At 70.0% G+C, this 57,671-nt stretch carries 42 protein-coding genes (1 of these 42 running past the window's edge); 24 read left to right on the forward strand and 18 right to left on the reverse strand.

Annotation, left to right across the window (positions count from 1 at the left end):
- The first annotated feature begins 289 nt into the window (after positions 1–289).
- Positions 290–937: an outer membrane protein gene (locus AC16DP_RS45395; protein ID WP_329726754.1), complete on the forward strand. Its 648-nt coding sequence runs from the start codon at positions 290–292 to the stop codon at positions 935–937.
- An 89-nt stretch (positions 938–1,026) separates the two neighbouring features.
- On the opposite strand, the gene AC16DP_RS45400 is transcribed toward AC16DP_RS45395, so the two are convergent.
- The gene (locus AC16DP_RS45400; protein WP_329726753.1) at positions 1,027–2,673 is read right to left on the reverse strand and encodes a sensor histidine kinase; all 1,647 of its coding nucleotides are present in this window, start codon (positions 2,671–2,673) and stop codon (positions 1,027–1,029) included.
- A 174-nt stretch (positions 2,674–2,847) separates the two neighbouring features.
- Here AC16DP_RS45400 and AC16DP_RS45405 point away from each other — a divergent pair, with 174 nt between their 5' ends.
- Positions 2,848–3,459 (forward strand): Wall-associated protein precursor, encoded by a 612-nt coding sequence (locus tag AC16DP_RS45405; protein ID WP_329726752.1) that lies wholly within the window; start codon positions 2,848–2,850, stop codon positions 3,457–3,459.
- The gene (locus AC16DP_RS45410; protein ID WP_329726751.1) at positions 3,437–4,147 is read left to right on the forward strand and encodes an imm11 family protein; all 711 of its coding nucleotides are present in this window, start codon (positions 3,437–3,439) and stop codon (positions 4,145–4,147) included. The genes AC16DP_RS45405 and AC16DP_RS45410 overlap by 23 nt, the downstream gene beginning before the upstream one ends.
- On the opposite strand, the gene AC16DP_RS45415 is transcribed toward AC16DP_RS45410, so the two are convergent.
- A complete protein-coding gene (locus AC16DP_RS45415; protein WP_329726750.1) occupies positions 4,144–5,481 on the reverse strand; it encodes a glutamate--cysteine ligase in 1,338 nt (445 codons plus the stop codon). The two genes, AC16DP_RS45410 and AC16DP_RS45415, sit on opposite strands and share 4 nt — an antisense overlap.
- A 58-nt stretch (positions 5,482–5,539) precedes the next feature.
- Here AC16DP_RS45415 and AC16DP_RS45420 point away from each other — a divergent pair, with 58 nt between their 5' ends.
- The 5 genes from AC16DP_RS45420 to AC16DP_RS45440 all read left to right on the forward strand — a co-directional run bounded on the left by AC16DP_RS45420 (position 5,540) and on the right by AC16DP_RS45440 (position 12,616).
- Entirely contained in the window at positions 5,540–6,352 is an 813-nt protein-coding gene (locus AC16DP_RS45420) for an EI24 domain-containing protein (protein WP_329726749.1), read from the forward strand.
- A 223-nt stretch (positions 6,353–6,575) separates the two neighbouring features.
- Positions 6,576–9,785: an MXAN_5808 family serine peptidase gene (locus AC16DP_RS45425; protein WP_329726748.1), complete on the forward strand. Its 3,210-nt coding sequence runs from the start codon at positions 6,576–6,578 to the stop codon at positions 9,783–9,785.
- Between the two features lie 180 nt (positions 9,786–9,965).
- Complete coding sequence (locus tag AC16DP_RS45430) at positions 9,966–10,874, forward strand: hypothetical protein (protein ID WP_329726747.1); 909 nt, start codon at positions 9,966–9,968, stop codon at positions 10,872–10,874.
- Positions 10,867–11,973 carry a glycosyltransferase family 4 protein gene (locus tag AC16DP_RS45435; protein WP_483957080.1) on the forward strand — a complete coding sequence of 369 codons (1,107 nt, stop codon included), beginning with the start codon at positions 10,867–10,869 and terminating at the stop codon, positions 11,971–11,973. The genes AC16DP_RS45430 and AC16DP_RS45435 overlap by 8 nt, the downstream gene beginning before the upstream one ends.
- Before the next feature lie 328 nt (positions 11,974–12,301).
- Positions 12,302–12,616 carry a DUF6968 family protein gene (locus tag AC16DP_RS45440; protein ID WP_329726746.1) on the forward strand — a complete coding sequence of 105 codons (315 nt, stop codon included), beginning with the start codon at positions 12,302–12,304 and terminating at the stop codon, positions 12,614–12,616.
- A gap of 20 nt (positions 12,617–12,636) precedes the next feature.
- Here the strand turns inward: AC16DP_RS45440 and AC16DP_RS45445 are convergent, their stop codons facing one another.
- Positions 12,637–13,365 carry a glycerophosphodiester phosphodiesterase gene (locus AC16DP_RS45445; protein WP_329726745.1) on the reverse strand — a complete coding sequence of 243 codons (729 nt, stop codon included), beginning with the start codon at positions 13,363–13,365 and terminating at the stop codon, positions 12,637–12,639.
- Positions 13,366–13,478: 113 nt separating this feature from the next.
- Between AC16DP_RS45445 and AC16DP_RS45450 the strand changes: the two genes are divergently transcribed.
- Complete coding sequence (locus AC16DP_RS45450) at positions 13,479–13,709, forward strand: twin-arginine translocase TatA/TatE family subunit (RefSeq protein ID WP_047862949.1); 231 nt, start codon at positions 13,479–13,481, stop codon at positions 13,707–13,709.
- On the opposite strand, the gene AC16DP_RS45455 is transcribed toward AC16DP_RS45450, so the two are convergent.
- Together AC16DP_RS45455 and AC16DP_RS45460 are read right to left on the reverse strand one after the other, a co-directional pair.
- Positions 13,706–14,464: a hypothetical protein gene (locus AC16DP_RS45455; protein WP_329726744.1), complete on the reverse strand. Its 759-nt coding sequence runs from the start codon at positions 14,462–14,464 to the stop codon at positions 13,706–13,708. The genes AC16DP_RS45450 and AC16DP_RS45455 overlap by 4 nt on opposite strands.
- The gene (locus AC16DP_RS45460; RefSeq protein WP_329726743.1) at positions 14,451–16,703 is read right to left on the reverse strand and encodes a zinc-ribbon domain-containing protein; all 2,253 of its coding nucleotides are present in this window, start codon (positions 16,701–16,703) and stop codon (positions 14,451–14,453) included. Before AC16DP_RS45460 ends, AC16DP_RS45455 begins: the two co-directional genes overlap by 14 nt.
- 149 nt (positions 16,704–16,852) lie before the next feature.
- Here AC16DP_RS45460 and AC16DP_RS45465 point away from each other — a divergent pair, with 149 nt between their 5' ends.
- On the forward strand, positions 16,853–17,503 hold the full coding sequence (locus AC16DP_RS45465; protein WP_329726742.1) for a polyhydroxyalkanoate synthesis regulator DNA-binding domain-containing protein: 651 nt from the start codon (positions 16,853–16,855) through the stop codon (positions 17,501–17,503).
- A 110-nt stretch (positions 17,504–17,613) separates the two neighbouring features.
- On the opposite strand, the gene AC16DP_RS45470 is transcribed toward AC16DP_RS45465, so the two are convergent.
- The 3 genes from AC16DP_RS45470 to AC16DP_RS45480 form a co-directional block, all read right to left on the reverse strand.
- Positions 17,614–17,967 carry an MmcQ/YjbR family DNA-binding protein gene (locus AC16DP_RS45470; RefSeq protein ID WP_329726741.1) on the reverse strand — a complete coding sequence of 118 codons (354 nt, stop codon included), beginning with the start codon at positions 17,965–17,967 and terminating at the stop codon, positions 17,614–17,616.
- 204 nt (positions 17,968–18,171) lie between these two features.
- The gene (locus AC16DP_RS45475) at positions 18,172–18,984 is read right to left on the reverse strand and encodes a ParA family protein (protein WP_329726740.1); all 813 of its coding nucleotides are present in this window, start codon (positions 18,982–18,984) and stop codon (positions 18,172–18,174) included.
- Positions 18,985–18,994: 10 nt separating this feature from the next.
- Entirely contained in the window at positions 18,995–19,300 is a 306-nt protein-coding gene (locus tag AC16DP_RS45480) for a hypothetical protein (RefSeq protein ID WP_329726739.1), read from the reverse strand.
- 165 nt (positions 19,301–19,465) lie between these two features.
- Between AC16DP_RS45480 and AC16DP_RS45485 the strand changes: the two genes are divergently transcribed.
- Positions 19,466–20,386 carry an ArsA family ATPase gene (locus tag AC16DP_RS45485; RefSeq protein WP_329726755.1) on the forward strand — a complete coding sequence of 307 codons (921 nt, stop codon included), beginning with the start codon at positions 19,466–19,468 and terminating at the stop codon, positions 20,384–20,386.
- Positions 20,383–21,555, forward strand: coding sequence for an ArsA family ATPase (locus tag AC16DP_RS45490; RefSeq protein ID WP_329726738.1), 1,173 nt, complete (start codon positions 20,383–20,385; stop codon positions 21,553–21,555). Before AC16DP_RS45485 ends, AC16DP_RS45490 begins: the two co-directional genes overlap by 4 nt.
- A gap of 16 nt (positions 21,556–21,571) precedes the next feature.
- Here AC16DP_RS45490 and AC16DP_RS45495 read toward each other — a convergent pair whose 3' ends face one another.
- Positions 21,572–21,985 carry an endonuclease V gene (locus AC16DP_RS45495; protein ID WP_329726737.1) on the reverse strand — a complete coding sequence of 138 codons (414 nt, stop codon included), beginning with the start codon at positions 21,983–21,985 and terminating at the stop codon, positions 21,572–21,574.
- 170 nt (positions 21,986–22,155) lie between these two features.
- Here AC16DP_RS45495 and AC16DP_RS45500 point away from each other — a divergent pair, with 170 nt between their 5' ends.
- The gene (locus AC16DP_RS45500; RefSeq protein WP_329726736.1) at positions 22,156–23,286 is read left to right on the forward strand and encodes a tetratricopeptide repeat protein; all 1,131 of its coding nucleotides are present in this window, start codon (positions 22,156–22,158) and stop codon (positions 23,284–23,286) included.
- Between the two features lie 377 nt (positions 23,287–23,663).
- Positions 23,664–24,905, forward strand: a complete 1,242-nt coding sequence (locus tag AC16DP_RS45505; RefSeq protein ID WP_329726735.1) for a M48 family metalloprotease — start codon at positions 23,664–23,666, stop codon at positions 24,903–24,905.
- Positions 24,906–24,975: 70 nt separating this feature from the next.
- Here the strand turns inward: AC16DP_RS45505 and AC16DP_RS45510 are convergent, their stop codons facing one another.
- Positions 24,976–25,494, reverse strand: coding sequence for a tetratricopeptide repeat protein (locus tag AC16DP_RS45510; protein WP_329726734.1), 519 nt, complete (start codon positions 25,492–25,494; stop codon positions 24,976–24,978).
- A gap of 6 nt (positions 25,495–25,500) precedes the next feature.
- Positions 25,501–26,565, reverse strand: coding sequence for a hypothetical protein (locus AC16DP_RS45515; RefSeq protein WP_329726733.1), 1,065 nt, complete (start codon positions 26,563–26,565; stop codon positions 25,501–25,503).
- A gap of 205 nt (positions 26,566–26,770) precedes the next feature.
- Between AC16DP_RS45515 and ruvX the strand changes: the two genes are divergently transcribed.
- Together ruvX and mltG are read left to right on the forward strand one after the other, a co-directional pair.
- Positions 26,771–27,232 carry a Holliday junction resolvase RuvX gene (gene ruvX / locus AC16DP_RS45520; RefSeq protein WP_329726732.1) on the forward strand — a complete coding sequence of 154 codons (462 nt, stop codon included), beginning with the start codon at positions 26,771–26,773 and terminating at the stop codon, positions 27,230–27,232.
- Positions 27,233–28,306 (forward strand): endolytic transglycosylase MltG, encoded by a 1,074-nt coding sequence (gene mltG, locus AC16DP_RS45525; protein WP_329726731.1) that lies wholly within the window; start codon positions 27,233–27,235, stop codon positions 28,304–28,306.
- A gap of 12 nt (positions 28,307–28,318) precedes the next feature.
- Here the strand turns inward: mltG and AC16DP_RS45530 are convergent, their stop codons facing one another.
- The 4 genes from AC16DP_RS45530 to AC16DP_RS45545 are packed head-to-tail and all read right to left on the reverse strand — an operon-like array spanning position 28,319 to position 38,738.
- Positions 28,319–29,701 (reverse strand): C25 family cysteine peptidase, encoded by a 1,383-nt coding sequence (locus AC16DP_RS45530; RefSeq protein WP_329726730.1) that lies wholly within the window; start codon positions 29,699–29,701, stop codon positions 28,319–28,321.
- A 4-nt stretch (positions 29,702–29,705) separates the two neighbouring features.
- Positions 29,706–31,121 carry a hypothetical protein gene (locus AC16DP_RS45535; protein ID WP_329726729.1) on the reverse strand — a complete coding sequence of 472 codons (1,416 nt, stop codon included), beginning with the start codon at positions 31,119–31,121 and terminating at the stop codon, positions 29,706–29,708.
- Positions 31,122–31,125: 4 nt separating this feature from the next.
- Complete coding sequence (locus tag AC16DP_RS45540; RefSeq protein WP_329726728.1) at positions 31,126–36,459, reverse strand: ATP-binding protein; 5,334 nt, start codon at positions 36,457–36,459, stop codon at positions 31,126–31,128.
- Positions 36,456–38,738: a CHAT domain-containing protein gene (locus AC16DP_RS45545; RefSeq protein ID WP_329726727.1), complete on the reverse strand. Its 2,283-nt coding sequence runs from the start codon at positions 38,736–38,738 to the stop codon at positions 36,456–36,458. The genes AC16DP_RS45540 and AC16DP_RS45545 overlap by 4 nt, the downstream gene beginning before the upstream one ends.
- 301 nt (positions 38,739–39,039) lie before the next feature.
- Between AC16DP_RS45545 and AC16DP_RS45550 the strand changes: the two genes are divergently transcribed.
- A complete protein-coding gene (locus tag AC16DP_RS45550) occupies positions 39,040–39,993 on the forward strand; it encodes a hypothetical protein (protein ID WP_329726726.1) in 954 nt (317 codons plus the stop codon).
- A 203-nt stretch (positions 39,994–40,196) separates the two neighbouring features.
- Positions 40,197–40,985, forward strand: a complete 789-nt coding sequence (locus tag AC16DP_RS45555) for a YsnF/AvaK domain-containing protein (protein WP_329726725.1) — start codon at positions 40,197–40,199, stop codon at positions 40,983–40,985.
- Positions 40,986–41,036: 51 nt separating this feature from the next.
- Here the strand turns inward: AC16DP_RS45555 and AC16DP_RS45560 are convergent, their stop codons facing one another.
- Together AC16DP_RS45560 and AC16DP_RS45565 are read right to left on the reverse strand one after the other, a co-directional pair.
- Positions 41,037–43,844, reverse strand: a complete 2,808-nt coding sequence (locus AC16DP_RS45560) for a PAS domain-containing protein (RefSeq protein ID WP_329726724.1) — start codon at positions 43,842–43,844, stop codon at positions 41,037–41,039.
- A 105-nt stretch (positions 43,845–43,949) separates the two neighbouring features.
- A complete protein-coding gene (locus tag AC16DP_RS45565; protein ID WP_329726723.1) occupies positions 43,950–44,207 on the reverse strand; it encodes a hypothetical protein in 258 nt (85 codons plus the stop codon).
- 317 nt (positions 44,208–44,524) lie between these two features.
- Between AC16DP_RS45565 and AC16DP_RS45570 the strand changes: the two genes are divergently transcribed.
- Both AC16DP_RS45570 and AC16DP_RS45575 read left to right on the forward strand, forming a co-directional pair.
- A complete protein-coding gene (locus AC16DP_RS45570; protein ID WP_329726722.1) occupies positions 44,525–44,668 on the forward strand; it encodes a hypothetical protein in 144 nt (47 codons plus the stop codon).
- Positions 44,665–47,466 (forward strand): PAS domain S-box protein, encoded by a 2,802-nt coding sequence (locus AC16DP_RS45575; RefSeq protein WP_329726721.1) that lies wholly within the window; start codon positions 44,665–44,667, stop codon positions 47,464–47,466. The genes AC16DP_RS45570 and AC16DP_RS45575 overlap by 4 nt, the downstream gene beginning before the upstream one ends.
- Positions 47,467–47,549: 83 nt before the next feature.
- Here the strand turns inward: AC16DP_RS45575 and AC16DP_RS45580 are convergent, their stop codons facing one another.
- Entirely contained in the window at positions 47,550–49,133 is a 1,584-nt protein-coding gene (locus tag AC16DP_RS45580; protein WP_329726720.1) for an ArnT family glycosyltransferase, read from the reverse strand.
- A 159-nt stretch (positions 49,134–49,292) separates the two neighbouring features.
- Here AC16DP_RS45580 and AC16DP_RS45585 point away from each other — a divergent pair, with 159 nt between their 5' ends.
- From AC16DP_RS45585 to AC16DP_RS45600, 4 genes are all read left to right on the forward strand, one after another.
- Positions 49,293–50,186, forward strand: coding sequence for a tetratricopeptide repeat protein (locus AC16DP_RS45585; RefSeq protein ID WP_329726719.1), 894 nt, complete (start codon positions 49,293–49,295; stop codon positions 50,184–50,186).
- A gap of 462 nt (positions 50,187–50,648) precedes the next feature.
- Positions 50,649–52,793 (forward strand): hypothetical protein, encoded by a 2,145-nt coding sequence (locus AC16DP_RS45590; RefSeq protein WP_329726718.1) that lies wholly within the window; start codon positions 50,649–50,651, stop codon positions 52,791–52,793.
- Positions 52,790–54,127, forward strand: coding sequence for a hypothetical protein (locus tag AC16DP_RS45595; protein ID WP_329726717.1), 1,338 nt, complete (start codon positions 52,790–52,792; stop codon positions 54,125–54,127). Before AC16DP_RS45590 ends, AC16DP_RS45595 begins: the two co-directional genes overlap by 4 nt.
- A gap of 133 nt (positions 54,128–54,260) precedes the next feature.
- On the forward strand, positions 54,261–57,671 hold the 5' portion of the coding sequence (locus AC16DP_RS45600; RefSeq protein WP_329726716.1) for a PAS domain-containing protein. The gene runs 198 nt beyond the window's last position; only the first 3,411 of its 3,609 coding nucleotides appear in the window; its start codon is at positions 54,261–54,263; its stop codon lies off the right edge, out of view.

Here is a 57,671-nt window from a genome sequence, read left to right on the forward strand (position 1 = left end):
CGCTGTGTCATGCGGGCGTGCGTTTCTGAGGCGGCCTGAGTCTTGAGCAAACCCAAGCTAAATCAGGGCGTTACGCCCGCAACCGCCCTCCTTCTCCTCTGTCCCGGTGAATAATCCGGGCTAGCGGGGCCCATGCCTCCTGGGACACCAGGAGACCAGACGAGCGCCGCATCCCCTGCTGGGAGCGTGCACGGCCGTCCCTCCTGTTTCGGCGTCCAGTGCTTCTCATTCCGGACGAATGGCCAGATTCCCGCCAGCAGACATCCGAAGTGCTTGATGGGAGGACGAGATGAAGATTCGTTCGTGGATGGGTGGTATCGCGATGGTTACCCTCTGCACCGCTGGCTCGGCCCTCGCGGCTGTCGAAGCCTCGGATGTCGGGGAGCGGCTCAACTTCAACCCGGACCAGACGAAGGTGGGCCTCGACGTGCGTCTGGGCGTGGGTGGTCTCACCGGTGATCTCGGCGCGCGCACGGCCCCGGGCCCGCTGATCGGCATCACGGCGGGTGCGCAGCCCTGGCAGCTCCTCGGCGTCGAGGCGGGGGTCGAGGGGCAGCGGCTCCCCATCGACGATGACCGCGTCGGGGACAATCAGGCCATGTACCGCTACAACCTGGGCGTGCTGGCCAAGGCCGGTCCGCTCGTGCTGCAGCAGAAGCTGCGGCCCTACGTGGGCGCGGGCGTGGGCGTGAGCTACCTCAACGCCACGGACGGCGCGGACGCCATCTACGAGAACGACATCCTCGCCGAGGTGCCGCTCGCCGCGGGCCTGGACTACCGGTTCACCGACAACGTCTTCGCGGGCGCTCGCGCCTCGTACCGCATCCTCGTGGGTGACGAGTTCGCGGACACCGCCAGCGTGACGTTGAACCCGGCCGACGACAACCCGGACGGCAACCTGCTCAACTTCGCCCTGACGGTGGGCGGCCGCTTCTAGTCCTCGCGGCACCGAGTCTCATGAAGCCGGGCCCCGCCGTGCCTCCACCGGGCGCGGCGGGGCTTCGTGCTGCCCGATGCCGAGAGGGCTCAGGCGGCCATCGCTCCGGCCACCGCGGGAGCCTCTTCGGCGGGATGCACCGGCAGGCAGATGCGGAAGGTGGTGCCCCGGCCCGGCTGGCTCTCCACGGCGATGTCGCCGCCGTGCATGGTGATGATGCGCTGGCACACCGAGAGCCCCAGCCCGCTGCCCACGCCCGCGGGCTTGGTGGTGAAGAACGGCCGGAAGATGCGCTCCAGGTTCTCGGCGGGAATGCCGCAGCCGGTGTCGCTCACCTCCACGAGCACGCGCGAGTCCAGGGCCTGCCGGGCCACCAGGCGGATCTCGTTCTGCTCCACCTGCCCCGCGGGAATCGCGTGCGCCGCGTTGATGATCAGGTTGAGGAACACCTGGCACAGGCGGGCCGCGTTGCCATGGGCCCGGGGCGCTCCCTCCGTCTGCATCACCACCCGCGCCCGCTGGCGGACCTCGTGCGCCGCCATCTTCGACGCGCTGCGCAGCACCGACTCCAGGTCCACCGGGCCGCTCACCGCGTCGTCCGCGCGCGCGAGCATCTTCAAGTCCTGCACCAGCAGCTTCACCCGCTCGGCGCCCTCGTGCGCCTCGGCGAGCGCCGCCAGCAGCTCCTCGCGCTCCAGCGGCGAGGGCGCGCCCTGCATCCGCTCCAACTCCTCGCGCGCGTAGCTCAGGTTGCCGAGGATGAAGGCGAGCGGGTTGTTGATCTCATGGCCCACGCCCGCCGCCAGCTGGCCCACCGTCACCAGCCGGTCCGCGAAGAGCAGCTGCGCGTTGGCCTCCTCCAGCTGGGTGGTGCGCTGGCGCACCGTCTCCTCCAGCAGGGTGTTGTAGCGGCGCATCTCCCGCTCCGAGGACTCGGCCTCGGCCTTGGCCAGCCGCTCCTTCTCGCGCACGGTGTCGCGCAGCTCCTCCATCATCCGGTTGAAGGCCCGCGCCAGCATGGCGTACTCGTCCGCGCCCTTCACCGGCAGCTCGGTGGTGAAGTCGCCCCGGCCGATGCGCGCCGCGCCCCGCAGCAGCTCCCGCGACGAGCGCCGCAGGGTGAAGAGCACGGTGGCCGCCAGCGAGAGCACCAGGCCCAGGGCCACGAGCGGCACGACGGCGCCGAGCACCTGGTTGGCCCGGAGGACCTCGAGCCGATCCCGCTTGTGCCTGGCCAGGCGCTCGCGGTTCATCACCCAGGCCTTGTCCAGGTGCGGCATCACGTCCGAGCGGAAGGAGTCGATCGACTCGTGCAGCACCCGGTCCTCTCCACCCGTCCCGGCCTGACGCACGCGTGCCACCAGGCGCTCCATCCAGTCCAGGTGCGCGCGCTGAGCCGCGTCGATCAGGGCGATCACGCCGGGAACGTCCTCGGGCGACCTGTCGATCTCGGCCAGTTCCCGGAGGTGCCCGAAGTCCGCCGTGGCGCGCCGCCGCTCCGCCGCGAGCACCGCGCCTGGCTCCTGCCCCTTGCCGCGCGCCTCGAGCAACGCGTGCGGCACCCACACGGCGTCTCCGGTCAGCTTGCCGTACAGGGTGTTCTGCTCCTGCATGGCGAAGACCTGCTCCGTGCTCCTCCGCCCCCGGGTGGCGAGCGAGTACAGCGACCCGCCCACCACGGCGACGAGCCCCACCGCCACCGCCGCGAACAGCAGGATTCTGGTGCGTACCGTCATCGCTCTGGCCTCTCGGATGGACACCCCCGGCCACCCCGGTGTCCCGAACCCGAGCCGCCAATACCCCAAACCCGCTATTCAAGCCAGACGCGAATTATCCAGCAGAGCGGTATTTGTCGAGAATTTACCAGAGTGACGATCCGGTGAACAGGACCCTCCCCCTATGCTGGAGGAATGCGCCTCTCGAGAAGCGTCCTGGGACTCTGGTTGTGGGTGGTGCTCGCGAGCGGTTCGAGCGTCGCGAGTACGCCCACGCTCCTGGCCCAGGTCACCTGCCTGAACACGACGGACTGCTGCATCCGACGATGGCCACAAAGCGCGGCGGAGCGGTGTGGGGCCACTCCATCACAGATCGCCGAAGCCCTCAGGGGCGCGAGGGTGCTCCAGGAGGCCACCGCGGAGGTGACGCTCAAGGAGGAGGCCTCGGAGCACGAGGGCGCCGAGGCGGACGAAGCCTCCGAAGGCGCGGAGTCGGGCGAGCCACCCAAATGCACGGGTCAGGAGCACCACGTCATCTCCCGGCCCATCGCCAGGGCGCTGGAGAAACATCTCACCCTTCGCGGACTGTATGAGCCTCGGGATGCGCGATTCAAACTCCGGGCGAAGGACCAGGAGTCACACTGCGGTTATCAGCAATGGCACCGCGATGTGGATCAAGAGGTCATCCGGTGGCTCGCTCGCCACGAAAAGGCAAACCCGAGGCAATTCTGGAAGTTCCTCCGCGAGATCTACAGTCGTCCGGAGATGCGGAGGAGGTTTCCCGATGAATTCCCCGAGGGTCTCTGACATGCCCCTGTCCCAGCGCTTCTTCGAGCTCGAGGAGGACACGTGGGGAACGCATGACACCCAGTTCTGGGTGCTCGAGCCGGACAACATCGGGGATGGCGCCCGATGCCCCCGGTGTGGCGATCCCATCGGCATGCTGGATTGGTTGCCCCCGCACCGCGTCAGATTGGAACTATATGGACAGGGGCTCGGCGACTTCGTCCGGGGACCTGGCGGTGGCAACAGTTTCCTCATCTCCGAGCGCTTCGCCGACGCCTTCCGGCAGGAAGGATTGACCGGGCTGCTCGGCTTCCATCCCGCCGAAGTGTCGCGGGTGATCAGGAAGCGCAAGGGCCCCAAGCCCGGTGCCGTGCCCCGCTACTTCGCCGTCAAACCCTGTTACAGCCGCGCCGCCGTGGATGAGGCGCACAGCCACATCCGCCGCGTCGAGCCCGTGACATGCCCGGAGTGCCGTTCCACAGGAGTGGACTCCATCCACGGCTACACCCTGGAGCCGGGCACCTGGTCCGGCGAGGACGTGTTCCGTCCCCGGGGCCTGCCGGGCAGCATCCTCGTCTCCGAGCGCTTCGCCGAGCTCGTCAGGCGCCATGGCCTGACGAACATGAAGCTCACCCCCACCGAGGAGTACGTCTGGGATCCACTCCGCCTGGGGCCACCCGCGGCGACGGCCCCCGGAGGCCCGTCCTAGAGAGCGGCGCGGTCGAGCAGCGCCTCGGGGCGGGGATCCTTCTCCCACGCCTCCAGCACGGCCTGACCGGGCGAGCGGCCCGAGGCGGCCACCTCGGTGAGCGGCTCGAGCAGGGGCGCGTCCTCACGGTCCAGGCGCTCCAGGCCCCGGCGGGCGATGGCCACCATCTCCCCCGCCAACCGGTGGATCTCCTGGTTGCGCAGCCGCCCGGCCAGACCCTGCCGGCGCGCGGTGTCGTGGAAGGCCAGGTGCTCGTCGTAGGAGAGCTGGGGCAGCAGCTTCTCGGCCTCGTCCATGGCGCCCGGGCCGTAGAGCAGCCCGCGCCACAGCGCCGCGAGCGCCCCCGTCATCGGCGCCGACACGCAGTCCGCGCCGCGCACCTCCATCACCTTCTTCAGCCGCACCTCGGGGAAGAGCGTGGAGAGGTGGTCCGTCCAGTCGGACATGTCGGCGGGCGAGCCCTCCAAGCCGTCCTTCATGAACTGGCGGAAGGACATCTTCGGGCGGAGGTACTCCCCGCGCCGGCGCAGGAAGAGGATGGGCGCATCCAGGGCCCAGTCCACGTAGGCGCGGTAGGAGAAGGAGCCGTCGAAGAAGGAGCGCAGGTAGCCGCAGCGGGTGGGGTCCACCTCGTCCCAGACGCGGTTGCGGAAGGACAGGTAGCCCGAGGGCTTGCCGTCCACGATGGGGCTGTTGGCGTAGAGGGCCACCATCAACGGGGCCAGGCGGGCCGTCAGCACCGTCTTGCGCACACAGTCCGCCTCGCTCGACCAGTCGAGGGAGACCTGACCGGTGGAGGTCATCAACATCATGTTGAGGGCCAGACGGCCGCGCTCGGGCAGGGACTGCCGCATGGCGAGGTAGCGCGTCTTGGGCATCCACGGCATGTCGGCCGGGGTGGCGAACGGCCGGTAGCCCAGGGCCACCAGCCGCAGGCCGAGCGCCCCGGCGGCGGTCTTCACCTCGGCCAGGTGGGCGAGGTTCTCCGCGTGGGCCTCGCGGGCGGTGCGCAGGGGCGAGCCGGACAGCTCCAGCTGCCCGCCGGGCTCCAGGGAGATGGTGAGCATCCCCTTCTGCAGGGCGATGGCCGGGGAGCTCGGCGTCTCGCGGAAGGGAGTGTAGCCGTTGGGGGCCAGCCGCTCCAGCAGCGCCCCGATGCCCGAGGGCCCCTCGTACGGCACGGGCCGGGCGGACTGGACGGGATAGACGAATTTCTCGTGCTCGAGTCCCAGCAGGTGCTGCGACGGGGGCTTCTCCGCGGAACGGAAGCCCGCCAACAGCATGTCGACGGAGGTGATGGGCTCGGAGACAGCACGCTGGAGATCGAGAGACATGGCGGCCCTATATAACGATCGTTGACCCCACCGCCGTCATTTGCGCATCGTGACGGCAATGACCCACCCCTCACCGGTGCCCACCTTCTCCGCCCGGGCCGGTCCGGCGGACGTGTTCCAGGGGCTCGGCCTCCTGTTCCGGGCCGGGAGCCTCATCTTCCGCACCCCGGCGCTCAAGCGCCTGTCGGCCCTGTGCGCCGTCGTCACCCTGGTGGCCCTGGGCGCCCTCTTCGCCCTGCTCTGGCGCTACACCCCGGACCTGCTGGGGTGGCTGTGGACCCGCCCCGGGCCCTGGTACGGCCAGGTCTTCTGGTACCTCGTCCTGGTGTTGATGTTCCTCGTGCTGCTGGTGGTGGGGGCCAACATCCTGGTGCCGGTGGTGCTGGCCCCCTTGCAGGATCCCCTGTCCGAGCTCACCGAGGCCCAGTGCGGCGGCTACACCTCGCCCCCCTTCCGGCTCGGCTCCTTCCTCCAGGGGCTGGCCACCAGCCTGGGGCACACCCTGGCGCGCGTCTCCCTGCTGGTGCTGGGACTGGCGGTGATCTTCCCGCTCAACCTGGTGCCGGTGGCGGGCAACACGGCGTGGACGGTGCTGGCCACCCTGTGGACGGCGTTCTGGCTGGCGGGAGAGCACCTCGCCGCGCCCATGACGCGCCACCAGTACCCCTTCTCCGAGGTCCGCCGGGTGCTGCGCCAGCGCTGGCTGCTCTGCCTGGGCTTCGGGGCGGGCGTCTACGTCCTGCTCTGGGTGCCGATCCTCAACAGCCTCTTCCTCCCGGTGGCCGTCGTGGGCGGCACCCTGCTGTACCGGGGGCTGCTCGCCGTGGGCAGCGTGCCTCCTCCCCCCTCGTCCGGGCCCGCCGGGAAATAATCCATGGGGCCGGTTGTCTCGTCTGGTGGCCCGGCGCCGGGAACGCGGCGGGCCCTGGTGGCGTTATCGAACGCTGCGGGAAGGCGTCGGCTTGAAGCACCAAGAAGCCATGATTAGGCTTGCCCGGTTGCTCCCGGCACTCGTTCTTCACGCCAACCGCTCGGATTTGCTGGGCTTTTCACGCATCACCCCCGGGGCCCATGGGCCCCACCCTGGATGAACCATGCCGCGACTCTTTCGCCGGATCACCGCCGTCGCCGTTCTCCTTGGCGCCTGGGCCCTCGTGGGCAACGACCGGGCGCCCTTGCCTCTGACACTCGGCGTCGCGGAGGCCGGCCAGGGAAGCTCGGACTCCACCCGCATCGCCGGTGAGAAGGGAGGCCCCACCCACGACCTCTCCTCCCTTCGCGTCTTCACCAAGGTCATCCTCTATGTGAAGGACAACTACGTCGACCCCAAGCGCGTGAAGCCCAAGGAGATGATGATCTCCGCGCTGGAGTACGTGGAGAAGAGCGTCCCGGACGTGCTCGTGGACGGCAACGCCGAGTCCGGCAAGCTCAACGTCAACGTCAACGGCAAGACGCGCGAGTTCGACATCAGCCACGTGGACTCGCTCTGGAAGATGTCCTTCACGCTCAAGGACGTCTTCGACTTCGTGAGCAAGAACATGCGTCCCATGGAGGACACCCGCGACATCGAGTACGCGGCCGTCAACGGGATGCTCTCCACCCTGGACCCCCACTCGGTGCTGCTGCGCCCCGAGGTGTACCGGGAGATGAAGCTCTCCACCAAGGGCGAGTTCGGCGGCCTGGGCTTCGTCATCCAGATGCGCGAGGGCAACCTCACCGTGGTGAAGGTGCTGCCCAAGACGCCGGCGGCGCGCGCGGGCATCCAGAAGGATGACCAGATCAAGAAGATTGGCGAGGAGTCCACGGTCAACATGGACCTCAACGAGGCCGTGTCCAAGCTGCGGGGCCCGGTGGACAGCCGCGTGGCCATCACCGTGGAGCGCAAGGGCTGGGACAAGCCGCGCCCCATGACGCTCAGCCGCGCGATGATTTCCATCGAGAGCGTCCAGCACAAGCTGCTGGCCGGCAACGTGGGCTATGTCCGCCTGAAGAACTTCCAGGGCAACACCACGCGGGACCTGCAGTCGGCGCTCAGCGAGATGCGCCGGCAGACCGAGGCCAAGGGTGGCCTGAAGGGTGTGGTGCTGGACATGCGCGGCAACCCGGGCGGTCTGCTGGAGCAGGCCATCCAGGTGTCCGACACGTTCCTGTCCAGCGGCACCATCGTCTCGACGGTGGGCCTGTCCGACAAGCTGCGCGAGGAGAAGCGCGCCCGTCCGGACGAGGGCGAGGACACCTTCCCCGTGGCCGTGCTGGTGAACGCGGGCAGCGCCTCGGCGTCGGAGATCGTCGCGGGCGCGCTCAAGAACCTCAACCGCGCCGTCATCATCGGCCGCCAGACGTTCGGCAAGGGCAGCGTGCAGGTGCTCTATGACTTCCCGGACGACAGCGCGCTGAAGCTGACCATCGCCAAGTACCTCACCCCCGGTGACGTCTCCATCCAGGAGGTGGGCATCGTCCCGGACATCGAGCTGGTGCCCTCGGCCGTCACGGACGAGCGCGTGCTGGTGTTCGCCCCGCGCAAGACGATTGGCGAGGCGGACCTGGATCAGCACTTCGGCAACCCGAACTCGGACTCGGTGGCCAAGAAGCGCGAGGACGTGCTGGGCCGCGAGAAGCCGCAGGAGTCGGTGCGCTACCTCAAGCTGGACGAGAAGCAGCAGCAGGCCATCGCCAAGAAGCAGGAGGAGGCCGCCAAGAATCCCGAGGTGGCCGCCAAGGACGCCAAGGGGCACCCGCTGCTGGACATCGACGCGGTGAGCACCGGCGAGGAGCTCGACGACCAGATGGACGCCGAGAGCCAGGACGAGGTGAAGGAGGACTTCGAGGTGCAGTTCGCCCGCGACTACGTCCTGCAGGTGCCCTTCGCGGACCGGCGCCAGATGCTGCAGAAGGGCAAGGGCTTCGTGGAGAAGAAGCGCGAGGAGCAGCAGCAGCGCATCGACGCCGCCATCCAGGCGCTCAACGTGGACTGGAGCGCGGGCGCCACGCCCAAGGACGTGAAGCTCGCGGCCACCTTCACCCCCTCCGCGGACCAGCGCATCGCCGCGGGCGAGACGTTCGAGCTGGCGCTCACCGCCGAGAACAAGGGCACCGAGCCGCTCAAGCGCGTGCGCGCCTGGACGGAGAGCGACAACTACTACCTGGATCGCCGCGAGTTCCTCATCGGCAGCCTGGCCCCGGGTGAGAAGAAGACCTGGAAGGTGAAGGTGAAGCTGCCCAAGGACCTGACGTCCCGCCGGGACGAGGTGACGGTGAAGTTCCACGACGATCACGGAGCCCTGCCCACCACGCTGGTGAGCGAGCTCAACTTCTCCGAGCTGCCGCGTCCCGCCTTCGCCTTCAACTGGCAGGTCATCGACAACTGCGAGACGTGCAACGGCGACGGCACCGCCCAGCGCGGCGAGGACATCACCCTGGTGATGGACGTGACGAACACGGGCAAGGGCAAGGCGCTCGACTCGTTCGCGCAGATCAAGAACCTGGGGGATCCGGACATCTTCATCGAGAAGGGCCGCTTCAAGATTGGCGAGCTGGCCCCGGGCGAGACGAAGACGGCGCGCTTCCAGCTGGAGGTGAAGAAGGGCTACGACGGGAAGACCTTCCCGCTGCGCCTGGCCATCGTGGACGAGCCGCTGGAGGAGTTCGCCATGGAGAAGCTGGAGCTGCCCGTGACGGACGCGCCGGTGGCGAAGATGGAGCCGAAGAAGGGCCAGCTGAAGGTGTCGGAGAAGGCGCAGCTGCTGGCGTCGCCGGAGCAGGGTGCCCCGGTGCTGGCGCGGCTGTCGCGCACGGCGGTGCTCAACACGGACGCGGCCACCAAGGGCTTCTACCGGGTGGAGCTGGACAAGGATCGCTTCGCCTTCGTGAGCGCCGAGGAGGCCCGGGAGACGCGTGGCAAGACGATGGCGCCCCAGGGAATGGCGTACGTGGCGCGCCGCTCGCCGCCGGAGATCAAGCTCGACGTGGACCTGGCCCAGGGGGGCCTGGTGGCCAACGGCGACAAGTACACCCTCTCCGGTGAGGTGGACGACGCCCAGGGCCTGCTGGACATGTACGTGCTGGTGAACGACCAGAAGGTCTACTTCCAGGGCGTGGACACCAAGGCCAAGGCGGGCGAGCCGCAGAAGCTGAAGTTCAGCACCGAGTTCTCCCTGAAGGAGGGCAACAACAGCGTGCTGGTGGTGGCCCGCGAGAGCACCGACTTCGCCAGCCGCCGCACCCTGGTCATCCGCCGCCGTCCGGCCGAGGTGGCCCAGAAGGTGGTGACTCCGGCCACGGCCACCAAGCCGGGCAAGCCGTAACGGGTAGACGGGCTGATCGTCCGCATTCCGGGCGGCTTTCGTCGGGGCACCTGGCCCCCTCGGAAGCCGCCCGTTTTATTGACGCTTTCCTCGAACGCACGCTAGCGTCCCTCCGATTGGCGCCGCCGCCGGACGCGCGCCTGGGAGGCGGTACTGAGGATGCGGACGTTCAGCCGTGGGATGGCCCTCGCGGTTCTGGTGTGCGGCTCCGCCGCGTACGCGGACCGCAATGACATCAAGATTACGAATCTCGGCAATCCGGGCACGGACCCGGTAACCGTCGCGGAGGTCAACGGAAGATTCCGTGCCTTCGCACGCACCTTCGCCGCGGTGATGACGTCGGCGAACCTGATGCCGCCGGAGACGCTGGGGCACGCGGGCTTCTCGCTCAACGCGGAGCTGAGCGTCATCGGCCTGCCCACTCCGGGCAATGAGGATGGCCAGGTGACGATGCCCACGGAGGGCACGCCGACCAATCCGCTGCTGCTGCCCTCGGTGCATGTGCGCAAGGGCCTGCCCTTCTCCTTCGAGCTGGGCGCCCGCGTGGGGTGGATCGACCGCAGCGACATGTTCACCGCCACCGGCGAGCTGAAGTGGGCCGTCAACGAGGGCTTCACCTGGCTACCGGACATCGCCGTGCGCGCGCACGTGACGCGGCTGATGGGCAACAAGGACTTCGATCTGACGGCGGCCGGCCTCGACTTCGGCGTGGGCAAGCAGTTCCCGCTCGGGGGCATGGTGACGCTCACCCCGTACGGCGGCCTCGACCTGACGGGCGTGGCGGCCAGCACGGACACGCTCGATTTCGATCAGACCCGGACGCGTGACAGCACGACCCCTCCGGCCAACCCCTACGCGGGCCTGGACAACACCGGCGTGTACCGGGAGGTCAAGCTGATGGAGAACGTCAACAGCCGCCTCTACGGGGGCGTGCGCTTCATCGGCGGCGCACTGCAGCTCGGCGCTGAGGTGTCCCTCAGCAACCAGGGCTTCATCGAGGTGGCCAACGCCCAGACGGGCGAGAAGTACAGGGATCGCGCCGTACCCGCCGTGCTGGCTTTCAGCACCACACTCGGCCTGGATTTCTAGGCCGCCCGCTTCCCGATGGGGAGCGTCCCTTGCCGATGAGGTCTACTGCTACGTCCCGTCAGCCAGCCAGACGGAGAAGGAAGACAGCCAGCGAGAGGGGGTGAAGCTTGTCGTGGCCCCCGGGCCCGGGAGCGAGCGGGAGCGGCTCCTCAGACGCCCGCCGTTACCCGCGGGGACCAAGCCAGACTTCATCATCGGCCATGGCCGGATCACCGGACATGCGGCGTTGAGCCTCGTTGCTGACCACTTCCCCAACAGCCAGCGCATCCATTTCCTGCACGCCGCTCCGGGTCGAATCGAATGGTTCACGGAGCAAGACGTCTCGAAGGATGCGGCGGAAACAGCGGACGCCCGGGAGCAGTTCGAACTCGAACTGGCGGGAGCCGCCCAACTGCTCGTGGCCGTGGGCCCCCGCCTGCAGCGTGAATACGAGAGGCTCTTGCACCCACGGAGCCGTAAGGTCCATGCGTTCGTCCCTGGCCTCAGTGCGGTCGAGCCGCTCGACGGCCCCCCGCGTGACGTCCAGATCCTGCTGCCCGGCCGAGCAGAGGACGCGACACTCAAGGGCTTGGACATTGCCACACGTGCCGTGGCACTGGCTTCGAAGTCGACACAGTTCGTCAACGAGAAGCTGATACTGCTGGTGCGCGGAGCCCCTGCCAGAACGGGAGAGCAACTCCGCAAGGACTTGTATGGCGCCTCAGGGAGCACTGCATTCGACCTGCGGGTAAAGCCGTACTCCGCCAACGCGGAGCATATCCTCTCGGACATGCAGCAGTCGTCACTGGTGCTGATGCCCTCAAGGAGCGAGGGCTTCGGTCTGGTGGGCTTGGAGGCTATTTCCGCAGGTGTGCCAGTGCTGCTGAGCAATCGAAGCGGGCTCGCGGAGCTCATCAACAGCCTAGCTCCACAAGATGCCAGCCACCACGTGGTTCAGATGCACGAGGAGGGTGACGGAATGGCACGCAAGTGGGCCGGCGAGATCGTTTTCATTCTGCGGGACCGCAGTGCGTCATTCCCACGGGTACGTCGCTGCGGAGTCACTTGCAAAACGAGATTTCCTGGGGCAAGTCGCTCGAGAGCCTGCTCCATGAACTGAGTATCCCACCGGTGAACAGCGCGGCAACGGGGTCTTGAGACTTGCGAAGCGCATGAATGTTCAACCTGAAATGAAGGCAAGCAGATGAACCGATACGCATTGATGCTCCTGACAGTCAGCCTGCTCTCCGCGGCCCATGCACAGAGCAAACCCTCGGAGCCGGACCCAGTGCAGCCCTGCGCTTCCAGCTATTGTGACGACCAATACAAGCGCTGTACCGAAGGCTGCAAGCGAAAGAAGAAGCTGAAGGATCGCACCCTCTGCTACTCACAGTGCATGGAAGAGTATTCCAGGTGTCTCGACAAGAAATGAGCGGCGGAAGGGTCCCATGAGCCAACCAACGAATATCGGCGACGTCATCGCGGAGAGGGAATACGAACTCCTTCAGGGTGGGCAGTCCCAGCAGGTCCGGCTGGTGATTGGCCGCCCCCGCCGCATGGCGGAACCGGATAGCGACTGGACATGCCCTTTCCAGATACAGGGGTTGGGTGATGAGCAGATACGTGAAGCATGCGGTGTAGACGCCATCCAGGCCCTCATGCTCAGCTTGCGAATGGCGGGGGCCCTTCTCCAGCACCACCAGGAGCGGGGGATCGATCTGACCTGGCTGGAGCAGACAGAGTTGGGCCTTCCGAAGACGTAGGTGTTGGGGCTCCAGGCCCTTCAGGCCGCCCGGCCGCGCAGGGCCTCGCGAATGACGCGGGGCTTGTTGGTGATGAGGTAGGAGACGCCCATCTGCTCCAGCTGCCGGGCACGCGTGGGGTCATCCACCGTCCACACCGCCACGCGCAGGCCCCGGCGGCGCCACTCCTCCACCCGCTCCGGCGTGCACTGCTCGTGGTACGGGTGCACCGAGTGCGACGACACGAGCGGCGTCACCACGTACGCCTGTGGCCCCCAACGCTTGTCCGGATCGATCAGGAAGCCCCGGCGCAGCGAGGGCGCGGCCGCCGCCGTCCGGAAGAGGCACAGCGGGTTGAAGCTGGAGATCACCACCCGCTCGGCCAGCTCGCGGCGGGTCACCAGCTCCGCCACCTTCTGGGACAGGCCCCCGTCATCCGCCTGGTCGCACTTGAGCTCGATGTTGATGAGGAAGTGCGAGGGCAGCGCGTCCAGCACCTCCTCCAGCAGCGGAATCCGGGCGGGCTCGAAGCCGAGCCGGCTGCCCACGTCCGCGCCCTTCAGCTTCCAGTAGGACGTGGTGCGCACCTCCCAGGGCAGACCGGCCAGCCGATCCAGGCGCTCGTCGTGACACACCACCACCTCGCCGGAGCCGCACACCATGGCGTCCAGCTCCACGCCATCGGCCCCCTGGGCCACGGCCTCCTGGAAGGCGTCGAGGGTGTTCTCCGGGGCATCGGCGCTGGCACCTCGGTGGGCGAGCAGGAGCATGCCGCGCAATGTGCAACAGCCCGGCCCCCAGGGCGAGCGTCCTGACGCCCCCCGCCGTCCAGGGGGCGACAGGCGGCTTGCCTCACCCCCGGCTTTGCTGCACTGTGCGCGGCATGCTGGGGCTGCGGACCGGGGAGATTCTTTTCATTGGGTTCATCCTGGTGGTGGTGTTCTCCGCCGCCCGGATGGGTCAGCTCGGCAATGCCGTGGGCAAGTTCGTCTACTCGTTCAAGAAGGCCTCGAAGGGTGAGGACCTCGTGGACGTGAAGACGCTGCCCCGCTCCAAGCGCGGCCAGGACGTGTCCGACGCCGACTACACCGACTCCGGCCCCAAGCGCGGCTAGTTCGAGCCGGGCGCCATCCCTCCAGCCAGCAGGCGCTCGGCCTGCTCGCGCAGCGAGGGGTGCACGGACATGTCCCGCGCCAGTTCCTCCAGATCGTTCGTGTTGAGCAGCGGGACGATCTTCACCCCCACCTCGGGCGGCAGGTACGGGTTGAAGACGAGCGCCCGGCGCACCCCGTGACGCGTGGACCAGCGCGGGGACTTCCAGATCTCCACCAGCGGCTCCGGCCGGGCCGGACGGCGCGCCGCCATGCGCACCACCAGCGGCTCGGTGAGGCGGGGATTGAGGAGCGCGTTGCGCACCACCGCCGGGTTGCTCGCCGTCACCAGCCGCGCGAGCACGTCCGGATCCCTCGTGAGCCGCGCCTGCTGCTTGAGGTGCCCCAAGGACTGGGTGAGCAGCTTCGCGTCCGCCTTGGCCGCCGCGCCCTCGTCGAACTCCTTCTGGGCCGGCCCCGTCTCGAAGAGGTCCGCCACCGACTCCAGTGACTGCACCTCGGCCATGCGCCGCATGGAGTCCGCGTAGGGGATGCTCGCCGCCTCCCGGCCCAGTGCCGTCACGAAGGCCGAGAGCACGCAGGTGGCCGGCTCCCAGCCTCCCCGGGCCAGCAGGATGACCTCGTGGAGCAGCTCGTTCGCGTCGAGCGGATCCCGCCGCGCGAGCTCCCGCGCGGCGGCCTTCCGGACGATCTCCGCGCTCCCGCTCAGGGCGTGGAGCTTCTGGATGACGGACCTGGTCTCCTCACGGCTTGGCATCGCCGGCGCTTCCCTCCTTCGACCCTCCGCTGGCCACCGCCGTCTGCTGCTCGAGCGTCACCTCGAGCCGGAAGTTCGCCAGATCCGAGGGGTATTCGTAGAAGAAGACGACGAAGGGCGCCCGGGCCCCGGGAGCCACTTCCTTGGCGGCGGCGTCCAGACGGGCCCGCAGCGTCTCGGCGTCCGCCGGGCTCGTGAGCTGGAAGAGCTCCTCGGGCGTGGGCACCGCGCCCGCGATGCCTTCCGCGGACTTCACCCGCTGCTCCCCTTCGTACAGCGCGACGCCCGCCTTCACCCGGACGGCGGAGGTGCCACGGTTCTCCACCTCGCCGCGGACGAAGAAGAGGCTGTGCCCAGCCCCCGTCTCGTAGAGACCGTTGGACAGGTCCTTCGCCACCAGGGGCCGCGTGGGCGACACCAGCTCGCGCATGCGCTCGGGTGACAGCTCCACCCGCCCATCGTTGAGCCAGGCCATGGCCATGGCGAGCAGGCCGACCACCAGCACCGCCGCCACCATGAACTGGGCGGCCAGCGAGGCCAGCCGCCGCGCGATGCCTGAACCCGCGCTCCCGCCAGGCGCCTGCTCCACCTTCGGAGGAGGAGGCGCGGCGATCACCGGAGGCGGAGGCGCGGGCGGCAGATCCGCGAGCACCTCGCGGCCCGGCGCGCCCTCACCGGGCCCCGGGAAGTCCGGGAACGGGTTGCGCTCGGTGGGCGCATTCGCCTTGGCGGTGGGCGTGGCCGCGACCGTCTGCGGCGCACCCCAGTCCGGAATGCCCGAAGGCGCCCCCTGCTGCGGAGCCCCCCAGTCCGGAATGCCCGAGGGTGCCCCCTGCTGTGGCGCACCCCAGTCCGGGATGGCCGAGGGCGCGGCGGGCGCGGGGCTCGGAGCGGGCGCCGGAGCCTTCGCGGCCGGAGGCAGCGCCGCCACCGGGTCGAACGCGGCGAACGGGTTGTCCCCACCGGAAGCCGGCGCGGGAGCCTGCGCGGAGGCCGGAGGCAGTGCCGCCACGGGATCGAACGCGGCGAACGGGTTGCTCTCCATCCCACCCGCCGACGCGGCGGGAACCGGGACGGGCGCGGCGCGGGCCGGCTTGGGAGCCGGAGCGGGCGGCGGAGGCTCGAACGAGACGAACGGGTTGTTGCCCTCGAGGCCCTCCATCTCCTCGTAGACCGGAGCGGCCGAGGCGCCGGGCAGCGTGGGCGCCTGCATCGTCGGCGCGTCCTCGGGAGGCAGGGAGAACGGATCCGGCTCCTCGAAGGACACGGGCGCGGCGGCGCGCGGCGCGGGCGCGGCACCCCGAGGCGGCAGCGTGGGCGTGGCCGGAACCGTCGGCGCGTCCTCGGAAGGCAGGGAGAATGGATCCGGCTCCTCGAAGGACACGGGCGCGGCGGCGCGCGGCGCGGGCGCGGGGCTGCGGGCCGGGACCTGCACGGGCACGGGCGCGGCGGCGGCCGGCTTGGGCGCCGGTGGAGCGCTCCGGGCGGGCACGGGCGTGGGCACCGGCCGGGGCGGCAGCGTGGGCACCGGGGCCGGGAGCGTCGCCTCCGTATCGGTCGAGCCGAACGGATCATTCTCGTCGAAGGAGAAGGGGGCGCTGCTCACGGGCGCGAGCGCGGGGCTCTTCGCCGGCACCTGCACGGGCGGGCTCTTCGCCGGTACCTGCAAGGGCACGGGCGCGGCGGCCTGGGCGGGCTTGGGCGCCGGAGCCGCGGGCCTGGGCGCCTGGGCCGGACCGGTCGCGAGCGCACCCGCGGGCTTGTTCGGAATGGGCGCCTTGGCGGCGAGCTTGAGCGCCTCGGCGGGCGTGGGGGTGTTCTCCCCCATGAACTCCATCAAGGGGTCCAGGTCGATGGTCGCCGGAGTCTTCGGTGGCTCCATCGCGCCGGCACGCGGCAGCATGGCGGGAGGAACACCGCCACGAGGCGCGGCGACACCGGGCACCGACGCGGCGGCGCTCACGGGCCCATCGAAAAGGTTGCCCAGACCCGCGGGGCGAGCCGGGGCCTTTCCCGTGGGCGGGGCGGCCAGGGGCGTGCCCGCACGAGGAGTGGCCGGCGGCTTCGCGGCCGGATCTGGAGAAGGCACACCCGGGGCCGGCGCGGCGGACGCAGAGTCCTCTCGCGCGACCTTGAAGGTGTGCTGACACTTCGTGCAGCGGACCTTGACCCCCTTGTCCGTCACCTTCTCGTCGGGGATCTTGAACCGCGTCTGACACCGCTCACACTTGACGATCATTCAGGGCTCGGCCGGTCCGGGAGTATAGGCGCAGAGGGGCGGCATCGCGAGCATGCCTCCACCCGGCTTGCCCGCCCCCCACCCCTCTGCTACAGGCTTTCGTCCCACACCGTGTGCGCAAGCATCCGCAGTGGGCGGGGAACGAGATTATGAGCGAGCCAGAGCAGGCAGGCGTGCCGGGCAAGGAGCCCAAGGTCATCAAGCGGTATACCAACCGCAAGCTCTACGACACCGTCGAGAGCCGCTATGTGACCCTGGATGAGATCGCCGCAATGATCAAGGAAGGGGTGGAGGTCCAGATCGTCGACAATCGGACGAAGGAGGACCTCACCTCGGTCACGCTGGCGCAGATCATCTTCGAGGAGGAGAAGAAGCGGAACCGGATGCCGCTGACGGTGCTCCGGGAGATCATCCGCCACCCGGGCGAGTCGCTGACGGGCTTCATCCAGAAGGAAGTCACTCCCCGTGTGGCCTCCATTCGCGAGGAGGCCGAGTCGCGGCTGGACAAGCTGCTGAGGCGCGAGAAAGAGGAAGGCATGCAGGAGGGCGCTCCCCCGCCCGCCGAGCAGCCGGCCGAGCAGCAGGAGGACAACACGCCGGGAGGCCCGGCGGAGCTGCTCAAGGCGAGCCAGCGGGCGCTGGAGGACTGGCAGCGGAAGATCGACGAGCGGGTGAAGCACGCCGTGGAGAACCTGGCGGGCAACCTGCCGGCGCTGGGCCGCGACATGGCGGTGCTGACGCAGCGGCTGGAAGAGCTCGAGAAGAAGCTGGACGAGCTCGAGAAGAACAAGCAGCAGTAACCGCCGCACTGCCCACCCCGCCCCGCCTGCCTCCCCTCACCGCCAATCTCCCCTCTCCCTCCGGGAGAGGGACGGGGTGAGGGTATCGAGGCTCGTGGGTTGCCCCCGTGTCACTTCGCCGGTGCGCGAGGGTGGGCCGCGTCCCACGCCGCCACCACGCGCTTGGGAGCAATCCGCCGCCAGGCTTCGACGAGCAGCTTCCCGAAAAGCGCCCGGTCCATGCGCGCGAGCTCGACGCTCGTCCATCCCTGGTGTCCCCACGGTGTGACGGCGAAGACCTCCGGCTGCATCTTCACGAAGGCGTCCTGCTCCTCGAGGGACAGCTTGAGGACGGCGCACTTCTCCTTCTCCCAGAGCGTCGCGAAGATCTTCCCGCGCACCCGGAACGACGGCTTGTCGAAGTGCGCCTGTTCCTCGGCCTCGGGCAGGGACAGCGCCAGCTTGCGGACGTCGTTGGGAGTCATGCCTGGGCACCTTCCTGGGGGTGGCGGCGCTCGTAGCGCTGCATCAGGGGCGTCACCGAGATGCCATGTACCACGATGGAGATGGCCACCACGGTGAGCACGAAGGGCACGAGCCGGCGCGCCAGCGACTCCTCCAGGCCGTGCCCGAGCGCATAGAAGAGATAGTACAGCGAGCCGATACCCCGGATGCGAGAGACCCCGAAGTTACGCCACGCGGGAGTCCTTCTTCCCGCGCTTCGTGGCCCGGGCGGGCGCCCCGTCGAAGATCTCCGTGGCGATGGCGGCGAGCATCCGGGCGCCGGTGCTGCTCGGGGCGTACTCCCAGATGGTCTTCCCGTGGCTCTGCGCCTCGTCCACCTTGACGTTGTAGCCGAGCGGCGTGGCGGCGAGGGTCTCAGGGAAGTAGGCCTTGAGGCGCTCGAGGATGGCGGTGGCGAGCGCGGTGCGGCGGTACAGGGTGGGCACCACCTTGGTGATGCGCAAGCCGGGGCGGCCCTCGGTCTCGGCGACCTGACGGACGGTGTCGGCCACCTCGGCGCACCCGTCGAGCGCGAAGTACGTGAGGGCCACGGGCACCACCACCTCGGTGGCGGCCACGAGGATGTTGCGCGTGGTGATGCCCATGGACGGCGGCGCGTCGAAGACGATGACGTCGAAGCCAGCGGCCTCCGCCGCCTCGAGCCGCCCGGCGAGCCGGTGTGCCCGGCGCTCGTCCTGGGCCACCACCAGGGGGAAGTCCGCCATCTCCTTGTATGCGGGCAGCACGGACAGGCCCTCGACGGCCGAGGGCTGGACCACGTCCTCCAGGCGCACGGCCGGATCGGTGAGCAGGTGGAAGACGTTGCGCGGCAGCGTGCGCACGTCCAGTCCGAGCGACTTGCCCGCGTGCCCCTGCGTGTCCAGGTCCACCAGCAGGACCTTCAGCCCGCGCTCTTTCGCGAGCCACGCCGCGGTGTTGACCGCCAGCGTCGTCTTGCAGGTGCCACCCTTCTCGTTGATGAAGGCGATGCGCCGCATGGAGGGCCCTCTACTTCTTCTTCTGGGCCGCGGCCGTCAGCGTGTCCAGCTTGGACTCCACCGAGGACAGCAGCCGCTCCAGGTCATCCACCTTGTTGCGCAGCTGCTCCACGTCCGCGCTGGAGGGCAGGTTCATGGCCGACAGCGCCGAGCGCAGCGCTCCATCCAGCGTGCCCTTGGCCGCCAGCGTGCGCGACACCACCGTCTGCACCGCCGCCACGAACTTCTCGTTGGACATCAGCTGCTGCGCCAGCTTGCCGGCGCGCTCCTCGCCGGTCTCGACGAGCTTCTTCACCACGGGGTTGTCTTTGAGCATGGGGGTGTCCATCAGTCCGCGGGGATTCGACGAGGGGGACGCGGAAGGTTCTGGAGAAAACGCGCGAACTCTGGAAGGACGCGACGCGACGTGTCAAGCGATGGAATCCAGATGACAGAGCGCGTTGACAGGGGGGAGGGGCGTCCCTACGGTTCGCCGCTCCCGATGGCCGGCCTGCTCGACAAGAGGGTGTGGATCGTCTCTGGCAAGGGTGGCGTGGGCAAGAGCACCATCGCCGCGGCGCTGGCGTTGCGCTCGGCGCGCGCCGGCAGGCGTACCCTGGTGTGCGAAATCAACACCCAGGAGCGCATCAGCCGCCTGCTCGGGCACCCGCCCGTGGGCCCTGAAGTGACGAAATTGGAGGACAACCTCTGGGCGGTGGACGTGCGCCCCCAGGAGGCCATGCGCGAGTACGCGCTCATGGTCCTGCGCTTCGAGACCCTCTACAAGACGGTCTTCGAGAACAAGGTGGTGCGTTACTTCCTGCGCTTCATCCCCTCGCTGCAGGAGCTGGTGCTGCTGGGGAAGATCCTCTACCACGCCCAGGAGAAGCGGCCGGATGGCAAGCCGTTGTGGGACACCCTCGTGATGGACGCGCCGGCCACGGGCCACGCCATCACCTTCCTGCGCGTGCCGCAGGTGCTGCTGCAGACGCTGCCGCCCGGGCCCATGACCCGCGAGGCCCTGAAGATGCGCGACATCCTGGAGGACCCCGCGGTGACGGTGGCCGTGCTGGTGTCGCTGCCCGAGGAGCTGCCGGTGAACGAGACGCTGGAGCTGCACGCGGCCCTGCGAGACCAGGTGAAGGTGCGCACGCACGCGGCGGTGCTGAACGCGGCCTTCCTCGAGCGCTTCACCGAGGACGACCTGGAGGCGCTGGTGGACCAGCCCGAGTTGCTGCGGGTGGCGCGCTCGCACCATGACCGGGCGGCGCAGACGGTGCTCGCGGAGATGAAGCTGGAGCGCAACCTGCACGTGCCGGTGCACCAGGTGCCCCGCATCTTCACGCCGGACTTCGACCGCTCGGCCATCGAGCAGGTGATGGGATACCTGGAGCCGATGGTGACGGGGAAGGCGGGGGCATGAACGCGCTCTCCGAGGCCCTGAAGCAAAAGCGCGTGCTGGTGTGCGTCGGCTCGGGAGGCGTGGGCAAGACGACCATCTCCGCGACGCTGGCGCTGCGCTCGGCGGTGGATGGGCGCAGCAGCCTGGTGTGCACCATCGACCCGGCCAAGCGGCTGGCCAACTCGCTGGGGCTCCACGCCCTGGGCAACGTGGAGGCCGAGGTCCCCGCCTCCGCCCTGGAGCCCCTGGGGGTGAAGCCCCGGGCCCGGCTCCACGCGATGATGCTGGACATGAAGCAGACGTGGGACGACCTCATCGTCAAGTACGCCCCACCGGACAAGCGCGAGAAGATCCTCTCCAACCGCTTCTACCAGTCGCTCTCCAGCGCGCTCGCGGGCAGCCAGGAGTACATCGCGATGGAGAAGCTGTGGGAGCTGCGCACGAAGCGCGACTACGAGCTCATCGTGCTCGACACGCCGCCCACGGCGCACGCGCTGGACTTCCTCGAGGCGCCCAACCGGGTGCTGGACTTCCTCGACAACGAGGCGGCCAAGTGGCTGCTCACGCCCGCGCTGGCGGCGGGCCGGATTGGCCTGTCCCTGTTCAGCCTGGGCAGCAGCTACGCGGCGAAGACGATCTCCAAGTTCACCGGCACGGAGACGCTGCAGGAGCTGGCCGCCTTCATGATGGCCATCGCGCCGATGAACGAGAGCTTCCGGGAGCGGGCGCGCGGGGTGCGCGAGCTGCTGGAGGCGGAGCAGACGGGCTTCGTGCTGGTGACGAGCCCGGGCCGCGAGCGGCTGGACGAGGTGATGCACTTCCACCGGCTGCTGAAGCAGAACGAGATGGACGTGGTGGCGGTGGTGGTCAACCGCGTGCACCCGATGCCGGGCGCGCAGCTGTGGGAGGAGATGCAGGGGCTCATCCCGGCGCGGCGCGCGAAGGTGGAGCAGACGCTGCGAGAGCTGACGATGCTGGCGGAGCAGGACGCGCGGGGCATCGCCGAGCTGCAGGCGGCGGTCGGCAACACGCCGCTCATCCAGGTGCCGCGCTTCGAGCTGGACGTGCATGAGATCAGCGCGCTGTGGCGCACGGGGCGCTACCTGATCGGCGACGAAGTGATTCCCGGCCCCACTGCCCCTCTCCCCTCGGGAGAGGGACGGGGTGAGGGTTCCAGCCCCCCGGGTTGAGCCCCGGGAGCCCCGCTCACGAATCCCGGCACAACCGGTCCACCCGGTTGAGCAGCGTGGGAATCCGCGAGGCCCCGTGCATCCGCCGCACGTGCTCCGCGGCCTCGCGGGCCTCCACGCCCACCGCGGTGACGAACAGGGGACGCTGGCTCTGCCCGCGCAGCACTGGCACCGCGAGCTGGCTGGAGTGGAACGCCGTCTTGGCCACGCCGATGACCGGCATGCGCCGCCCGAGCGCCTCGTACAGGTGCGCGCCCAACCCGGGCCGCTCCTCGCCCAGCCACACGTACCCGTCGATGACCACCGTCTCCAGCGGCTCCTGGACGCCGCCGAGCACCTTCAGCAGGTGGGGCAGCTCGCGGCGGTAGAACTGGCCGGGCTCGTAGGGCTCGGCGGGCGGGCCAACATCGTCGCTCCTCCAAGTGTCCACGGCTTTGCCCGCCCGGCAGCCGGGCATCGGGCCATGCGGGCGGGAAACCCGGGCGGAGGTTAAGCTGCGCGCCGCCTGGGAACTCCGGGACGGCTCTTGCTGTCCTGGAGGCAGGAAACCTGGACGGCCCCTCCGGGGGCCCCTGACGACCTATGCAGCGGAGGACATACATGTTGGCCACCTGGCGCAAGTGGGTGTTGGTGGGAGTTCTGGGCCTGGTGGGGTGCCGGACGACGGGCACGGCGGTGCGCGACACGCCGGAGACGCCCCGGCAGCAGGTGCACTTCGATCCGGTGACGGTGACGGCGGACCTGGAGCTGGCCTCGCTCAATGACGAGGAGCTGTTCGCCGGAGGCACGTCGGCCTTCGCGGCCAACGACTTCGCCAAGGCGGCGCGCTACTTCGGACGGCTGGTGGACTTCCACCCCCAGAGCAAGCACCGCGAGGAGGCGCTCTACAACGCGGGCCTCGCCCACGAGCGGCTGGAGCAGTGGGGGGAGGCGAACCTGCGCTTCTCCGAGCTGGCCGACGCGGAGAAGGGCACCGGCGACGCGCTGGACGCGGCCTTCCGCCTGGCCGAGACGCAGTACCACCTGGAGCGCTTCGCGGAGGCCGCGAAGGTGCTGGGCACCATCGCCGCGCGCTCGGACCTGCCGGTGGGCAAGCGCCTGGAGGCCCAGGTGCAGCAGGGCGTGTGCGAGCTGGAGACGGGGCAGAGCGAGAAGGCGGAGAAGACGCTGCGCCAGGCGCTCACCACGTACGAGTCCCTCGCGGACAAGGACGAGGTCGAGGACTACTTCCCCGCGCAGGCGCACTTCTTCATCGGGGAGATCTACCGGCAGCACTACGACCAGGTGAAGCTGGACCCGGCCAAGGGCAGCGACGCGCTGGCCAATGACTTGAACTACAAGGCCGAGCTGCTGCTGTCGGCACAGGGCAACTACCTGCGCGCCATCCGGGTGGGCAACGGGCACTGGGCGACGGCGGCCGGGTCGCAGATCGGCTCGATGTACGAGAACCTGTATGAGCACCTGGTGAGCTCGCCGGCCCCGGCGGAGCTGGACGCGGAGGAGGCGGCCATCTACCGCGAGGAGGTGCGCAAGAAGGTGCGGATCCTCCTCACCAAGTCCATCAACATCTACGAGCGCACGCTGGAGGCGGCTGAGCGCATCGGCTCGCAGAACACGTTCGTGGACAAGACGCGCCAGAGTCTGGAGAAGATGAAGGCCCTGCTGCTGGCGGACACGGAGTCGGCCCCCGTCCCCGAGGACGAGCCCACCCGGTCCAAGCCGCACTCCTGAGGCCATTTCCCCGAGGCCATTTCCCCTCGCCCCCCGGGAGAGGGACGGGGTGAGGGTGCCACGCATCCTGGATTGAACCCCGTGTCTCCACTGGGGCTCACGGGTTGAAGCGTGTAGCCCTCGATGAGCTGTTCCCGGTTCCTCTCGATGAACTCCGCGACCGTCGTCATACCGTGGGCATTCCTCGCACCCCTGAAGGTGCTGGGGACGCACGGCTCACGCCAGTACGGCGATGCGAGGGCGTTGTCCTTTCAACGCGTCAACGCGCTCCGGCGAGGGCAGCGGGAAGCTGGTGCCGGACAGCACCCCGCCGCCCCGGCGAGCCCCCCCCCCTCTGGGAGAAGCTCCGGGGAAGGGACTAGGCTCTGGCTCCACGCATGGAGCCCATCTTCACCCCCGAGCAGCTCGCCGAGATCGAGGCCTACCACCTGCCGCTCTACATCCGGAGCGCGGTGAGCCCGCTCGTCTACCTGGGAGTCCTGGCGCTCATCCTGGGCGTCCTGGTGCGGCCCTTCTACCGGTGGTCCGAGTCCAGCGCGGCCTGGCTGTCCCAGCGGCTCGCGGTCCTGCGCACGGCACCGGTCCTCCGGGTGGTGGTCCAGGCGTTGGATCGGCTCTGGGGCGAGCCGGGCTGGGGCGCGGCGCTGCTCTTCGCGCTACTGGTGGAGCTCTTCATCGAGCTCGTCTACGTCCCGGCGACCATCTACTTCGACTACGTGCTGGAGCACCGCTACGGCATGTCCTCGTACACGCCGCTGCGCTTCCTGGTGGACGAGCTCAAGGGCATCGCCATGGAAGGAGTCGCCGTCTCGGCGCTGGCGCTGGGCATGTACGGGCTGGCGCGGCGGATGAAGCGCTGGTGGCTGGTGCTGGGCATCCCCACGGCGCTGCTGATGCTGGGGGCCTCCGCGCTCGACCCGTACCGCAGCCAGGTCTTCTTCGAGCAGACGCCCCTGGAGCAGGGCCCCCTGCGCGAGCGCATCACCGCGCTCATGGCCCAGGCGAACGTCCCCTTCCAGGACGTGCGGGTGGAGAAGACGTCCGTGGCCAGCAAGCGCCTCCAGGCGTACTTCGCGGGCCAGGGCCCCACGCGCACCATCGTGCTCAACGACGTCATGCTGCGCGAGCTCCAGCCCGACGAGGTCCTCGCCGCCGTGGCCCACGAGGCCGGCCACGTCCACGAGCCGAAGTGGCCGGGGCGCATCGCCGCCTCGCTGGCCCTGGTGGGGCTCCTCTACGTCATCGACCGGATGCTGCGGCACGCCGCCGCCCGGGGCTGGTTCGGCACCACGCGCTTCGCGGACATCCGCACCTTCCCCCTCCTGTGGCTGCTCTCCTTCTTCGTCTTCTTCCTGAGCACGCCCCTCTCCTCCGCCTTCTCCCGTGAGCGCGAGCGCGAGGCCGACCGCTACGCCCTCCAGCTCACCCAGGACCCCGCCGCCTTCCGCCGCATGCTGGTGAAGGCCGCCCGGGTGAACAAGATGAACCCCGACCCGCCCCGCTGGGTCGTCCTCAAGAACCACACCCACCCGCCCATCCGCGAGCGGCTCGCCGCCATTCCTCCCGCTCCAGAAAAAAAGGCGCCAGCGGGCGGGCCCCTCTCCGAGCCCACCCACTGACGCCCTCCCCCCGGGCCGCCCGATCCCCTCCTCCCCTCCGCGGCCCGGCGGTCCCTCCCGGCTCCGCGGACTACGCCTTCGCCCGCGGCTCCGTCTGCAGCTTCTCCGCGGCCGCCAGCGTGATGGCCCTCACCAGCGCCTTCGCCCTCCGGCCCGCCGACGTCTCTCCCCTCGGGTCCGCCTCCACCGCGTTGGCCAGGTCCGTGAAGCCCTGCCGGTTGCCCCGCCGCAGGTACAGCTCGCCCCGGTTCACCAGCGCCACCGGGTTGGAGGGGTCCCTCTCCAGCGCCGCGCTGTACTCGGTGACCGCGTCCTCCAGCCTCCCGAGCTTCTGGTACACCGTGCCCAGCGCCGCGCGGCTCGCCGAGTCCTTCGGGTTCCCCTCCACCAGCCCCTCGAAGAGGATGCGCGCCTCCTCGTAGCGCCCCGCCGCCGCCAGGTCACACCCCACCTGGGCAATCGCCTTCGCCTCCGCGAACGTCATCCCCTCCACCTCCGCCCACGTCGCCTCCCCGCGCACGAACGCCTTCAGCTTCTCCGCCGTCGCCGTGTCCATGGTTCCTCCCTCGTACTTGATGACGCGTCCCATCTCCGCTCACGCGCTCCGCATGTTGGAGAGGGCCGTCTTCGCCATCTCGTTGAACTTCATGGACAGCGTGCTCATCATCTCGAACATCATCTTCCGCTTCTCCACCAGCTTCTGGAGCCGCAGGTTGAGGCGCTCGATGTCGCGCTGCGAGTCCGCGAGCGCCTTCTCGTCCCCCTTGCCGTTCTTGATGCCGGCCTGCTTGTCCTGCGCCGCCGCCAGCTGATCCATCACCTGGAGGATCTCCCCGTCCATCTTCTCCGTGAGCGACATGAGGATGGCCTCGATCTTCTCCTCCAGGCTCATGCTCGGGTCGTTGATGATGCCCCTCATGCTCGAGCTGGCCGTGCCCCCCGTGGACCCGGATGGCACGCAGCCCGTGCCCGCGGGCCGCCCGTACTGGGCGAAGTCCGCCTTCACCTTGAAGATCTCGTTCTGGATGTTGCTCAGGCTGACGCGGTCGTCATTGTTCATGTCGCGGAAGATCTGCCCCTGCGAGTGGACGCCACCCGAGGTTTCGAGCCGCTCGAAGTAGCCCGGGTTGTCCACGAGGAAGCGGGCCGCCTGGCGCAGCTCGGGCGACACGCGCGCGTCCTGGGCGATGCGCTGCAGGTCCCCTCGCGACAGGTTGCCGTCCAGCTTCCCGTCCGTCGCGTCGAGGTAGCGGAAGTTCTGCTGGAGCGTCTGCAGCGCGTGGAAGTAGTCGTTCATCTTCGGATCCAGGTGGCTGCCCTGCGTGCCACCACACGCCCGCGCCGGGCCGCTCGTCCCCGGCGGTGAGCAGTCCCGCGCCGGAGGGCGCGCGTAGCCCTCACAGGCCCGCGCGCTGTCGGCGGGCGGCTTGTACTCGGTGGTGGCCGGCGGATTCTTCGTCAACTCCTGCGCGAGCCCCATCGCGCCATCGGCCGCCAGCATCACGTTGCCCGTCATCGCGCCCACGGCCACCTTCGCCGCATTGGTAATCGCCGGCGGCAGCCCCAGCGCGTTGCCCGCCGCGTCGATGAGCGCGCCCCCCGACAGCAGGCTCGTCACTCCCCCCAGTGCACTGCCCAGACCCCTCAAGAAGTCACTCATGGTGCCTCCCGCGCGGCACCGGGGCTCCATGCCTCCGGATGCCGCACCGTGTTCCGCGCCTGACGGATTGCAGCGGCGATGCCGGGCCCGGGCCCTCGCCCGGCTCAATGAATTCAGCGGGTTGGCCCGCTCACCGGGCGAGCACGGTCCTGCCTCGCGGACGGGGCGGTCCACGGCCGGGGATTGCGGTTACATTCCGCCGCGCATGCGCACCCTGGGCCTCGATTACGGTACCAAGACGATTGGCGTGGCCGCCTCGGACGCCCTGGGCCTCACCGCCCAGACCGTCACCACCCTCCGCCGCACCAGCCTCAAGGCCGACCTCGCCGCCCTCAAGGAGCTGGTGCAAGAGTACGAGGTCGAGCGCTTCGTCGTCGGGTTCCCCCTCAACATGGATGGCACCGAGGGCCCTCGCGCCGAGGCCACCCGCAAGTTCGTGGACGCCCTCACCCAGGCGCTCGGCCTGCCCGTGGAGCTGTGGGACGAGCGCCTGTCCACCGTGGCCGCCCAGCGCACCCTGCTCGAGGCGGACCTGTCGCGCGCCAAACGCCGCGAGGTCATCGACCAGATGGCCGCCCAGTTCATCCTCCAGGGCTGGCTCGACGCCCGCCATCCTCCGTCCTCGGGCGACGCCTACGACGATGGCGACTACGACCCGGAGCCGTAGGTGAAGAAGGTCCTGCTCGCCCTGCTCGTGCTCGGGGTGCTCGCGGCGGCCGTCGCGGGCGCCTGGTACCTGCGCCGCGAGCGGCGGATCTCCGAGTTCGCCCTCACGCCCGTCACCCTCCCCGCCGAGGGCATCACCCTCGCCGTGCCTGGCGGCAACGGCCCGAGGACGATCGCGAAGATGCTGGCGGACGCGGGCATCGTCACCGACCCGGAGCTGCTCTACCTCTACATCCGCCGCGAGCGGGTGGGCACACGGCTCAAGGCCGGCGAGTACCTCTTCGAGGGCACCCTGACTCCCGCGCAGGTGGTGGAGCAGCTCGCCTCCGGCAGGGTGAAGCTCTACCGCTTCACCGTCCCCGAGGGCCTGCGCGTCGAGGAGATCCTCCCCATCCTCGCCGGCTCGGAGTTGAAGCTGGACCTGGGAGAGTTGGAGCGGCTCGCCTCGGACCCGGGCTTCCCGCGCGAGGCGGGCGTGCCCGCGGCTTCGCTCGAGGGCTTCCTCTATCCGGACACGTACGCCTTCACCCGGAACGCCACCGCGGAGCAGGTGCTGAGGAAGATGGTGGAGCGCGCGCTGGAGGAGTACCGGAAGGCGGACGCGCAGCGGAAGGACGGGGTGAAGCTCTCGCTGCTGGAGACGTTCACCCTGGCCTCCATCGTGGAGAAGGAGACGGGCCAGCCCCAGGAACGGCCTCGCATCTCGTGCGTCTTCCACAACCGGCTGCGCCAGGGCATCAAGCTCGAGACGGACCCCACGGTCCTCTACGCCATGAAGCTGCGGCGCGGGGTGTACTCGCGGAACATCACCCGGAAGGACTTGAGGACGCCGCACCCGTACAACACGTACACCACCCCGGGGCTGCCACCGGGGCCCATCGCCAGCCCGGGCGCCGCCGCCCTCCAGGCCGCCCTCCACCCGCTGGACTGCGATGATCTCTTCTTCGTGTCGCGCAACGACGGCACGCACATCTTCTGTCCCACGCTGGCGTGTCACGAGGCGGCGGTGCGCAAGTGGCAGGTGGAGTTCTTCCGCGAGAAGCGCCGCCGGCAGCGGATGAACGGCACGCCGTAGCCACGTCCCGGCTCAGGACAGGAGCTCGACACGCACCCGGACGGCCGGGTCTCCGAGCACCACGTAGTTCCGCGCGTCAGTCCCCTCGAAGCAGCGGGAGACCAGCTCGAGCGACGGCCCCGCCGACTTCTGGGAACCGAGCAGCTCGCGCTGCAGAAGGGTCGCCATCAGGAAACGGTCGCGGAAGTCCCGGACCGCATGCCCTACCGGCTCGCCATTCAGGATGCGCCCGACGCAGTTCCGGAAGGGGTGGAGCCGTGGCCCCACCCGCGGTGGCCGTATCGAGTAGGCCCAGGTCCGCTCCACATGGCCCAGCACGGCCAGGGCCCCCCCATTCGGATGGGACAGGAGCCGCTGAGGCAGCGCGGCCACGAACGGCTGGGGCGAGAGATGGGCCGGTATCTGCTCCGGCAGGAAGGCGAACTCCGCCTTCCGGGGTGTCCCCGCGCTGAAGCAGGCGAAGAAGAACGCGACGAGCCCATGGAGCCGGGCATCGTCCGCGATGTCCGCCGCGCTCAGGTAGTGCGTGCTCTCGATGGAGCCGGGGCCCGTCCACTCCTGGCAGAGCAGCGCGCCCTGCAGTCCGCGCTGAAGCGCATGCCCCGGCGCCATCCCCATCCCATGCGAGGCGGTGAACAGCAGGGTGGGACGCTGCTCGCCACGCCCGTGCAGCACCTCGGCGAGGTGGGCCCTCGTCCCCGCCTCGCCAATGAAGGAGACACCGTCATACCCATGGGCCCGTGCCACCGAGGGCTCCGAAAGGGGCGTGAGCAGGTAGTCCGCGCTCAACGCCGTCGCCGTGTCTCCCGGATGCCGGGGGCCCCACCAGGTGACCCGCTTCTTCGTGGGAACGGAGGACGCCCGCTCGTAGTCGATGACGCTCCGGGCGTACCGCGCATACCCGTCAGCGGACTCGAAGCACAGCCGCCCGACCGCGTATTGGCCGCTCAGCACATACTGGAAGTCGAAGGGAATCTCCGTCGGCGCGCCCACCAGCAGCAGGTAATAGGGCAGCAGGCTGGGGATCACGTCCCCGCTCGACATGCCGTGGCGCACCAGCCACTCCTCGGCCTTCTCCCCCGGAAGGTAGTCGAGCACGTGGAAGCAGCCGGCCTCGACATGCGCCTCCCGGTGATCGATCAACGGCTGGAGGGCCTGGCGTACCGGCTCGGGCGTGCCCACGGGAAGAACGATTCCCCACCCCGCCCGGCGGACGTCCGGCTCGCTGATTCCATACGGCAAGGCGTGGAATCGCCCGGCGTCCTGCTCCGGTGGAAGTGAGTCCCGGAGCCTCGCTTCGACCGCGCGCGCCACCTGCTCGAGCGGGAGGGGTGGAACGAGATAGCGGCCCGTCGATGCATCGACTCCGCTCAGGACGAGCGTCTCCTCCTCCATGGCCTCAGAACGCCTCCTCTCCCATCTCGAGCGCCTCGGGCCCCATGCCCGCCAGCAACGCACCGAGCTCCTTCCCCAGCACTCCCGCGGAGGCGGTGGCCTCGGCGTCCTCTCCGCGCAGCTCGAGCACGTAGGGCGCCGCCAACAGTTCGAGCGCCTGTTCCGCGAGCCGTCTTCGCGCCTCCTCGCGCCGCGCATCCGCTTCGATCCGCTCCGTCTGGAGCCAGCCGCGCAGCGCGGCGCTCGCCAGCCGCCGGGACGTCAGGAGGTTGATCGGCTCCGGCACGTGCGGCCAGTCCACCTCGAAGTGTGCGTGCCGGAAGTCGAGCATCTCCGCGAAGGAGCAGTCCACTCCGGGCAGACGGCCCAGTGCCAGCCCGACGACCCGGGGCACGAGGGCGAGCTCTCGTTCCGCCCGCGGGTCTCCCTTCACGAGCCGGGCCGCCTCCATCCCGCGCAGGGGCCGCCGGGCTTCCTCGCCGAACCCCAACGCCTCGGCCACCTGGGCCATCAACTCCAGGCGAATCACCGCCGGAGGGTACCTCCTGTCGTACGACTCCCGCATGCGCTCGGATGGCCGCCACGCGAACTCCGTGAGCGCCCAGAGCGCGGCCGTCCCCATGGAGACGAGGGAGAACACGTCCGCGAAGATCTCCTGGGCCCACCCCCTCCAGCGCAGCGAGTCCTCCAGCGCATCGGGAGAGCCACGCGCTTGCGCCTCCGTGCGCACGGTCTGGCACAGGGACTCCGCGAAGGCGTCCTCCAGGCCGAGGAAACCCTGGACCTGATGACCCACCTCGTGACCGATGAAGACGAGCCACCAGGGCGAGTGGAGACACATCACCGGCAGATGGATGACCTGCACCGGCAGCTTCTTCAGGTGGCTGAGCAGCAACTCCTTCCCCGCGTCCCTTTTCAGCTCCCGGGGAACCGGCTCGACCGTCCGCGTGAGGGCCGGTGAGTGCTCCAGATCGATGAAGGGCAGCGGCACGGGCATCGCCTGGAACGGCAGCCCCAGGAGCCTCACGTACTCGTGGACCGGCTGCCAGGTACTCCAGACGACCTGATCCGCGGCACGCAGGAGGGGCCCCATGACCGCGTCGTCCCGTTGATCGAATCGCTCCCGGAAGAACCGCCACATCCTCCGCAGGCAGAGGGCCCGGAGCTCCATCCCCAGGCACTCCTCATGGAAGCGCGCTTCCGGCAGCGCGCCATCCAGCCCCTCGAGTTGCTCGTCCAGATTCCTCCTGGCACTCCGCAGGTAGCCCTCGACGAAGTCGAGCTGGGACCCGTGGTGATGCCCCACGTCCCTGTCGCGCCGCTCCTTCAGCCACACGTCCAGGCCGTGCCCGAACGCGCGCAGCTCCTCGCGCACCCGCTCGCGCCTGCAACGATTGGCGAGGGGGACCCCGTTCCCCATGGCGCTACCCTCCTGTCTGGAGGAGTGGCTCCGTGCCATCCCGCACCAGCTCCGGTGGGAGGTACAGGCAGAGGTCCATCGCGGCCTCCGTCCTTTCCCGTGGCGTCATCAGGGGGATGTGCTCCCGGACGAGCGAGCGGAGCTCCGGCATGAGGCCGTCCAGCAGACCCGGCCAATCCTGCTCGTTCAACCGGGGCGTGAGCTCCTTCAGCACCAGCGCCGAGATGTCGAGCGGGAGGCACGGAAGCACCACCACCGCCGTCAGCTCTCCGGATTGGGCCAGCCTGGCCGCGAACCAGCGCAAGAGGCCCGCCTGCAACCGCTCGGAGGCCAGCCACTGGCTCGAGACCAGGGGGACTCCCTGCAGGATGACCATCCGGAGGTTGGGGTAGTTGCGCAGCAGATCACTCCCCGCGATCAGTTCCTCCCGGCTCCGGCTCTGCTGTTCGTAATACTCCTCGCCCACCAGTTGGAGCCGGACACCGCGGGAGGTGGGAACCGCCGACGTGATGAGGTGCACCACGTCCACGCACCAGTTCGACTGGACACTGTCGCTCGCGTCCGGGAACCGGGTACAGCCTCCCCAGGAGGCCCACGCCTGCTGCGCGAGGGAGAGCTGGAGGGGACCCGCGCACAAGGGCTGCGCGCACTGGAGGGGCTCCTCGCGGAGCGCGCCCGCCCGCAGGCCATCCGCCACGACCCGGCGGAACCGCGGGAACTGGCGCCCCTCCTCCGCCCCATGCTCCACGCCCAGGATGTATTCCCAGCAGGGCTCGGCGGCCTCCGGAGTGACCCGGAGCGTGACGCCTTCCCGGGCCGGAGAGCACGCCACCTCCCGCAGCCAACGGGGCAGCATCCTCCGCACCTCCTCGTAGGACACGCGCGGATCGACGTCGAACGTGCACACCCGCTCACGCGGGGAGGACTCCAGGGAGACCTCGACGCGTAGCGCCGGCCCGAGCAGCACGCCCTTCTCGAGGGGCATGGTGGGCTCGGCGAGCACCCGCTGCACCATCAAGCACGTGGAGGACGAGGGAGACTCCCCTTCACCCCACCGCCTCTCCCGCTCCACGCCACCGCGCGCCAACGCCCACAGCGCCTCGAGCTCCGTCGACATCTGCAGGCGCCCCGACGGGAAGTAGCCGCCATATCGCCGCGAGCTCTCCTGGAACAACCGCTCCAGCCGCTGGGTGTTCCCCTCGAGGAGCGCCGCGCTCCGGGCCATGCAGAGCATGAGCCTCAGCAACCAGGGCTTCCACCCCGTGTGCATGAGGTGGGTGTCGATGAGCTCATGCGGGGCGCCCCGTGCGGCCGCCTCCTGGAGCCGTTGCCACGCGGGGAGCGGAAGGCCCTTCTCCACCATCTTCCCGTAGTCCCGCGACAGCGCCTCCAGCATGCCGGGCAACGAGTCCGGCGCGAAATGGTTGCGGGCGAGAACCTCGCAGGCCCCGGCGATGAACGCCCCGACGGTGTCGCCCACGCGCAGGAACTGGGAACGGGACAGCGCGAGCAGCAGCGCGCCCTGCCTGGGCAGCCTCAGCGCGAGCAGCTCCCCCTCCTCCCGCGCCAGCTCCGCGAACCTGCGCCCCCCGAGCCGCTCCACACCCCAGCGCAGCACCTCGGGCAGCGGCTCCTCCGCGGATGCCTCCTCCCGCAGCACCCACAGCCGCAGGCCGAGCCGCACGAGCTCCTCCGGGTGCCCGGGCCGGTCCTGGCACCACGTGTCCACGAGGGACAGCAGACGGTCCGGCTCACGGAAGTCGCGCGTCCGGGACCAGCGCTCCGCCAGGAGGCCCGCCTCCACCGCATCCAGCAGGCAGCAGCAGGCCCAGAAGTCGAGCCGCTCCAGGCTCCCCAGGGGCGCGAGCAGTTGCTTCGAGGCCCATTCCAGCAGCAACTCCGCCGAGGTCTCGTCCAGGACGGGCGCGGAGCGCCAGCAAGCATGGCGCCAGCGCACGCCCGCTTCTCCCTTCGGAGGCCTGAGCTGCCCCGTTCCGAAGAGCCTCTCGACGTAGTCCGGCCTCATCTGCCCATGGATCGACGCCATGAGGAGCAGACGCTCCGGCGGGAGCTCCGCCGGGGGGTTGCGCAGGAGCCGCTCGTAGAAGGTGGAGGACAGCTCCCCGAAGTTCCGCATCCGCCGGGCCACGCGCAGCGAGGCGTGGTCCGCGCTCTCCGCTCCCAGCTCGAACATGGCGCGGCGCTCGCTGCCACGGGCCTGCGCGGAGAAGCAGTCCTGGGCTTCCTCCACCTGTCCCTGCATCGCCATGAGCTCGGCGAGCACCACCAGGGCCGGCGAAAAGGCCCGGTGGGCATTGCACTCCACCGGCAGGTCCACCGGCGCCGGGTCGAGGAAGTCCAACTCCTCGAGCACGTCCGCCTCCACCCGTCCCGCCAGCATGAGCAGGGCGGCATTGAACCGGTCCTGATCGATGTTGCTCGCGCCCGGCAGGAACACCGTGGCCGAGGAGCCCCGATCCTTCCAGCCCAGGTGCGCGAGCACCTCCCGGGCGGAAGCATGGACCGGATACATCGCCCGGATGTACTCCAGCCGGATGCGTGCACCCAGGTCCTCGGGGGAACGCCAATCCAGCCAGCGCCGGGGCGTGGGCCCGGGCCCGACGAGCTTCAGCGCCTCGGAGAACCACTCCTTCATCTTGCCGTCCATGTGGGGCTCGCCCCGCAGCCTCGCGTTGCGCCCACACAGCACGAGGGCGAAGGCCCGGAGCTCGCGCGAGGCCCCGGCGGCGTCCAGGAGCTTGCGGAGCTGGTCGAATTGCCGCGTCGTCCCGGCGAGACGCACCTGCCGGGTGTCCTCCGCGCGCTCCAGCACGGCCTCGATGGCGGCCACATAGGACGCCAGCTGTTGCTCATCCCGGAGCGAGGGATCCCACTGGAGGGGTTTGCCCTTGGGTTTGTAGCTCTCGTCCACCAGTTCCCAGAGCTCGTCGATCTGCTCCACCCGGAGCGGGCGCTTGCGGAAGCGAGTGGCCACCAGCAACCCGGCGGTGGCACGGAACTTCAGCCGCCTGTTGCCCCGGGCGAGCTTCCAGACCTCATCCCAGACGCTCTCGGCATTGCGCCAGCCCTGGGCCAGGGCCGCCGCGTACGTGGCGAGCACCGCGGTCCGCAGCTCCTCCTCCAGCGGCTCCATGGCGCGCTCCGGCGAGTGCTCCGGGGCGAGCGGCCCATGCTTGGCCAGCAGGCGCTCGCAGAGCTCCCGTCCCCGGTCGAACTCCCCCAACTCCGCCACCCGCCGCTCCATGGCCTGCCACCACCCCAGCACACGCCGGGAATGGTCCCGCGCCCGGGGCCGGTCCGGGTGCAACAACAGACGGACGAGGATGTGGACATGGAACGTCTGGAGCTGCTCGAGGGGCGCGCTCGTCGTGAAGGCCTCGAGGTGTTCCACCACCCGGTTCCAGGCGGCGATCCATGCCTTCTCCCGCGACTGACGCAGACAGCGCGAGAGTTCCTCGCGCAGCACCGGCTCCACCTCGTAGATCTGCCCATCCCCATCCAACCACTCCTGCCGCAGCAGCTCCTCGAACGCCTCCTCGAACTCCGCCTCGCTCCCCTCCTTCCACGTCGAGGCCAACAGCTCCCGATCGAAACAGCCCAACAGCGAGAGGGTGGGCAGCAGCGACTCGAGCCCCTCGTGGCCGATGCGCTCGAGGATGCGGAACTGGACGTACTTGACCTGTTTCTCCGCCCGGATCTCCTCGGGGGTGAGCTGGGGCGAGCGAAGCACCCAGTTCACATAGAGCCCGAGCCTGTAGGGGTTGAAACGCTCGACGTCCACGCGAGGCGCCTCGGAGGGATCCGCCCAGATGAAGCGCGAGGAGCGGCCCCCCACCCAGCCGTGCTTCAGGAGACGGCCCTCCTCCCGGCTCTGCTCCAGGATGGGCGGCAGCAGCGCCCGCGCCTGGACCGCATCCGTCCTCCCGGAGTGCTCGAAGGCGAGTCCGAAGAAGGTCCTGGCCTCCGGGTGGGTGAAGCCGCGGATCTCATGGAGCCGCAGGTACGGGCGCGGGGGGAACTCCGGGAGCGAGCTCTTCGCCCACCAGCCCGCCCCCGCCGAGGCGAGTCCACGCCGGCCACAGAAGACGACTCGCAGCCCGGGGTGACACGCATGCATCTGCTCGAGCAGGAGGAAGGTGACGCGAAGCTTCTCGGACAACCATCCCCCCACCCGGACGAGCTCCTCGCACGTGTCGAGCACCAGCACGGTGGGCTGGGGCAGTTGCGCCAGCGCGGCGGCGAAGGGGTACGCGAGCTGCTGCGTCAGGACCGCATCCGACACCTCGATGCTCCAGTCCTTGCGTATCACGCGCTCCCGGAGGCGGAGGATGTTGTTGTCCAGCTCCTTGAACAGGCGGTTGCCCAGCCCCGTCCGATCCTGCAGGCGGAGCTGCTCGGCGAGTCTCTCCACCAGCAACCACGGGGCCCGCGAGGGATAGTCCGGGGCCAGGCGATCGAAGTCGATCCGGGCCGCGCATCCTCCGCGCTCGGGAACCAGGCGGGTGACGATGTGGCGGGCCAGCATGGTCTTTCCCACTCCGGCCTGGCCGATGTAGTGCAGCGCCCAGCACCCGTCCTCTCCCTCCAGCAGGCGATCGAAGGCACGGAGTTGCTCCTCGCGGGCGACGAAGTCGTGCAGGTGCTGCATGTCCGTGGCGCGCAGGTGGATCAACTCGAGCCACCGCCAGGCCTTCGCGATGGCGGCGACCCCCTCCAGGCCGAAGAAGGGCTCCAGGCGCCTGGCGGCCTCCACCCATCTCAGCGCCTCCCCGAGCGCCTCATCCGTCGTCTCCCGCCAGGGAGTGCCCGCGGCGGGGACCGGCCTCGGGAGCAGTATCTCCAGATGACCATTCAGCGCCGCCTCGAGCGCCTTCACACTCGTCGCCTTCGAGGCCAGCGCGGCCCAGCGGCGCACCGCGCTCGGGACACGTCCCCCGTCGCGGGCCTGTGCATCGATCGCCCGCCCCGCCGCGACGATCGCCGGACGGAAGCGGCGCTCCACCACCCCCAGGCGCTCGAGCTGCTCGGCCCTCACCGACTCGGGCATCCAGAACAACTCGCCCTCGGGATCTTCCGCGGGTCTGGATTCGCACAAGCCCCTGTCGCGCATCTCCCGCAGCAGCTCCCCCACATCCTGGAGCCCCGAGGGAAAGCCACAGGCCCTCGCCAGCTCCACCGTCCACGAGGGGACGACCAGGAGCCACTCGATGGCGTCCTTCGCAAGGCTCTCCAGCCACGCCTTGCGCGTGTTCCGGATGCTGGCCAGTTGCTCCTGCTGCCCACGCAAGAACGCCTCGCGCATGTCGGATTGGATCACGACCGGCCCTCCTCCCGCTCGGCCATCCAGATCCGCTCATCATCCGCGGGCTCGAGCAGCTTGCGATTCACCGCCGTGCGGACCACCGCCTCGACCTCATCGGAGTAGAGGCGCGAGGGGATGCCCATCACCTTGAGGTGCATCTGATCCAAGGCGAAATTGGCCATCTCCGCGTCGATCTCGGGCTTGAAGACCAGCTTCTTGAACAACAGGAACTGCTCATAGGGCACGAGCCCCTGGTCCTCGGAGAACGGACCGAGCTTGTGGCTCTCCACGTTCAGCCGCTCGTACAGCTTCTTGAGCGACTCGTCCGACAACCCGGAGCGCGCGGCCCGGTGCGTGGTGAAGACGACCGGGACCGGGAACTTCGCCGAGCCCAGACCGTAGGACGTCAGCAGGGTCCGGAGATCGGAGATGTCGGGCCCGAACTGATGGATCTCATCCAGGAACACCATCACGCCCTTGAACACCATCTCGTCCTTGTTCTCCTTGGGCTTCATGGCGTCTTGGGAGAGCCGCGCCAGGTCCTCGGCGAGCGCGGCCCTCACCACCCGGGGATCACTCACCTTGCGCGCCGTCCTGAGCCTCCGCTCGACCTCCGGATGCAGCGGCGCGAGGGGATCTTCCCGGCGCGCCTGCAGGAGATCGAACTCCAGGGGCTCCTTGGACTCGAGATCGAACTCGGCGCGCACATCCAGGATGCTCTGGCTGAGCTCCTGGGCGAGCCCCCAGATGGAGGCAGGAGGCTCCTCGGCCTCCCGTTGCTTGCGCAAGAAGACAGCGTCCTTGTTGGCCGCGCGAGCCCGTTTGATCCGCTTGATGGTGGGCACACACGGGAGGAAGCCGGAGTAGAGCGCGAGGACGGCGAACTCCTCGAGCAGGGAGGTCAACCCGAACTGGTCCTTCTTGTGGATGACCAGTGAATCGGACTCCACGGGACCCAGGATGGCGAAAAGGGTCTTCCGCCACGCACCGGAGTCCAGCCACTGCTCGAACTTCCGCCGGGCTCCGAGCCGGTCACAGAACGGATTGTTCGTCTTGAGGGTCCGGACCTTCTGCTGAAGCTGGTAGAGCTTCGCCGCGTCCGAGATCTCCACCACCGGCGGCGAATCCTCCCGGACGACCAGGTGGGGGAAACACCAGTCACTCCGGCTCGAATAACCCTCGAAGTGGACGAGCGCGGCCCGCCGGCCCTCCGCCACGGCCCGGGACGCGTCCAACCAGACCGCCTTCTCCTGCTCGGACTCCTGCTCGAACTCCCGGAGGAACGCACCATAGAAGTGGAGGCTGAAGAGACGGCACGCATGGTCGGCGATCCGCCCCGCCATGCCGATGACCATGGGAATGCCCAACTGGGCGAGCTGCACCGCCAGGGGAAGCTCGGGAGGCCGTGGCTCCGGAGCCCGGGAGGAGATGGGCATCCCCGACGAATCACACGCGTTGAGGAGCACGATGCTGGGGAGTTGCTGGCTCTTCTTCCGGAAGATGTCGATGAGCCTCCGCGCATCGCACCGCTCGACTCCCGCGTATCTGCTGCCCTCGCTGGTGCCATCCGAACGCAGGTGGAGGCCCTTCCACTCGCCATGGCAGATGAAGTGGACGATGGTGGGCTGGAACTCCTCGACCGCTCGCTCCAGCATCTCCGGCGTGGCATCCAGGAGGATGCGGCTGTTCAGCGTCACCTCGACGACCCGGCGCAGCTCGCTGAGCACCGCCAGGTACTCGGCGCCAGGCTTCAGGTGCCTGCCCCCCGTGGGGGAGCGCGGCTGCTGCGAGTTGATGTTGATGACGAACAACACCCGGAAGGGGATGGCGGAGGGCGCCCTCGGTCCCTCGGCGCCTGTCGGGGCGAGCCGCACGAACGAGACCCGTGGGTCGCGATGCGCGGCCAGGAAGCCCTCCGGCCCCCGCATCATCTCCCAGGGCAATCCCGCCAATGACCAGGCATCCGCTTCCCAGCGGAGCAGAAGCTCGAGCGCCCCATCCCCGGCACGCGCCACGAGCTGGTTCCAGTGCGCCTCCCCGAGCAGGGTATCGAAGAGGTAGCGTCCGAACGCGTCCATGTCCCCGTCCGCGGGGCTCCGCCCGACGATGCGCGCGTAGACCTCGCGGATCTCCTCGGGCGACGCCTGGAGGCAGCGGACGCCCCCCTCCCGCTCGTCCGCTACCTCCTGCTCGGGTGGCAGGGGAAACCCTTGCGGCGAGCGGCGGATCCGCCGCGCCTCGAGCCCCTCGATCTCCACCGTCCACCCCGCCTCCGCCGCCTTGACCGAAATCACGGTCCGCATCCAGGACATCCCCTTTCCCGCATGAGCGCGAGCCCTGTAACGCCCGTACGCTCGCAGCCTCCCCAGGCCCCGCTCACCGGGTGCGGAAGGCGAGCGGGGACGCGGGGTCAAAAGCGGCAGAGCCCATGGCGCCGATTCGTGATGGACCCATGACCCCTCCACTCGGTCCCCGCTCGGCCACCGAGCCAGGGAGGATGGGCAGGTCCTCCGCACGGGCCCGCTCCCCCGTCGAGCCAGGGTGTCCACTTTTCCAAGGTGAAGGGACTCCTCCCTTCCTTCAGAGAGGTGGAGCATGGCAACGGCGACGCAGCAGAGAGCAGGCGTTGGATTCCTCGCGGGACCTCCGGTGAAGGTGAGCTGGGGCTCCATCTTCGCGGGTGTGGTGACGGCGCTCGGGCTGTGGATCCTGCTCTACGCCTTCGGCCTGGCCCTGGGGTTGTCCACCATCAACCCGCAGGACGTGGGCAGCGCGAAGTCCTCCGGCATCTTCACGGGCATCTGGGGCCTCGTCTCCCCGCTCATCGCCCTCTTCGTGGGCGGCATCGTGGCCGGCCGGTGCGCGGGCGTGCAGACGAAGTCGAGCGGTGGCATCCACGGGCTCGTGATGTGGGGGCTCACCACGCTGGTGGGACTGTGGCTGCTCGGCAACCTGGTCTCCGCCCTGGCGGGCGGGCTGTTCTCGGTCGGCAAGTCGGCCGCGCAGGCAACGGGCGCGGCGGTCTCCGCGGGAGCCTCGCAGTCCGGGAGCCTGGGCCAGGTGGCGAAGAGCTTCGGGTTGGATGCCAATGATGCCCTGCGCCCCGTCAACGAGCGCCTGCGCGCACAGGGCAAGCCGGAGGTGACGGCGGCGCAGCTCGAGGCCGCGACGAAGGACGTGGTGCGGACGGCGGTGCAGCAGGGACGGCTCGACCGGCAGGTGCTGGTGAGCTCCATCGCGGAGAAGACGGCCCTCTCGCGCGCGGACGCCGAGGACGTGGCGAACCGTGTCGAGGCCCAGTTCAACGCCGCTCAGGGCAAGGCGGGACAGGCGGTGCAGCAGGTCGAGACGGGCGCGCTCCAGGCGGCGGACGTCACGGGCAAGGCCTTCTGGGGCGTCTTCGGCGCGCTCTTCCTGGGGCTCATCTCCGCCATCCTCGGAGGCACCGTGGGCGTGAACAAGCGCCAGCGCATCGCCTCCGAGGGCGTGGTGGTGACGACTCCGCCCGAGGGTGGACTGCCGCCTCCGCGCCGCGAGGTGTATCCGTAGGCGTTCCGCGCAAGTCCCTGCCGTCCGCGGGTCCGGTACCTCCCCAGGTGCCGGGCCCGTTCGCAAGCGGGATACCGGGAGAGGCCCGGGTTCCTGCACGAAGCCTGGACAGCAATGCGGCCGGGCGTCCGTGTTGACGCGCTGTGCCGCTCCCGCCAGCAACCCCCATCGTGAGGCCTGGAACCACTCACCAGGAGGCAGCCATGTTCCAGCGCACGCAGTTGAGGGAAGGCATGACGGTTCGCAGCATCGACGGCGAGAAGCTCGGCAGGGTCTTCTCTCTCGGCGATGACGCGTTCCATATCGAGAAGGGCCTCTTCTTCCCGAAGGACTACCTAGTCCGATACGCGGACATCAGTGACATCCGGGACGGGGAGATCATCCTCATGCACGGCAAGGACAGTCTCCGGAGCCTGTCGGGCACGGACAAGTACGGCACGGCCAGCACCGGCCTCGGCACGAGCGCGGGTCTCGGCACGAACGCGGGTCTCGGCACGACCGGCCTGGCCTCGGACACGAGCCTGAGGGCGGACGCGGGCATCAAGGATCGCTCGTGGGAGGCTCGCCGCACCGAGGAGGTGGCCATCCCGGTACACAAGGAGGAGCTGGAGGTCACCAAGCGCGACGTCTCGGCCGGTGAGGTCCGCGTCCACAAGGACGTGGTGGAAGAGGTGAAGACGGTGGAGGTGCCCGTCCGCCGCGAGCGCGTCCGCGTGGAGCGCCGCGACGTCAATCCGGACCGGCCCGCCATGAACGCCTCCTTCAAGGAGGAGACGGTGGTGGTACCCCTGCGCGCCGAGGAAGTGGACGTCCACAAGCGCGCGGTGGTGGATGAAGAGGTGGTCATCCACAAGGACGCCATCGAGGAGGAGCGCCGCGTGGCCGAGTCGGTCCGCCGCGAGGAGGTGGAGATCAGCACGCCCGATGAGGATCTCCACAGCAAGCGCTCGCTGAACCTCACCCCCGACGACGATCCGCTCCTGCGCCGCTAAGTCCGCGGCCATTTCCCCTCTCCCCTCTTCCGGGGGGAGAGGGAGTGGATTTCAGTGCACGGCCCCGGCGGATTCCCGTGCTCGCTGGCCATGGCGCGGCAACCGCACGGTGAAGGTGGTGCCATCGTTCTCGCTGGAGCGTACCTCCACGGAGCCCCCGTGAGCCCGGGCGATCTCCCGCACGATGAACAGGCCCAGTCCCAGCCCCGAGGTCGGGTGGGCATCTCCCCTCACCGCGCGCCGGAAGGGCTCGAAGATGCCCGCCAGCAGCTCCCGGGGGATGGGCGGCCCCGCGTTGTGCACCTCCACGCGCAACGTGCCGCCCTCGTCGTGCAGCGAGAAGTCCACCGGTGTGTCCGCCGGGCTGTAGTCCAGCGCGTTCTTGCCCAGGTTGCCCAACAGCTGCGCCAGCCGATCCGGGTCCCACGCGCCCTGGAAGTCTCCCTGCGCGCGCAGCCGCAGCTCGCGATCCAGGTGGACGGCCTCCAGCTCCTCCAGCACGTGCCGGCAGAGGTGGCGGAGGTTGGCCGGCCTCGGCGTGATGGGGATGCCTCCCCCCAACCGCCCCCGCGTGAAGTCGAGCAGCTCGCTGATCATCCGCACCATGCGCTCGGTACTGGTGGTGATGCGGCGCACGGCCTTCAGGTGCTGCTTCACCACGCAATCCGAGCGCATCAACGCATTGGCGCTCAGGAGGATGGCGTTGAGCGGGTTGCGCAGGTCATGCGAGACGATGCCCAGGAAGCGCTCGCGGAACTCCGCCGCCCGGTGCAGCTCCTCCTCCTTGCGCCGGGCCTCGGTGACGTCCACCACCACCGCGCCCAGTCCCATCACCCGCCCATCCGGCGCACGCACCGGGAAGTAGTCCGACACCCAGTGATGGACGATTCCCGGATCATTCGCCGCCATGCCCCGGCTCTCGAGCCCTCGCACCGGCTCGCCCGTCTCCAGCACCCGCCGCAGCATCGGCTCCACCTGGGGAGCGTACTCCGGCAGCAGCTCGGTCACCGACCGCCCCACGTGCTCCTTCACGGACAGGCCGTTGGCCCGGGCCAGCGCCTCGTTGAGGTGCACATAGCGCAGCTCCGTGTCGAGCAGCGCCAGGCCCACGGGCGCGGCGGCCACCAGCGCGTCCAGCTGCGCCATCCGCTCCTCGGCCCGCTTGCGCTCGGTGATGTCCACCACCACCGAGCCCACCATGAAGACCTGGCCCCGGCGGTTCCACACGGGGTAGTAGCTCACCAGCCAGTGGCCCTGGCTCCCCGCGAGGCCCGGCGTGGTGCCCGTCACCTCGAGCTCCAACAGCGGCTCCCCGGTGTCGAGCACGTGCCGGTAGAGCGGCTCCACGGAGGGCGCCAGCTCCGGGAGCACCTCGTGCACGGTGCGCCCCAGCGTGCTCCCCACCGGGACGCCATTGATGGCGGCGAGCGCGTGGTTGATGCGGACATACCGCAGGTCCCGGTCCACGAAGGACAGGCCCACGGGAGCGGTGGCCAGCACCGTGTCGAGCAGGGCCAGCGCCTCGGCGTTGCCCACCTCGCGCAGCAGCCGCTCCGTCTCGTCGCGGGCGGAGAGCACCGCCCCGGCCAGCGAGCCATCCGGCCGGCGGATGGGCAGGGCGCTGCCGCAGAGCGTGCGCACCGAGCCGTCCGGCCGGCGCACCACCCAGTGGGCGCCCATCACCGGCACTCCCCTCAGGGCCCGGAACAGGGGCGCCTCCTCCCGCGACATGGGACGGCCCTCCACGGTGAGCAGGCTGGAGGCCAGCGGCCCCTCGAGCGCCGTCACCTCCTCGCGGCCCACCCCATGCAGCCGCTCGGCCTCGGCGTTGAAGATGCGCACCTCACCCCGCTCGTCCGCCATGATGATGGCGTCCCCGCTCTGCTCGATGACCATGCGCAGCAACTGCTTGCGCTCCTCCGCCTCCTCGCGCGCCGCGCGTTCGCGGGCGACGAGCCGGGCCTGGACGAGCAGGCCCGTGGCCCGCGTCACCATGGCCCGGAAGAGCAGCTTGTCCTCGTGGGAGAACTCGAAGGCCGTGCGGCTGCCCATGTGCGCCACGCCCAGCACCTCGCCGCCCTGCAACAGGGGCACGCCATAGAGGGCGCGAAGCCCATGGTCCCGCGGCACCTGGCTCCTCACCAGCGGGTCCGTCGACGCCGAGCGCACCTCCCGCGGGCGCCGCTCGGCGGCGATCGTCCCGGAGAAGCCCTCACCCACCCGCAGGCTGAAGCCGGACGTCACCAGCTCCTCCAGCCCCACCGAGGCGCGCACCCGGAGCACGTCCCCCTCGCGCAGCAGCAGCGTGACGGTGTCCACCGGCTCGGTCGTCTCCAGGATGACGCGCAGCAGCCTCGGCAGGAAGGTGTCCAGGTCCTCCGTGCCCAGCGCCGCCTCGGACAGCCGATCCAACGCCACCAGCGTCCGCGTGCGCGCCCGCGCATAGCGCGAGACGGAGGTGGTCACCGCCTCGTCGAACGTCCGGTTGAAGTACACCACCTCGTGCATCATCACGCCCGAGGCCCATGCCCCCATCGCCCCGAGGTGCCCCGCGTAGAGCTCGAGGACGCAGGCCCGCAGCAGCGCGTACTCCTGGGCCACCTGCTCCACGTCCAGCCCCACGTTCAACCGCTCGAGCGCATGCTCCTCGGGGAACCCACCGAGCGTCTTCTCCTCCCCGGTGTGCACCGTCTCCACCACCGCGGCCACCCGCTCCAGGAACTCGGGCAGGTGGTTGAGCAACCGGGGGCGGGAGAAGTCCTGGAGCACCGGCAGCAGACGCACCTCGCGCTCCCATAACTCCAGGATGCGGGCCGTGTTCTCCCGGATGAAGTCGCAGAGACGGATCCGACCCTCCACGCCTGGGACCTCGTGTTCAGCCATACCTTCAAGGATGTGTCGGCCTGGCCCGCCATGTCCGCCGGCGGGAACCCCGAGCCCCGGGCAGCGAGCCCGCCTGGCGGCCTACGCGCCCTGCTTCGAGCGGTTCGCGATCTCCCTCAGCGTGAGGCGCTTGCGCGACGGGTCCACCTCATAGAGCGCGATATGGTCCTCCAACAGGATGGAGCGGATCTCGACGGGCCGGACGAACCTCTGGGGCAGCGGTGCGGGCGTCTCCGGCCTCATGCGGGCCGCCACCGCGTCCAATTCCTCGCGAATGCGCTGGTACGTCTCCAGGGGCAGATGGGCGATCTGCCTCCAGGCGTTCGGACTCACTTCCACGGTGTATCTGGAGAGACTCTCGGGTCTACGCATTCCGTTGGCGCATCGAGCAGGAATCGCGCCAACTCACCTGTCTGTCCTCTTCAATACTTATCCCGAGGGTCGAGAGGCGGGCTGAAGTCTTTACAAGCACGAAGCGGAAAGATTTTCAGTCCGCCGCAGGAGGAGGTGTGCGATCAGGCGGGCGGGAAATCGAGGGGCCGCCCGCTCTTCCCGGGTCCCCGCGGATGTCCCCTGAATGACGGCCCTTCGCCTCCATGCGCTTGTCTGGGAGTCCGGCATGTTGCACGCATGAGCCGGACACCAGAACTTCACCCATGAGCCCACCTCCACCCCGTACCGGCACCTTCGAGCCCATCTCCGAGGACTCGCCCCGGGGCGGAGGGGACACGCTCGCGCCCGCGCGGTCCGCGGCTTCGTGGGAGCTGCCCCTGGGGCCACCCGTCGAGGGGGCGCCGTGAATTTCGACCCGCACGCCTCGGAGTCGCCGCCGCCCACCCTTGCGGATCTGCTGGAGCGCCGGCACGAGGACATCATCCAGCGGTGGACGGGGCGCCTGCGCGAGGGGCTCGCGCCCACGCCCCGGACGCAGGCGGAGCTGGAGGACCACATCGGCGAGTACCTGTGGGAGATGGCCCGGGTGCTGCGCCAGCAGACGGCCTCCGGGGCCGCGCCGATTCCGGAGTGGCTGCCGGTGGCGCGCGAGCATGGAAGCCAGCGGCTGCGCATCGGCTTCGACGTGCAGGCGCTGGTGCGCGAGTACCACGTGCTGCGCGAGTGCATCCTGGATCTGGTGGAGGAGACGGACGTGCGCGTCACCCTGGGGGAGGTGCGGGCACTGACGGCCTTCATCACCACGGGCATCGCCGAGGGGCTGGCCGAGTACCTGCGCCAGCGCGACGCCGTGCAGCGCCTGGACGAGGAGCGGCTCCGGGCCCTGCTGGACCAGGCGCCCGTGGCCATCTTCGCCAAGGACGCCGAGGGCCGTTACCTCTACGGCAACCGCTACCAGCAGCAGCTGGTGGGCCGCCCGCTCGAGGAGATATTGGGCCGGGACGACGCGGCGCTCTTTCCCCGGGCCCTGGCGGAGTCCCTGCGCGCCCACGACGCCCAGGTGCTGGAGGGCAAGACGCGCACGTTCGAGGAGGTGGTGGAGTTCGACACGGGCCCGCGCACGTACCTGTCCACGAAGTTCCCCCTGCCCGGTGGCGAGGGGCTTCCCTCGGCGCTCGGGGGCATCTCCCTGGACATCACCGCGCGCAAACAGGCCGAGCAGGCCCTGCGCGAGAGCGAGGAGCGCTTCCGCCTGCTGGTGGAGGGCGTGGAGGACTACGCCGTGTTCCTGCTGGACACCGAGGGCCGGGTCATCAGCTGGAACACGGGCGCCGAGCGCATCAAGGGCTACACGCAGCGCGAGGTGCTCGGCCAGCACATCGCCCTCTTCCATACGCCCGAGGACCGGGAGGCGGGGCTGCCCGAGCGGTGCATCCGGGCCGCGGTCACCCAGGGCCACTGCCGGATGGAGGGGCAGCGCGTGCGCAAGGACGGCAGCCGCTTCTGGGCGGAGATCGTCATCACCGCGCTGCGCGACGAGCACGGCGTGCTGCGCGGCTTCTCCAAGTTCACCCGCGACATCTCCCGGCGCAAGCGCGCCGAGCAGGTCCTCCGCGAGACGACGCAGCGGCTCCAGGCCATCCTGGAGACGGCGGTGGACGGCATCATCACCATCGACGAGCGGGGCCTCATCCAGCACGTCAACCCGGCCACCACGCACCTGTTCGGCTACACGCCCGAGGAGCTCACCGGACAGAACGTCAGCGTCCTCATGCCCGAGCCCTACCGCAGCGCGCATGACGGCTACATGGAGCACTACCTGCGCACCGGCGAGCGCCGGGTCATCGGCATCGGGCGCGAGGTGCAGGGCCGGCGCAAGGACGGCAGTGTCTTCCCCCTGGATCTCTCCGTCAGCGAGACGCTCCTGCCGCAGGGGCGGCTCTTCACGGGGGTGGTGCGCGGCATCACCGTGCGCAAGCGCGCCGAGCGCCACCAGGCCTTCTTCCTCGAGGCGGGCACCCTGCTGTCGCAGTCGCTGGACCTGGCCACCACCCTGAAGAAGCTCTCCTCCCTGGCCGTGCGGCACCTGTGCGACTACTGCATGGTGGATCTGCTGGGGGAGGACGGGCAGCTGCACCGCCTGGAGCTGGCGGCGCGCGACCCGGCGATGGACACCATCATCCAGCGCTCGCGGCCCTATCCGCCCGTGATGGGGGGCGACAGTCCCATGGCCCGGGCCCTGGAGCGCGGCGAGGCCGTGGCCGTGCCGGAGCTCACCCCCGCGTGGCTGGATGCGGCCTCCCGGAACGCGGAGCACCGGGCCCAGCTGGAGGCGCTCGGCCCGAAGGCGGTGGCGCTCGTGCCCCTGGTGGCCCGGGGCCGCAAGCTCGGCCTCATCAACCTCGCGTGGACGCGGCCCCGCACCGACGGCCTCGCCGAGGACCTGGAGGTGGCCAAGGGCCTGGCGGACCGGGCGGCCGTGGCCATCGACAACGCGCGGCTCTTCCAGGAGGCGCAGGAGGCCATCCGCGTGCGCGAGGACGTGGTGGCCATCGTCAGCCACGACCTGCGCAACCCCCTCAACGCCATCGCCCTGTCGGCCGCGCTGCTCGAGCGCGAGGCCGGCAACGAGCGCACCACGCGGACGGCCCACCGCATCGTCTCGGCGGCGGACCGGGCCAGCGGAATGATTCGAGACCTGCTCGACTTCACCCAGGCGCGCGTGGGGGGCGGCATTCCCATCCACCCCCAGCCCCTGGACTTCCACGAGCACGTGCGGCGCGTGGTGGACGAGGTGCGGCTGGCGTGGCCCGGGCGCCGCATCGGCTTCCAGGCCAGCGGCGAGGGCCGGGGCGAAGCGGATGAAGGCCGGCTGGCGCAGGTCGTCACCAACCTGGTGGGCAACGCCCTGCAGCACAGCCCTCCGGGCACACCCGTGCGGGTGTCCACCCGGGGCGAGGACTCGCACCTCCTGCTGGAGGTGCACAACGAGGGCCCCGCCATCTCCGCCGAGCTGCTGCCCACGCTCTTCGAGCCCTACCGGCAGGGAGCGGATGCGGGCTCGGGCAGGGGCAGCCTGGGCCTGGGCCTCTACATCACCCGGCAGATCGTCCTCGGGCACGGGGGCAGCGTGCACGTGCACTCCACACCCGAGGACGGCACCACCTTCACGGTGCGCCTGCCCCGCTCGCGGCCCCCGGCCTGAGGACTACGGGAGGGCCCGGGCGGACAGCCGCGCGCGCTCCAGCGCCTGGGAGCACAGCCGCGGCGCGACCCCCGGGGGAGGCCTCAGCGGCGCCGGTAGACGTGCAGGGGCGCGGAGAAGCCGTCCTGCTCCTCGTAGGCCACGCCGTCGAGCGTGAGCGTGCGGCCCTCGAGCTTCACGGCCGGGTCGCGCACCAGCGAGCCGTTGTCGAAGCGCACGAGGTACTCCGGCCGGGCCTCGCGCAGGTGCTTGCGGAAGGTCTCCCAGCGCACGCGGGCCAGCCGCTCATCCGGCAGGCCGGAGAAGAAGGCGAGTTGGAGATCCATGTAGCTGGGGTCCTGATCCACCACGGCCGCGCCGCCCCTGGGAGCCACCTCCTCCTTGAGGAAGCGGGCCACCTGCATGAGGGGCACCGGGTTGGTGGAGGTGGGGCTCACCGGACGGAGGCTGTCCTGCCAGCGGCCATCGGCGCGGAAGGTGTAGAGGCCCATGGCCAGGGGCACGGCCACCGCCAGCACCGAGCACACGGCGGCCACGGCCTTGCGGGCCCCGGCGCCGCGCACCGCCTCGAGGCCGGGGACGATGAAGGGCAGCAGCACGGCCAGCTCCGTCACCGTGAAGCGGCCCAGCGGCTGGAAGTTGAGCAGCACCACGGCGCGGAAGGTGAAGTACGCGGCGGGCACCAGCGCGGCCAGCACCAGCCAGCGCGTGTCCGGGCGCTCCTTCCACGAGCGCCACATGCCCACCATGCCCAGCAGCGCCACGCCCGGCGAGAGCGTCAGCAGCGCCACGCCCGGCCAGAAGCCCAGGCTCTCCAGCCGGTAGCGCCACTCGCCCACGCGGGCCACGCCCTCGCGCGTCCAGTCCGCGTGGAACTGCTCCACCGCGTGGATGGGGAAGAAGGGATCGCCATGCGCCATCTCGTTGCCCTGCATCCACAGCAGCGGGAAGGGCAGGCACAGCAGGCCGAAGCCCACCGCGCGGGTGATGGCCGCCACCCGGTCCTCGCCCCAGAAGAGCAGCGCCAGGGACAAGAGCGGCATGAACATCCACGCGTCGTAGCGCACGGCGCACGCCAGGTTGAGCACCAGGGCCGCCCCGAAGAAGGGCGCCATGCGGTTCTCGTCCAGCCCCTCGGCGATGAGCGCGAACACCCACAGCATGAAGAAGAGCGACAGGGCCTCGCTGGCCGCCGTGGTGGACATCTGCAGGTGCATGCCCCAGACGGAGAAGGCCAGGCAGGCCCACACCCCGGCGCGCCAGTCGAAGAGGCGCCGGGTGAGCGCGAAGAGCGGCACCACCGACAGCACCCCGAAGAGCAGGCTCACCAGCCGGCCCGCCAGCGCCTTGTCCTCCACCACCTTCAGCGCGGCCCCCACCACGTACAGGTGCAGCGGCCCGAACTGGTAGGCCCCATCCCCGTACGAGGTGATGAGGTGCGGCTCGCGCGCCCAGCGCTCGGCCAGCTCCGTGCGCGCCACCGCGTCGCCGTAGTAGTTCTCGTTGAAGGGCATCAGCACCAGGCGCGGCAGCAGCGCCGCGGCCAGCAGCAACAGCAGCAGCAGCCGGGTGCTCGGCTCCGGAGCCACATCGGGCACCGCGGAGAGGAGGGGAGTGGAGCCCGAGGGGCGTGGGGGGGCGGCGGGAACGGACGAAGCGGACGGCATGAGGGCGCGCAGAATACGCAGGCCCGGCCCAAAGCCAAGCAACCATGCCCTCGGTGTGGGTCCTTTCGCACCCACCCCTGGGTTGTCGGGTGGACAAGCGGGCGTGTAGCCTTCGCGCCGTCCGTATCCAAGCGGGCATCAAAGGGGGAATCACCCGACATGCTGTCTTCCCGTTCTCTGCGTCACGTCGTGCTGGCGTTGGCGGCCACCCTCGCGGTGGGCTGTGCGCCAAGTTTGAAGGTCAATGTCCTGCAGCCGGCCCGGGTCAACCTGGGTTCCTCCAAGCGGCTGACGGTGGTGCAGACCGAGGGCCGCAAGGGCGCCCGGGACTTCGTCATCGACGAGCTCACCCGGCAGGCGCGCACCGCGGGCTATTTCCAGGTGGCGGACCGCTCCGACGAGGGCATCGTCGTGAAGGTGGCCGGCCGCTCCGTGCAGATCCTCAGCACCGGCAATGGCCCGGCGCAGGGCCAGGATGAGATTGGCATCCGCATCGACGTCAACGACTGGGACGCCGAGAAGAAGACGGAGACCGTCAAGGACACGGACAGCAAGGGCAACACCACCGAGCGCGAGGTGAAGTTCTACGAGGCGAAGACGGTGGTGAGCGTCACCGCCTTCAACGCCTCGGGCAAGGCGCTGCTGGCCGAGGAGGAGTACGAGATGGTGGGCCGTGGCGAGGACAAGGACACCGCCCTCGGCAACGCGGCGCGCGCGCTGGTGAGCCGCATCCTCTTCGACATCACCCCCACGTACGTGACCAAGTACATCCGCATGGACGGGGACGACAAGGCGCAGAAGCCCATCATCGAGGTGGCCGAGAAGGGCAACGTGCCCCAGGCCATCACCGAGATGGAGTCCTACGTGCAGGGCAATCCGCAGAACCCGGCGGCGCTCTACAACCTCGCGGTGCTGCTGGACGCCTCGGGCAAGTACCAGGAGGCGCTGGACCTGTACACCAAGGCCATCTCCCTGTCGGCCAAGGACTACTACGTCGACATGAAGGCCGAGTGCGCCAAGCGCCTCGCCAATCAGCAGGCCCTGGCGCAGTAATCCGCCACGCCCGCTGACGCACCCACCGGGCCGTCCCCAGGGCACACCGTCCTGGAGGCGGCCCGGTTGTCGTTCAACCCTCGCCGTCTCTCCGGTAATGAAGTCGACTGGGGGCTGCTTCGACAGCGGGCACGGCCACCTGCGCCGGTCATGTTCATACGGCCCGTTCGTGGCCCGACGGCCTCCACGCACTCGACCCGGGAAGTGGGAGGCCCGCCATGACCGCGCGCGACACGTGGGCGGCGCAGGGGCACGGGTAGACTGGCCCCCTGCTTCGAGCCGCGCTCCATGCCCACTCCGCGCGGAGCATGAGGGAGGTGCCGCGTGTGCAAGTGTCGAGAGGCTCCACGTCCGGCGGTGAGCGCTCCCCGCTGGGTGGTGCTGCTGATGGGGACCGTGCTGCTCACTACCGGGTGCGCCACGCGGGCACCGCACCTCCTCCGCGGGGGTAGCCCCCATCGCGTGCGCGCTCTCTTGCGCTCGCCTCTGGTGCCGCCGTCCCTGGCACCCCAAGAGGCGGGCGGGCCGGAGCGGTTGCACCGGCGCCGCGGCGCCCGGGGGCTGGACACGGACACGAGCGTGAGCGCGGGCGAGGCGGCGGTGCACGGGGTGGCCAGCGGGGGGACTGTCTCCCAGGGCCCCGCCACCTGCGGAGGCCTGGCCGTGCCCCCGGGTTGGCCCGACTTCTCCTCCGGCGGCGAAGTGCTGCTGGCGCCCTTCCTCTCGTGCACCTCGCCCGCGGAATACGTCGCCCTGCAACAGCGTGTGGACATGCCCCGGCTGGTGGAGGCCCTGGACGAGTGGGGCGCGGTGCGGCTGGGCGCGCTGGGCCCGGTGCGTGAGGACGCCGCTGCCCTGTTGCAACGCAAGCGCGCCGCCTTCCTGGTGAGCACCACCGAGCGCTATGGCCCCTTTCACGCCGAGGTGTTCGCCCTCTACGTGCTGCACTCGGCCCACGACGATGAAGTGGACGCGGTGCTGCGGCTGCTGGCCCGGGACAAGCAGTTGGGGCAGACGCTGGCCCTCATGCCCGCCGTGCTCCAGGAGTTGGAGGCGCGCGGCTTGCCCCTCTCCCGCTACCCGGAGCGGGGCGAGCAGTCCGGGGACGTGCTGCGGGGCCTGGGCCGTGCCGCCCGGGACGCACTCACCACCAGCTCCCTGGTGGACGGCGGGCGCTACCTGGAATTGACGCAGAGGTGGGCGCACCTGCCCCCGCCCTACCAGCACGCCGCCCACGAGGTGCACCGGGCCCTGGCGTTGCGGCACCTGTCGCCAGGCAGTGTGGCGCTGGGCACCTTCGACTCCATGTCGTTCGGAGTGCCGCTGGGCTTCTACTCCCTGGTGGCGGGCACGGGGCAGGGCGTGTCCTCTCTGTCCCAGGGCCACTACGAGCAGGCCACGCGCGAGCTGGCACCCGTCCTGCTGCTGGGCACCCTGTATGCCGGCGGCAAGGGCCTGCGTGCCCTGTCCCAGGCTCGGGCCACGCTGGGGCCCCAGGCGGTGGAGGTGCGCCTGCGGGAGCTCGCGCGGCAGGTGGAGGACAGGCTGGGGGTGAATGGCCTGAAGGAGCTGGTCCGGGACATTCGCGCGAGCCGGGAGGCAGGCGAATTCGTGGCGGTGGGCGGCGTGGACGCCGCGCTGGCGCTGCGCGAGGCCGGGGGAGATGTGGCCCGGGCGCAGGCGCTCATGTCCCGGGCGCGGCCCGGTGCCACGGGCTCCGCGGAGGCGAGGAACACAGCGCGAACGAGCCCCGGGCAGGCATCCACCCTATTGGATGGCGCCGCACGCGCCACGCTCGAGGCCAGTGCCATGGAGCGCGCCGGGGGTCTGGCCTCCCTGGTGGACGAGGCGGCGGGCCTCACACGGGAGGTGGTCGAGGCCCGGCTGACGCTGGTGGAACTGGAAACCCCGGGTCCGCGTCTGCCCCGGGACGTGGCAGTGCTGGAGAAGCAGCGGCCCTCCCCCCATGCTCCGCCGCCTGGAGCCGAGGGCAACCCGCGTTGGCGGGAGTACGTCGCCTACTACGAGAGGCGTGTCGAAGAGCTCCAGCAGGGCAAGGCCACCCAGGGGCCTCTGCGCTGGGCCCACTACGAGCAGATGTGGGGATGGTTCACCCGGGGGCTGGCCTTCGAGCGCTTCATGGTGGCGTTGCTGGAGGCCGACGCCGCGCTGCCTCGGACCCAGCGCCGCTTCCTCGGGGCTTTCATCCAACCGCGTATCCTGCGCTCCGTGGGAGTCTGGAAGCCGGAGAGCGGCCTGCGCTACGCGGATGTGCTCGTCATCGAGGAGGGTGGGCCCACCGCGGGGCCCCCTCGCGTCGAGACCTTCAGTTTCAAGAGCCGTGATTTCTGGTTGCTGGACGCGAGAGAGTGGAAGGCGCAAATCGTGAGGGACGCGAGGGAAGCGCTCCAGAAGTACGGCGGGACACTGGACATCCGCCGCACCGCCCTCCAGCCTCTTCTTCGTGGAGGCAGCGAGGTGCCAGTCCAACGGGTCCGACTCGTCTACGAAGGGGGTGACCTCTTGCCTGAAGACACCAGAGCGTTGACGAAGGCCGTGAAAGACACCGACAAGAAGGTTCCGGGAGTGGAGGTGTCATTCCAATGAAGGTGCTGCATTTTCGCGAACTGAAGAAAGAGGACCGTCTCTGGTTCGAGTTCGAAGGCACCTTCGCTCCACGGGCGGCACGGGAAAACGAGTTGGAGCCCCTGCTCCAGGCGCTCGAGGGATGCGCCGACGGATGGATGCCGGACGTCGTCAAAGGCAAGCGGCAACGCAAGTACGCCCGCGCCGCATTCTGGAAGGCCTTGGAGGAGGAGCGTGAAGGAGACAACACGGTTGGATTCTACCGGACGCAGTGGCCCGCGTTGGACATGATGCTGGAGGTCACTCCCCCCCCCCGTCCACCCAGACTGGACATCACGATCAACCTGAAACCCCTCTCCTTCTTCTGGGACGCAGAGCGTTGCCGCCAATTCGTGGAGATGGTGCGTGCGTGGGCGTCCCATTACCCGGCCTCCCATGCCGTCGCCCACAGCAGTGATGACCTGGTACTGGCGGACTTTCCTGAATGCGGCCGTGACAAGGAGACCTCGTACAGGGACGGCTTCGACAAGGTGTACGAGGTGTGCTGGCTCAACGTCTTCGGCCCGAAGCTGGTGGAAACCGTGGGCCGCGAGCGCATGTTGTCCACGCCCGCCTGGCGGGTGGAGGAATTGCCCAACGGCTGTGTCCTGCTGGTGACGTGGCCCACGCTCGCGGACTTCGCCAGCCAGGAGGCACGCCTCGCCCAGGCCCGCGCGCATGCGCACCTCCGGCCGGACCTCGACTTCTCCACCCTGCTGCGCACCCTGCGTGAGCGCAGCGCCATGCTCGCCCCCGTGGAGCCCCACTTCCCCCCGGACCTGGCGCCACTCCTCTCGCGCGTGGTGGAGGCGGTCCCCAGTCACGAGCGTCAGCGCAAAATCGCCGAGCTCAACACCTGGCGGCCCCCCGAGCCCGAGGAGTGGCGCCCCGCGGAGTCCGCCCTGCCTCCGGACGTGGAAGACATCGAGCGCGCCCGGGAGCACTACAGCTACCTCGCCGAGCTCCTCGTGGCCCTGCTGCACACCCAGGTGCCCTCCATCTTCGACACCTCGCCCGAGTCCCTCACGGACGCCGACTCCCACTTCTGGCGCCGGGACTTCCCCACCCGGTACCCGCGCGACGTCATCGAGGAGCGCGCGGTCCCCTCCATCGGCGCCTACCTGGGCGAGGTGCTGGTGCGCCACCTGGGCGGCCAGTGGATACCCCGCAGGAACCTCGAGGAGGCCCAGGTGCGCGTGGGCAACCGCGTCTGGTTCCCCTTCGCGCGGGCCCGCCATTACATGCGCTCGCGCCAGTCCCTCCTGGACTGCTCCCTCACCCAGCTCTACCGCGAGGCCGAGCGCCACCGCACCTGAAGACCCGAGCAGGAACCATCGAACGACTGGCTCCGGTGATGTGTTACCGATCCGACGCGGACGCGCTGTCCCTTCGCACATGGCCCGAGGTACAGGCGGGCCATGGGGTAAGCGTGTCCGACAGGCCGCCTGAATGGATCCCTCCCCCCCGAGCACTCCCGCCCCCAGGCGCTCCCGCCGGCTGCCCCTGCCGGTGCTCGCCGGATTGCTCGCGGCCGGGCTCGCCGTGGTCCTCATCGCCACCCTCTTCCTGCGCTCCACCCGGCAGCTCGCCTGGAGCTCGGGCCGCGTGGCGCACACGCTGGACGTCATCAACGAAGCGGAGCTGCTGCTGTCCTTGATGAAGGACGCGGAGACGGGCCAGCGCGGCTACCTGCTCACCGGCGAGCGGCACTTCCTCGCCCCCTATGAGGAAGCCCGGAGCCGCATCCACCCCTCGCTGGAGCGCCTGCGCGCCCTCACCGCGGACGAGCCCCACCAGCGGCGGCGGCTGGAGGCGATGGAGTCGCGCATCCAACGCAAGCTCGCGCTGATCGAACGGACCGTGCGGCTCGAGCAGGAGGGCCAGTCCGCCGCCGCGCGAGAGACGGTCCAATCCGGCGAGGGCCAGCGGTTCATGGATGAGCTGCGCGTGCTCGAGCGGGAGCTGCGCGAGGAGGCCAAGGGGAGGTTGGAGCGGGAGAACGCCGGGCTCGCGGAGGCCGCCCGGAGCGCGAAGCTCCTCGTGCTCTCGGGCAGTGGCTTCCTGCTGGCCTTCATCGGGCTCACCGCCGCCTCCTTCGTGCGCGACATGCGCTCGCGGGAGCGCGAGAAGACCGAGCAGCTGCGGGCCGAGGCCGAGCGGCAGCGGGCCCGCTTCCAGAGCATCCTCTCGCAGGTGCCCGCCGCGGTGGGCGTCTACCGGGCGCCGGCTCAGCGGTGCGAGCTGGCCAACCCGGCCCTCCAGCGGCTGCACGGAGGCCGGACCTTGCTGGGCCGGACGGTGCGCGAGGCCCACCCCGAGCTCGTGGGCACCAGCCTCTTCGACGTCTTCGACGATGTCTTCCGCACCGGCCAGCCCTACTCGGCCGCCGGGCGCCGGTTGATGCTGGACCAGAACGGCGATGGCCAGCTCGTGGAGGGCTACTTCAACTTCACCTACCAGCCCCTGCTGGACGAGGCGGGCCAGGTGGAGGCCGTGCTGCTCTTCGCGGTGGAGGTGACGGAGCAGGTGCGGGCCCGGCAGGCGGCGGAGGAGGCCCTGTCGTACCGTCAGCGGGCGGAGGCCGCGCTGCGCCAGAGCGAGGCCCACCTGCGCCGGACCCTCAAGGCGGCCGAGGTGGGGGCCTGGGAGTGGGACCTGGGCAACCAGCGCATGGTGTGGACGCCCAACGTCGAGCCCATGTTCGGCATGGCGCCCGGCACCTTCCTGGGGACCGCGGAAGCCGCCCTGGCGCTCATCCACCCGGAGGATCGCGAGCGCGTGGCGCGCACGCTGGGGCAGTCGGCGCGGGAGCAGGGCGAGAGCGAGCACCAGCTGGAGTACCGCGTCCTGCGCGCCGACGGCGGCGTGCGCTGGCAGGAGAGCCGCGGCCGGGTCCTGTTCGACGAGCGGGGACGGCCCACGAAGCTGGCCGGCGTGGTGATGGACATCACCTCGCGCAAGGAGGCCGAGCAGCAGCAGCGCGAGTCCGAGGCACGCTTCCAGCTGCTCGCGGAGGCACTCCCCCAGCTCATCTGGAGGACGCGGGCGGATGGGTACACCGAGTACTTCAACCCGGGTTGGTTCGAGTACACGGGCCAGACGCTGGAGCAGGCCCGGGGGGACGGCTGGCTCCAGGCCGTCCACCCGGAGGACCTCGCGCACACGGAGAAGGCCTGGCGGCACGCCGTCTCCACGGGCGCGCCCTACTCCGTCGAGTACCGCCTGCGCCGGGCCGCGGACGGCGCGTACCGCTGGTTCATCGCGCGGGGGCTGCCCCTGAGGGAGGGGACGGGCCGCATCACGCACTGGTTCGGCACCTGCACGGACATCGATGACCAGAAGCGCGGGGCGGAGACGCTGCGCTTCCTCTCGGAGGCGAGCGCGGCGTTGGCGGCCTCGTTGGACCAGGCGGCCACGCTCGCGCAGGTGGCCCGGCTGGCCGTGCCGGTGCTGGCGGACTGGTGCATGGTGGACCTGGTGGGAGAGGACGGCCACGTCGAGCGCGTCGAGGTGGCCCACGCGGACCCCGCCCTGGCGGAGCTGGCGGACCGGTTGCGCCGCTTCCCGCCCGTGCAGAACCCCGAGCACCCCTCCGCCCGGGCCATGCGCCAGGACCAGACCATCCTCGTGGCGGAGGTGACCGGCGCCGTCGAGGAGCGCTCGGCCCAGGGCGCCGAGCACCTGGTGGCCATCCGGGAGATGAAGTGCCGCTCCATGATGTCCGTGCCCCTGCTGGCGCGGGGACGGACGCTCGGCGTGCTGACGTTCTTCACCACGGAGGCCTCCGGCCGCCGCTATGGGCAGGAGGACGTGCTGCGGATGGAGGAGGTGGCGCGCCGGGTGGCGATGGCGCTCGACAACGCGCGGCTCTTCGCCCTGGCGCAGGAGGAGCGCCAGCGCGCCGAGGAGGCCAACCGGCTCAAGGACGACTTCCTGGCCACCGTCAGCCACGAGCTGCGCACGCCCCTCACGGCGATGATCGGCTGGGTGAAGATGCTGCGCACCGGCCGGCTGCCGCCCGACAAGCACGCCCGGGCGCTGGAGACGGTGGACCGCAACACCCAGGCGCAGGCCCAGCTCATCGAGGACCTGCTGGACGTGAGCCGCATCATCTCCGGCAAGCTGCGGATGGAGACGCAGCCGGTGCACCTGGTGGACGTCATCCAGGCGGCGCTGGAGTCGGTGCGTCCCGCGGCGGACGCCCGGAGCATCCAGCTCCTGGCGGAGCTGGAGCCGGGCGAGGACGTGGTGATGGGGGACGCGGGCCGGCTGCAGCAGGTGGTGTGGAACCTGCTCTCCAACGCGGTGAAGTTCTCCCCCGGGGGCAGCCGCGTCCAGGTGCGGCTGCGGCGCCTGGAGGCCTCGGTGGAGGTGACGGTCGCGGACGAGGGGCCGGGGATTCCAGCGGACTTCCTGCCCCACATCTTCGAGCGCTTCCGCCAGCTCGAGGGCGGCACCACCCGGAGACATGGAGGCCTGGGCCTGGGGCTCGCCATCGTCCGCCACCTCGTGGAGCTGCACGGAGGCACGGTGCACGCCGCGAGCGAGGGAGCGGGCCGGGGAGCCACCTTCACGGTCCTCCTGCCCCCCGCCCAGCCCCGGCAGACGCAACCCGAGCGCCCCGCGCCGCCCGCCGTCCTCCCCGCCCACGCGGTGCTCGCGCGGCGGCGCATCATCGTGGTGGACGACGAGGAGGACAACCGCGAGGTGTTGAAGGTGATGCTGGAGGAGTACGGGGCGCACGTCGTCACCGCCGCCTCCGCGTCCGAGGCCCTCCGCGCCGTGCGCGAGGGAAGGCCGGATCTGCTCGTCTCGGACATCGGCATGCCGGGCGAGGACGGCTACCGGCTCATCTCCCAG

It is taken from the genome of Archangium sp. (assembly GCF_057119385.1).

What these genes read in the sequence shown, in the direction of transcription:
- AC16DP_RS45395 (WP_329726754.1), top strand. Translation starts at nt 290, where the DNA reads ATGAAGATTCGTTCGTGGATGGGTGGTATCGCGATGGTTACCCTCTGC.
- AC16DP_RS45400 (WP_329726753.1), bottom strand. Translation starts at nt 2,673, where the DNA reads ATGACGGTACGCACCAGAATCCTGCTGTTCGCGGCGGTGGCGGTGGGG.
- AC16DP_RS45405 (WP_329726752.1), top strand. Translation starts at nt 2,848, where the DNA reads ATGCGCCTCTCGAGAAGCGTCCTGGGACTCTGGTTGTGGGTGGTGCTC.
- AC16DP_RS45410 (WP_329726751.1), top strand. Translation starts at nt 3,437, where the DNA reads ATGAATTCCCCGAGGGTCTCTGACATGCCCCTGTCCCAGCGCTTCTTC.
- AC16DP_RS45415 (WP_329726750.1), bottom strand. Translation starts at nt 5,481, where the DNA reads ATGTCTCTCGATCTCCAGCGTGCTGTCTCCGAGCCCATCACCTCCGTC.
- AC16DP_RS45420 (WP_329726749.1), top strand. Translation starts at nt 5,540, where the DNA reads ATGACCCACCCCTCACCGGTGCCCACCTTCTCCGCCCGGGCCGGTCCG.
- AC16DP_RS45425 (WP_329726748.1), top strand. Translation starts at nt 6,576, where the DNA reads ATGCCGCGACTCTTTCGCCGGATCACCGCCGTCGCCGTTCTCCTTGGC.
- AC16DP_RS45430 (WP_329726747.1), top strand. Translation starts at nt 9,966, where the DNA reads ATGGCCCTCGCGGTTCTGGTGTGCGGCTCCGCCGCGTACGCGGACCGC.
- AC16DP_RS45440 (WP_329726746.1), top strand. Translation starts at nt 12,302, where the DNA reads ATGAGCCAACCAACGAATATCGGCGACGTCATCGCGGAGAGGGAATAC.
- AC16DP_RS45445 (WP_329726745.1), bottom strand. Translation starts at nt 13,365, where the DNA reads ATGCTCCTGCTCGCCCACCGAGGTGCCAGCGCCGATGCCCCGGAGAAC.
- AC16DP_RS45450 (WP_047862949.1), top strand. Translation starts at nt 13,479, where the DNA reads ATGCTGGGGCTGCGGACCGGGGAGATTCTTTTCATTGGGTTCATCCTG.
- AC16DP_RS45455 (WP_329726744.1), bottom strand. Translation starts at nt 14,464, where the DNA reads ATGCCAAGCCGTGAGGAGACCAGGTCCGTCATCCAGAAGCTCCACGCC.
- AC16DP_RS45460 (WP_329726743.1), bottom strand. Translation starts at nt 16,703, where the DNA reads ATGATCGTCAAGTGTGAGCGGTGTCAGACGCGGTTCAAGATCCCCGAC.
- AC16DP_RS45465 (WP_329726742.1), top strand. Translation starts at nt 16,853, where the DNA reads ATGAGCGAGCCAGAGCAGGCAGGCGTGCCGGGCAAGGAGCCCAAGGTC.
- AC16DP_RS45470 (WP_329726741.1), bottom strand. Translation starts at nt 17,967, where the DNA reads ATGACTCCCAACGACGTCCGCAAGCTGGCGCTGTCCCTGCCCGAGGCC.
- AC16DP_RS45475 (WP_329726740.1), bottom strand. Translation starts at nt 18,984, where the DNA reads ATGCGGCGCATCGCCTTCATCAACGAGAAGGGTGGCACCTGCAAGACG.
- AC16DP_RS45480 (WP_329726739.1), bottom strand. Translation starts at nt 19,300, where the DNA reads ATGCTCAAAGACAACCCCGTGGTGAAGAAGCTCGTCGAGACCGGCGAG.
- AC16DP_RS45485 (WP_329726755.1), top strand. Translation starts at nt 19,466, where the DNA reads ATGGCCGGCCTGCTCGACAAGAGGGTGTGGATCGTCTCTGGCAAGGGT.
- AC16DP_RS45490 (WP_329726738.1), top strand. Translation starts at nt 20,383, where the DNA reads ATGAACGCGCTCTCCGAGGCCCTGAAGCAAAAGCGCGTGCTGGTGTGC.
- AC16DP_RS45500 (WP_329726736.1), top strand. Translation starts at nt 22,156, where the DNA reads ATGTTGGCCACCTGGCGCAAGTGGGTGTTGGTGGGAGTTCTGGGCCTG.
- AC16DP_RS45505 (WP_329726735.1), top strand. Translation starts at nt 23,664, where the DNA reads ATGGAGCCCATCTTCACCCCCGAGCAGCTCGCCGAGATCGAGGCCTAC.
- AC16DP_RS45510 (WP_329726734.1), bottom strand. Translation starts at nt 25,494, where the DNA reads ATGGGACGCGTCATCAAGTACGAGGGAGGAACCATGGACACGGCGACG.
- AC16DP_RS45515 (WP_329726733.1), bottom strand. Translation starts at nt 26,565, where the DNA reads ATGAGTGACTTCTTGAGGGGTCTGGGCAGTGCACTGGGGGGAGTGACG.
- ruvX (WP_329726732.1), top strand. Translation starts at nt 26,771, where the DNA reads ATGCGCACCCTGGGCCTCGATTACGGTACCAAGACGATTGGCGTGGCC.
- AC16DP_RS45530 (WP_329726730.1), bottom strand. Translation starts at nt 29,701, where the DNA reads ATGGAGGAGGAGACGCTCGTCCTGAGCGGAGTCGATGCATCGACGGGC.
- AC16DP_RS45535 (WP_329726729.1), bottom strand. Translation starts at nt 31,121, where the DNA reads ATGGGGAACGGGGTCCCCCTCGCCAATCGTTGCAGGCGCGAGCGGGTG.
- AC16DP_RS45550 (WP_329726726.1), top strand. Translation starts at nt 39,040, where the DNA reads ATGGCAACGGCGACGCAGCAGAGAGCAGGCGTTGGATTCCTCGCGGGA.
- AC16DP_RS45555 (WP_329726725.1), top strand. Translation starts at nt 40,197, where the DNA reads ATGTTCCAGCGCACGCAGTTGAGGGAAGGCATGACGGTTCGCAGCATC.
- AC16DP_RS45570 (WP_329726722.1), top strand. Translation starts at nt 44,525, where the DNA reads ATGAGCCCACCTCCACCCCGTACCGGCACCTTCGAGCCCATCTCCGAG.
- AC16DP_RS45580 (WP_329726720.1), bottom strand. Translation starts at nt 49,133, where the DNA reads ATGCCGTCCGCTTCGTCCGTTCCCGCCGCCCCCCCACGCCCCTCGGGC.
- AC16DP_RS45585 (WP_329726719.1), top strand. Translation starts at nt 49,293, where the DNA reads ATGCTGTCTTCCCGTTCTCTGCGTCACGTCGTGCTGGCGTTGGCGGCC.
- AC16DP_RS45595 (WP_329726717.1), top strand. Translation starts at nt 52,790, where the DNA reads ATGAAGGTGCTGCATTTTCGCGAACTGAAGAAAGAGGACCGTCTCTGG.